This window comes from Williamsia sp. 1135, from assembly GCF_002095395.1.
Lineage (GTDB): Bacteria > Actinomycetota > Actinomycetes > Mycobacteriales > Mycobacteriaceae > Williamsia.
The window spans coordinates 1-57,671 of record NZ_MJEI01000093.1 but is presented as its reverse complement, the minus strand read 5'-3'; the positions used below and the strand labels follow the sequence as shown (position 1 = coordinate 57,671).

The window sequence follows — 57,671 nt, the reverse complement described above, 5'->3', positions numbered from 1 at the left end:
CGGAAGGTCCTGGCCGAAGAACACGGTCAGATCGGGTTCGGGAAGGCCGAACGGATCGTTGATGAGCTGGTCGACGTAGAACGGATCGGCTGACAGTGCCTCGGGGGTGAGTTCCAGTTCACCCTGGGGTTCCCACGATGCCAACGGACCGCCGCTGATCACCAGACCGTCGATGGCAGCCAGTGTCTCGTCGGCGATGACTGTCGCAGCCGTGGCGCCCAGGCTGTGCCCGATGACGACCAGCGGGAAATCGGTGCGCGCATGCTCGATGAGCCGTGCGCCCGCCTGCGCCAACTCTGCGATCGGCGCGGCCTGACCGCGCTCGCCGGACGAGAGGCCATGGCCTGGTTGATCGATCGCATAGGTCGAGATGCCCTCGGCGGCAAGCGCGAAGGCCAGCCGGTGATACAGGTTGCTGCTCTCTCCGATTCCGTGCAGCAAGACCACCGTTGCGCGTGGCTGTTCAGCAGGCCAATGGCGGTAGTAGAGGGCCGGTTCCGTGTCTGAACTGGTCGGAACCAGCGGCATGACGACTCCCAGCGCTCTCTGCGGCCGGCGGTGGTGCCGAACCGTCGGTGACATTACGACAGCATCGGGGCGTTGCCACGGGTTTGAGTCCGTGAGAGTTTTGGTCTTTCGTCCACAGAATCAGTGCGCTCGGGGTTGACTTCACGTTGACTTGAGGTTCCACCATCGAGAGATGAGCAGCACTGACATGAGCGCCCCTGCGCTGAGCACGACTTCATCCACCATCGATCTCGACGCCTACTTCAAACGGGTCGGGCACGCTGGATCGGCCGCACCGACCCTGGAGACCCTGCACGCACTGGTGGCCGCGCACACCCGCACTATCCCGTTCGAGACCATAGACCCACTGATGGGGGTTCCGGTCATGGATCTCGGTGCCGGCGCACTGTTCGAAAAGCTGGTCAGCCGTGGTCGCGGCGGCTACTGCTACGAGCAGAACGGCCTGATGCGGTACGTGTTGGCGGAATTGGGGTTCACGGTCGAGGCGTTCGCCGGCCGCGTGGTGTGGATGATGCCCGCGGACGCACCGATGCCGGCCCGCACACATCAGGTGTTGTCGGTGACCGTCCCGGGCACCGGGCTCGAGTATCTCGTCGACGTCGGTTTCGGCGGTCAAACGCTGTCGTCGCCGATTCGCATGATTCTCGACGAGGCACAGCCGACTCGGCACGAGCCGTACCGCATCGTTCGACACGGCGACGAATCAATGCTCCAGGCACTGGTGCGCGACGCGTGGCGACCCCTATACACCTTCGCCCCGACCCCCGTGCCGCAGATCGACCTCGAGGTCGGCAGTTGGTATGTGTCGACTCATCCCGCCTCGGGGTTTGTCGTCGGGATGACGGTCGCTCGGATCACCGACGATGCCCGCTGGAACCTTCGTGGACGAAATCTTTCCGTGCACGGCCGCGACGGGACCTCGACGAAAACGGTTCTGCAGTCATCCGCCGAGGTCGTCGAGCTCCTCGACCACCGATTCGGCATCAACTTGACCGGCATCGACGGACTCGAGCAGCGGGTGGCTCAGGTTCTCGACACCTAGGATGTGACCCATTCGTGGGTTCAATGAAGCAAATCAGCGATGCTTTGTGCTTAAGGTAGGCCCACTTACGTTAGAAAGGGTGTGCCATGACCTCCGACCCGAACCCGGCGCCGACCAACCATCCCGGCGTGGGCGATCACGAAACCGCCTTTGCCGTCGGCTCCAGGGTGGTGATCGACGAGGGAAGGTCCGGGAAGATCGTCGATGACTTCGGGCCTCCCGTGGAAGGCTCGGCCGTCGACCTCGGGGGAGGCCACGAGACCAGGCCCAGGCGCTGGGCAGTCGCCCTCGACGACGGGGACCTCGTATTCGTGGACGACGATGGTCTCGAACCGGAAGGCGACGGTCCCGCTACGCTCAAGGGGTGAACCTTCTCGGATACGCAGCGGGTGAAATCGTTCGTGGCGAGGGCCGCGGGGCCCCGATGGGATTTCCCACCGCGAACATCGCCGCCGAAGACGAAAGCCGGATTCCTGAGGACGGCGTCTACTTCGGCTGGTTTTCCCTGGCGGACGGCGATCCGCCCCGGGGTTCCCTGCACCCGGGCACCTGGCTGCCGGCCCTCGTCTCGGTCGGCGAGAACCCGACCTTCGACGGCCGCGAACGCACGGTCGAGGCTTATGTCATCGACTTCGACGAGGATCTGTACGGCGCGAATGCGATCACCGAGCTCACCCACCTCGTACGCAAGCAGGAACAGTTCAACTCGATTGACGAACTGATCGTTGCGATGAACGGCGACAAGGCCTCCGCGCGGACGTTGATGTCGCAGTACCCCACTCGGCCGCAGCAGTCCTGACCCGCCTGATCATCCCCGGCGCGCTGCCTCACAGTTCGGTGACCCCTCGGCCATTGCTGCCGAGTTGGCCGCCGGCGCGACGTTGTGCCGCACCGCATTTCCTGCGCTGACACCTGCCGCGATCGCTCGGATCGCACTCCAGAACTTCTGTACCGCTTGGCGGTTCTCTGTACCCATGCATCGATCATGGGGTACGGCCGGCGCGTTCGACAGTGGCACCAATGCCTATGATCGCTAAGATAGTGACATGAGCAAAACTGACAATGCCGGGCCGCGGCGGGTGGCCGTCCTCGCGTATGACGGGATGACGGCGTTCGAGATGGGGATTGCCGCAGAGATCTTCGGACTCTCGGAATTGTCTGATCTCTTCTGGCCCGGGGTCGGTCAGCCCTGGTACGAGCTCAGGCTGTGCACCGAAACTCGGGACAGGGTGCGCGTCGTGGGTGGCGCCACACTGCGCACACCGCACGGACTCAGCGAGCTTGCTGCCGCACATACCGTGATCATCCCGAGTGTCGCGGATGTGCGCGCTCCCGCCTCACCGCGACTCGTCGACGCCGTCCGAGAGGCTGCAGACCGCGGCGCCCGGGTCGTCTCATTCTGTTCCGGCGCGTTTGTCCTCGCTGCCGCCGGCCTCCTCGACGGCAAGAGGGCAACCACCCACTGGCGCTACACCACGATGCTCCAAGAGCGCTATCCCGCAATTGATGTCGATCCGCGACCACTCTACGTCGACGAGGGCTCGGTGTTGACGAGTGCCGGGTGTTCAGCCGGCCTCGACCTCTCACTACATCTCGTCCGCTGCGACTACGGTCCGCAGATCGCAAACGATGTCGCCCGGAGCCTGGTGGCCGCGCCTCATCGGTCCGGGGGCCAGGCGCAGTACGTCGAGAGTCCGATACCTGCCCTCGACGGCGACAACGCCATCACCGACGGTATGAATTGGGCCTTGGCACACATAGATTCACCGATCAGTCTTGATGAATTGGCAGACCGGGCGATGTTGTCCAGGCGCAGTTATCTGCGGCAGTTCACCAAAACCACCGGGACCACCCCGATCAAATGGTTGATCGCGCGGCGCATCGACACCAGCCTGGAACTGCTCGAGACATCAGACCTCCCGGTCGAGCGCATCGCAGGAATGGTCGGATTCGGGTCGGTCGTGACCTTCCGTCATCACTTCACCCGCATCATGAACACCTCACCCAGTGAGTATCGGAGCACCTTCACCGCCGCCTGACACCTCGCCGCGTTCGGACACCCTACGATGTCCACGTCCCGGCTGCGATCGTCTGCCGCGCAACATGTTCGACGACGGCACCTACCCCAGACTCGGCGTAGACCCGGCGTTGCTGGTCCGCGCCGTTGCCCTCCGCGAACACGCTTGCCACCCCGTCCCGGACAGCCGTTCCCTCGCCTAAGACATCGAGGGCGTCCGAGATGTGCTCGATGAGAGCATCTACAACCGACCTGGCGGCAACCATGTCTCCGCTGAATGGGTCGACCAACGAACCTGCGATACCGTCGCGGGCGGCGCGCCACTTGCCGAGGCGCACAAGCTCCCGATCAATGGTCGGGTGGGCAGGCCTGCCCTGGTCGATCGCGGCCAACTCGGTCATCACCAATGCGCGGACAACGGTTGCGTACAAGACGGTTTCGGACGCGGTGGCCGGTACGTCGGCGACTCTGACCTCGACCGTCGGATAGTCCCGTGACGGTCGTACGTCCCAGTAGATCATTCCCTTGTCGAGTGCTGCACCAACCGTGAGCAGGCGGGTGACCGCAGCGTCGTAGTCGGACTCCGAATCGAAGTGTGGCGGAGATCCGGCGCTGGGCCATCGCGACCAGAGAACCGTTCGCCAACTGCTGTAGCCGGAGTCGACTCCGTCGTGGATCGCCGAGTTCGTCGTGAGTGCCAGCAACACCGGAAGCCAGGGACGCAGTGCGTTGCCGACGGCGATGGCACGAGCACGGTCCGGAACCGCGACATGGACGTGGCATCCGCTGACACCCTGTTCGCGAGCGAGCAGCCCGAAGTTGTCCGCGATGCGCCCATAGCGTTCGTTGGCAGACACCGGACGGGCATCACCGGCCGCGGGCGGTACCCCACAGGCCAGCACCCGGCCGCCCACCTCTCGCGCGGCGAGGTCGGCTGTCCGCCGGCTGCTGACCACGAACCTGCTCAGCTCCTCCGCCGTGTTCAGGATGGGTGACGCGGTCTCGATCTGGCACGGGGTCAGTTCGAGATCGAGATCCAGACCCAGGGAGTTCGCCACATGGCGCACGGCGGTGCCCTCCATGAACGGCGCCCCGGACAGGGCGTCGACGAGTAGCAGTTCCTCCTCGACCCCAAACGTGGGCGCGGTCATCGGAAGAGCCGTTGTGTTGCCCTCGACACCCTGCTCAGAGCTGCTGTTTCCGGTCCCGACCGGTGCTGGTTTGTTTTCGAGCACTCCCACTGGGTACCCCATAACCGAACTCATCTACCGAACTCGAGAGGAGCCAAATGTCCGGAACCAAGAGAGCACAACCTCTACGGCGAAGTCTCCGCTCGAGGCTGGTCCTCCCGGTGGGATGGTCCGGGCTGCTCGCAGTGATGGCCGGTACCGCCGCTCTGGCGCTGACGCTGATCACGCTCGCCGGCGGGCACATGCAAGCCGCGTTGTTCTGCGGCTTGGCGGCCATCGGACTCAACACGTGGGCGTTCTTCGCCTACCGCGCAACCGATGCGCTCAGCGACGACCACCTCGACTACCTCAAGAGTCGCAGGGACCATGCCATATACCGCACGCACTATCCGCTCCAGGGCGAGCATGCCTCGCACTGATCGAACCCGAGGCCCTCAGATGACCAACGACGTCGAGAAGCGCTGGAACGACCCCGCAGCGTTCCGGGGCGCAGCCCTGTACGTCGTGGCGGTCGTCCTGGTCGCCGCTGTTTGGCTGGTAGTCGCGCTCACCGTCGGATCAGGGGGATTCACGTGGACGTTCGGCGTGACCGTGATCCTGCTCTGCGGCGGCATCGGCGCGCTGGTTCAGGCGTACCGAGTATGGAAACGGGCGGGTACCTGGCCGATCTGGCAAGGCGCAGGCTGGTTCCTGTTCGCGTTGATGCTCGCCTCGTTGGGACTCGCCACCTGACGCGGGTATTGATCCGCAGCGTCGAAGGAATTCCGCCTACTGATTCGCTTCCTTCTCGGCATTCTTGAAGTACTGATTGCGTGCTATTCGCGAATCCCCGAACGTGACCGCGCGTTCTCGTCGCGAGTTGGTCATCATCGTCGCGCCCCAGTTCAGCAGCGTGCCGACACGGTTTCGCGCACCGGCCAGGAACGCGATGTGGATGACGCCCCACGAGATCCAGCCGAGACTCCCCGACAAGTGCAGTGGCCCGGCCTGGATGAGGGCGTGACCGCGCGCGACGTACGCCGCATTGCCCAGGTCTCGGTACTTGAAAGGCGCCCGCGGCGCCGACTCGATCGCCCCCGACTCGACCTCCGCAGCGATCAACTTCCCGGCATGCCGTCCGCCCTGCATCGCCACCTCGGCGACGCCCGGCAAGTTGTCGCGTGACGACATGTCACCCACGACCCAGATGTTCGGGTGGCCCGGCACCGACAGATCGGGTTCCACCGCGATACGCCCGCTCCGGTCCTGCGGCACCTCGAGTGCGGTTGCGAGCGCCTTGGCGAACGGCACCGCCTCGACACCGGCAGTCCAGACGACCGTCCTGGTGTCGTAGCGGGTCTTCGTCTTCGGCTCGGCCTTCGCGGTGGTTTCGATGTCCCTGGGGGTCACGTCCGTGACGTGGACACCGAGATGTGTTTCCACGCCGACCTTTTCGAGAGTACGCAGGGCCCGCTTCGACAAGTTCTTGTCGAAGCTCTCCAGCACGCGGTCACCACCGTGGAACAGCAACACCCTCGCCTCGCGCGGATCGATCGACCTGAACTCGTGAGTGAGCGCGTGTACCGCGAGTTCGCGGATCTGCCCGGCCAGCTCGACCCCGGTCGGTCCCCCACCGGCGACCGCGAACGTGAGCCAGGGCTTGCGTTCTTCGGCGGTGGGCAGGGACTCGGCCATCTCGAAGGCGCTGACCAACTTCCGGCGAATCGTCAGCGCGTCATCGAGGGTTTTCATACCCGGTGCCCAGTCGATGTATTCGTCATGTCCGTGGTAGGCCTGCTGCATGCCCGCCGCAACGACGAGATAGTCGTACTTCAGATCGAACGTCGAACCGTTGACCCTGCTGGCGGTGAGAATCTTCGCCGCGGGGTCGATCGACGTCGCTTCCCCGAGCGCGACGTGAGCGTTTTGCTGTCGACGGAGCAGATGCCGGAGAGGGCTCGCGATCGATCCTTCCGAGAGCAAGCCGGTCGCGCACTGGTACAGCAGCGGCTGGAAGACGTGACTGGTTCCCCGGGACAGCAACGTCACCTCGACGTCGGCGTTCTTGAGACGGCGGGCCGCGTGCAGGCCACCGAACCCGCCTCCCACGATCACCACATGCGGTCGTCCTGGTGCTGTCATCGCCCGTCGGCCCCTTTCGTCGGTCTACGTATCCTTTCCCGACTGCGGCAGAACCGCAAACACTTCGGGTAAGACCAGCAGCTCAGAGGGGCCGACTCAGACCGAGGTCAGATAGCCGCCTCCGCGTGGAAAGAAATCTTTGCCCGAGTGCTCGACACCGTCATCGGTTCGCAACCGCTCGATGACCAGACCCCGGTTCCTGCCCCGGTACGCGTCGGAACCGGCGACGATGACCATGCCGTCACCTTCATGGATGAAGACCCGACCGGGGGTACCGCCGTAAACACCCTCCGACACTGTGGCCTTGGTGATGCGGAGGCGTCGATCACGAAAATGTGTGTACGCGTTCGGATATGGATCCGACTGGGCACGAATCAGGCGCTCGATGTCCGCGGCGGGCCACGACCAGTCGATCTGGCTGTCGAGGTCGGCGCGTTTGTGGAAAAACGTGCGGTCGGCGAGATTCTGCGGCTTCCACACCGCGGTCCCGGTCTCGATGAGATCGAGGGATTCCAGCAGCACCGCTGGGATGATGTCGATTGTCGCCCGGACCAGATCCGTTGCCGTATCCGTCGGGCCGATGGGCACGGCCCGCTGCACCAGAACATCGCCGGTGTCGAGCCCGTCGTCCATCCGGTGGGCGGTCAGACCGACTTCCGGCGCCCCGCTGATGAGCGCCCAGATGACCGGCGAGAACCCGGTGAACTTGGGCAGCATCGAGTCGTGGAGATTCAGGGTGCCGTGCGGGGGCAGGTCGAACAACTCCCGGGGCAGCCACGTGCGCCAGTTGTTGGCGACGATGATGTCGGGTTCGGCGTGTTTGACGCGTTCGATCAGCTCGTTGTCGGGGCGTTGAGCCAGGTGGACCGGAATGTCGTGGGCGCGTGCGAGATCCTCGACCGAATCGGACCAGATGCTCTCGTAGGAGTGCTCGCTCGGCGGATGTGTCACCGCCAGCACCACATCGTGGTGTGAGTTGATCAACGCGTCCAGGGTCTTGTGGCCCCAGGTTTGGTAGCCGAAGGTCGCTACTCGCATGAACTGACCTTTTCGTTCGTTCGGGCCGGTGCCCGACGGCAGCGCCACAGCGATTTATTGGGTTCAGCTTGACCGAATAACCGGCCTCATGCAAACCTAGCCTTACCGAACTATTCTTAGCGAAGCATTCCCTAACATCCGGGCCACGACTGTGTCCTCGGCAGGTGATTTACGCGCTCAGAGAAGATACGAGAGAGCGTCACGTGGAATCGGTAGATCCGTCGCAGATCAGCCCCGCCGGCCGATCGGTCAGCGCAGCCGACGGCTCGGCTTTCCCGCTGACCGCGGCTCAGCGGGGGATCTGGTTCGCCCAGCACCTGATGCCCGACACCCCGATCGTCATCGCCAACTACGCGGAGATCAACGGCCCACTGGACGTCGACCTCCTCGACGACGTGGTGCGCGACAGCATGCACGAGATCGACTGTGGCATGCTTCGATTAGTCGAAATAGACGGTACGCCTTTTCAAGTCGTGGACCGCACCCTCACCGACAGGTTCGAGAGGATCGACCTGCGCCGCGAGCCCAACCCCGCAGCTGCCGCGCAGGCCTGGATGGTCGCGAACTACTCGGCACCGATCGACTTGCTGCAGGACCGACTCATCAAAGGCGCAGTGATACGGCTCGGCGACGAGCATTACTACTGGTACTCCTGCATCCACCACATCGTCATCGACGGCTACGGCGCAATCCTGCTGATCAACCGCGCCAGCGACCTGTACACCGCGGCGTTGGACAACCACGATCCGAATCCGCCGTCGGTGCCGCCGCTGACCGAGCTCAACACGGCCGAGGATGCATACCGCGCGTCTCCGCGTTTCGCGAAAGACCGGGCCTACTGGATGGGAAAGGCTGCGGGACTGCCGGACCCGGTGAGCCTGACACCGACAACCGCAGCGCCGGACGTCTGTCCGCGACGCATCGGCGGCCTGCTCTCGCCGCAGCTCACCGCCGCGCTCGACGACGCCGCCCAACAGACGAAGTCGTTCCAGACCCCGATGCTCATCGCGGCGCTCGCAGCGTACGTGTCGCACGTGACCGGCGCCGACGACGTGGTGCTCAGCCTCCCGGTCTCCGGCCGCACCAGCGCAATCCTCCGCCGTTCCGGGGGCATGGTCTCCAATGTCGTCCCGATCCGCGTGACGATATCGCCGACGACAACCGTCGCCGAGCTCGTCGGGCAGGTTCAGCTCGAGCTCACCGGCGCCCTTCGCCATCAGCGGTACCGCAGCGAGGATCTACGTCGCGACGTGGGCGGCAGCGAGGATCCTCGGGGCTTCTACGGGCCGGCGATCAACATCATGAACTTCCCCTCCGACGTCAAACTCGGCCCCGTGTCCGGTCGGTTCCAGATCCTGTCGACCGGCCCGATTCAGGACCTTTCGGTCAATCTGTATCCCAGCGTCGATGGCACCACCCGAATCGACTTCGAAGCAAACCGCCATTCCTACACCGACGCCGACCTCAACAACCATCACCGCCGGTTTGTCGATCTCCTGGGCACCTTCGCAGCAGCCTCCTCTGATTCCCGGGTGTTCGATTTCGATGTGCTCACCGCGGCGGAGAGACGCTCGCTCGTACCGGCGCTCGGCGCACCTGCGCTCCCCCCGATCCCGCTGGCAGACATCTTGGCTCGCGGTGTGAGCGCAGGCGGGTCGGCGCTCGTCCTCGGCGACCTCACCATCGACTACGTCGACCTGGACCGATCCACGAACAGGCTCGCCCGGCGGCTCATCGGCCTGGGCGCCACTGCCGGGTCCGTGATCGCGTCGGCCTTCCCACGCGGCGTCGACGGTATCGTCGCCCTGTGGGCGATCGCGAAGACCGGTGCCACGTATCTCCCCCTTGATCCGCTGCTCCCGGCGGAGCGACTCGAGCACATGATCGCCGACTCGGCGGCGACGATCGGCCTGACCGACGCCACCGCCGGGCTGCCGCAGACGATCCCGTGGTTCGAGATCGACGAGGTCGCCTTCCGCGGCGCTGTTGCCGCCGAATCCGATGCGCCCATCACCGACGCCGACCGTGGGCTGCGCCTGCGTCTCGACCACGTCGCGTACATCATCTACACCTCCGGCTCGACCGGTGTGCCCAAGGGCGTTGCCATTTCGCACAGGGGCCTGGCGACCTTCACGGCGGCAGCGCGTCCCGAATTGGCCGTGACCTCGACGTCCCGGGTTCTGCGTGTGAGTTCCCCGAGTTTCGACGCATCGATCTTCGAGATGGTCCTGACCTTCAGCGCCGGGGCGACACTGGTGATCGCGCCGGCAGATGTGGTCGGGGGTGACGAACTGGGCGAGGTGATACGCCGCGGGAACGTCACCCACATCGTCAGCGCGCCTGCCGTTCTGGGCACCCTCGACGCCACCGGACTCGAGTCGCTCGAGGCCATCGTGGTCGGCGGCGATGTGTGCCCACCCGACCTCGTTGCGAGGTTCGGCACCCGAGTGCGGTTCTTCAACAGCTACGGTCCGACAGAGGCCACCATCGTCGTCAGCATGTCCGAGGCCCTGGACACCCCTGCGGCGATCACCATCGGCGCGCCCCTGCAAGGGGTCCGGGCACTGGTGCTCGACCGTTGGTTGCGCCCGATGCCCGAAGGCGTCGCCGGTGAGCTCTACCTCGCGGGTCCGGGTTTGGCCCGCGGATACGTCGACCGCCCGGCGTTGACCGCAGGACGGTTCGTCGCCGATCCGGTCGGCGGAGGCCGGCGCATGTACCGGACCGGCGACATAGTTCGCTGGACCGCCGACCACCGGCTCGAGTACCTGGGACGAACCGATTCACAGGTGAAGGTCCGAGGCCAACGGGTTGAACTCGGCGAGATCGAGGCACTGCTGAACCGCCGTGCCGACGTGGGCACAGCGGTGGTCGTCGCCCGGAAAGACCGGCGCGACCAGACGATCCTGGTCGCCTACATCTGTGCCGCGCCGGGCGCGGTGGTGCAACCGGCTGCCCTTCGGGCCGCTGCGGCGCAATCACTTCCCGGCTACATGGTGCCGGCGGTGATAACCGTGCTCGAACAGATGCCGACCACCCGCGCAGGCAAGGTCGACCGGACTGCCCTCCCGGAACCAGAACTGGCATCGGCCCCTTTCCGGGACCCCGCAACCCCCGCAGAAGTCCGCGTCGCGACGATCTTTGCCGAATTGCTCGACCTCGACCGGGTCGGCGCCGACGACAGCTTCTTCGATCTGGGCGGCGATTCCCTCGCGGCAACCCGGCTCATCTCACGCGTGAACGCAGACCTGCACACCCGCCTCACCGTCCGCGAGATCTTCGACAATCCGACGGTCAGCGGCATCGCCCGGCGCCCGGCGTCATCGGGCCCCCCGCGCGCGATTCTGGTTCCCGGTACGCGTCCCGCGCGGATTCCGCTCTCGCCGGCGCAGACCCGGATGTGGTTCCTCCACCGTTTCGATCCCCTCGGGACCGCCTACCATCTCCCGTTGGTGGTGGGCCTCGACGGAGATCTGGACGCCCCGGCTTTGGAAGCGGCCATGCTCGACGTCGCCGGACGGCACGAGTCTCTGCGAACTGTGTTCCCAGAAGACGATGCAGGTCCCGTGCAGCGGGTGCTGCCGATCGAGCAGGCCTGCATCGACCTCACCCCGCATCCGCTCACCCCCGCCGGACTGGTGCCGGCAATAGGCGCTTTCGCGGGTGTCCCCTTCGACATCACTCAGGCGATGAGCCTGCGCACCCGGCTGTTCCGACTCGACGCACACAGCCACGTGCTCGTGGTGATCATGCACCACATCGTCGCCGACGGGGGGTCGCTGGCCCCACTCGCCCGCGACATCGCCATCGCCTACGAGGCGCGCAAGCGAGGAGCCACCCCGGGATGGCCGCCGTTGCCGGTCCAATATGCGGATTACGCGGTGTGGCAGAACACGTGGCTGGGGGCGCCGGACGATCCCGACGCAACCGGAACCAAGCAGATCGACCACTGGATGCAGGTCTTGCGCGACGCACCCGCGATCCTGTCACTACCGACCGACCGCCCACGACCGCCGGTCGTCAGCTACCGCGGTGCTGCAGTCGATTTCGTGGTGAATCGTGACCTCACGAGTCGCCTGCACGACATCGCCGGGCTGCATGACGCCACCATGTTCATGACTCTGCATGCCGCGTACGCCACCCTGCTGTCACGCCTGTGCAGCACCACCGACATCGTCATCGGAACACCGATCTCCGGCCGATCGGACCCGTTGCTCGACGACCTGATCGGCATGTTCGTCAACACCCTGCCGCTCCGGACGATCGTCGATCCCGCGACCAGCTTCAACGATCTCGTCGATCAGGTGCGCGCCGCCGACCTCGCCGCCTACGCGAACGCAGACGTACCGTTCGAACGCTTGGTGGACGAGCTCGACGTGCCGCGGTCGCAGTCCTTCTCGCCGGTGTTCCAGGTGACCCTCAGCGTGCAGACCAACACGGTGACCACCGGTGACGGGGCGGCCGCGCTTCAACTCCCCGAACTTGCCGTCCGGGCCCTGGACTTCGAACACGGGACCACTCACTTCGATCTGGCACTGAACATCGATGAACAGGTCGACGGCACCCTCCGGTGCGAACTGCGTTATGCCACCGACATCTTCGATGCGGACACCGCGGCGGCGATGGTGTCGCGCTTCCTGATGCTGCTCATCGAGCTCACCGATCGACCAGAGACGCCGGTCGGTGACGTGGACATCCTCGATTCCGACGAGTACGAGAGCCTGGTCCCCGCGCTCGGCCGCACATCGGTGGCGCCCCAGACATTCGGTTCCTTGATCGCAGCCGCAGTCGAGGCGAACCCGGATGGCGTCGCGTTGCAGTGGCAGGGCGTCGGACACACCTACCGAGAGGTCGATGACTGGTCCACCGACCTCGCAGAGCGACTGATATCGCAGGGCGCCGCTCCGGAATCCCCTGTCGCCATCGCTGTTCGCCGATCGCTGGACTCGGTGCGAGCTACCTGGGCAGTGATCAAGACCGGTGCCGCGTTCCTCCCGGTAGATCCCGCGTATCCGTCGGAGCGAATCGCACACATGCTCAAAGACTCCGGTGCTCGCCTCGGACTGACCACTGCGGCGAACCGTGCCCACCTGCCCGACACGCTGCACTGGATCATCGTCGACGATCTCATGCCCGCGGTCGCGTGTGCGGATTCGGAGGGTGATGTCAAGGGGGATGCAGACGCCGCCGCCGACGTCTCCGTCGACATCGAGCACGCTGCGTACATGATCTACACCTCCGGATCGACCGGGACCCCGAAAGGGGTTGTGGTGACCCATCGCGGGCTGGCCAACCTCGCGGCGGAACGCCGCCTGAACTACGCGATGCATCCGTCCGCACGATTCCTGCACAACACCTCGCCGAGCTTCGACATGGCCATCGGCGAGCAGATCGCCGCACTGTCGACCGCGGCAACGCTGGTCATCTCGCCACCCGATCTGTCGCCGGAGGAATTGACGGATCTGCTTGCCTCCGAACACATCACGCACGCGTTGATCACACCGACGATGCTCACCGCGCTCGATCCCACCGGGCTCGACGAGCTGATCGTCCTCGGTGTGGGAGGAGAAGCGGTCACCACCGAGCTCATCGATCGATGGGCGCCCGGCCGGCAGATGCGCAACGGTTACGGTCCCACCGAGACAACCGACATCGCCACCGTGGCCCGCCTCGAGGCCGGGCAACCGGTGACGATCGGCACGGGGGTCCACGGCTTCGAACTACTGGTCCTCGACACCCGGCTGCGGCCTGTTCCGGTCGGTGTCACCGGAGAGCTGTATCTCGCGGGACCGGCACTGGCCCGCGGCTACCACCGCAGACACGCGCTGACCGCAGAGCGGTTCGTGGCCAATCCATTCTCGGTCCCGGGTGCCCGCATGTACCGGACCGGCGACGTCGCCTCCTGGGTCGAGGGTGAACTGCGCTATCACGGTCGCTCCGACAACCAGGTCAAGATCCGCGGTTACCGCATCGAACTCGGCGAGATCGAATCCGCGGCCCACAGCCTGCCCGGTGTCCGGCAGGCGGTGGTCCTCAAACGAGTCACCGACCACGGCGACCGTCTGGTGGTGTACGTGGTGCCGCGCCAGGACGTCGCAGTCGACACCGCCGCGATCCGCACTGTCCTGACCATTGCGCTACCCGCGCACATGGTGCCCGAGGCGTATGTGGTGGTGGATCGACTTCCGTTGACCGTCAACGGGAAACTTGATCAGGAACGCCTTCCCGTGCCTGACTTCACCACCGCCACGACGCCCTACCGGGCTCCCGCCGACGCGGTCCAGACCACCATCGCCGAGCTGATGGCAGAGCTGCTCGGACAAGACAGGATCGGGGTCGACGATTCGTTCTTCTCACTCGGTGGTGACAGCATCGGATCGATACAACTCGTATCGCGCGCCCGCGCCCACGGCGTGCACTTCACCCCGCGTGATGTCTTCGAACACAAGACCGTAGCCGCGCTGGCCAAGGTCGCCGGCACCGATCCGGCAGACGACGTACAGCTCGCGGAACTCCCTGGCGGCGGCACCGGCTCGCTGCCCCTGCTCCCGGTGATGCGGGACATGGTCGAACGCCCCGGAGGGTTCGGGCGCTTCTCCCAGACTCTGGTGCTCGAGCTCCCGGAGGGCATCGACCGGGCGGGCATCGTTTCGACCCTGTCGGCCGTCATCGATCACCACGACGCCCTGCGGGCCGTCCTCACCGATACCGGACTCGAGATCCGGCCGACCGCCTCGGTGGCGGTCGATCGTCTCCTGCGACATGTCGAGGTGCCCGCCGGCACAGATCCGAGCGCCGAGACGGAAGCCGAATACCGGCAGGCCCTGGGCCACTTGGACCCTCGCACCGGCGACATGATGCAGTTCGTGTGGATCGATGCCGGCCATTCCGGTCGACTCGTCGTCGTGCTCCATCACCTGATCGTCGACGGCGTCTCCTGGCGAATCCTGGTGCCCGACATGATCTCGGCCTGGGCTGCCCTGTCCGCAGGCCTGCCTCCGGTACTCGCCCCGGTGGGGACATCGTTGCGTCGGTGGTCGCATGCCCTGCTCGAGCACGCGATCGCGCCGGAAGCAACGGACGAATTGCCATGGTGGCAGTCGGTGCTCGCAGCACCGGACCATCCGCTGGGACCACGGCATCTCGACCCTCGGATCGATACCGTCGCAAGCGTCGAGCGGATCACGGTCGAACTCGATCGGGATCTGACCCGGGCCGTGATCGACGAGGTACCGAGAGCATTCCGCGGCAACGTCGAAGACGTGCTCTTGGCCGCGTTGATGCACGCCCTGTACGTCTGGCGGGCCGAGCACGGCGATCGGCAGGTGTCCGTGCTCGCACAGCTCGAAGGGCACGGCCGTGAAGAGACCGTGGTTCCGGGCGCCGATCTGTCCCGCACCGTCGGCTGGTTCACCAGCGTCTATCCCGTCCGATTCGACCTGAGCGGACTCGAACTGCCTGCGACCCTTACCGGGCCGACCGCGGTCGCCGTCCTCAAGCGGGTGAAAGAACACCTCCGGGCGGTCCCGCGGCGCGGGATCGGATTCGGGATCTTGCGTCACCTGAACCCGGCATCGAGTGCCGCCCTCACCACGACCCATCCGCCCGAGATCAGCTTCAACTACCTCGGACGCACTGGGGCACAGGCGATTCCCGAGGACCTCGCCCAGCTCGGCTGGATGCCCGCGGCCGACGGCATCCTCGAACCCGATGCGGACCGGGACATGCCGGCGGCCGCCGCGCTCGACATCAACGCGCTCGTCACGGAGTCGAACGGCTCCGCTGTCCTCTCCGCAGTCTTCGGGTATGCGAGCGGTGTGCTCTCCCACTCGGATGTGAGCACCTTGACCGAGTATTGGATTCGCTCGCTGCAAGTGCTCACCGATCAGGTGAGAGCGAACGGTGGAGAGCTCACTCCCTCGGATCTTCATCCGTTCCACGTCGCCCAGGCCGATCTCGACCGCTGGCTGCAGCGTTACCCCGACATGTCCGACGTGTGGCCGTTGTCTCCGCTGCAGCAGGGTCTTGCCTTCCACGCTCAGTTGGCGCCCGTCCGCGATGTCTACGTCTCGCAGACCGTGCTCGACCTCGAAGGTGTGGTCGACGGCGCCCGCCTTCGATCTGCGGCAGTGGCCCTGGTCGGGCGATACCAGAATCTCCGAACCGCGTTCGTGACCGACAGCGGCGGCGCGGCAGTACAGATCGTGGTCGACCACCTCGAACCCGACTGGCAAGAACTGGACGTCAGCGATCTGGACATCGACGAATCCAGCCGTGCCGTCGGTGGCGTGCGCCGCAGCGAACTCGGCAAACGGTTCCGACTCGAGCGGCCTCCCCTGCTGCGGTTCGCATTGATCAGAACCGGGCACGACCGCTGGCAGCTCGTGGTGACCCTCCATCACATCAATGTCGATGGCTGGTCCATGCCGCTACTGCTCCGAGACCTGTTGATGCTGTACGCGACACACGCCGACTCCGTCGTTCTCCCACCCGCACCGTCGTACCGCGATTTCCTCCTGTGGGTAGACCAGCAGGACCACGACGCCTCGCGGGCAGCATGGGCCGAGGCGTTTGCAGGGTGCGACCAGCCCACGCTGTTGGTCGAGAACCATAGTGCGACCGGCGAGATCGACTCCGTGACCGATGTCCTCGACGAGGCAGCAACGGCTGCGCTGAGTACGGTCGCAGCCGGGTTCGGCGTCACCCTCAACACCATCGTCCAAACCGCCTGGGCCATCGTCATCGCGCAGCAGGTCGATTCGCAGGATGTCGCCTTCGGCGCCACCGTCTCGGGACGGCCTGCCGATCTGGACGGGGTCGAGTCCATGGTCGGACTGTGTATCAACACCGTTCCGGTCCGAGTCGTGATCGACGCCGACGAACCGATGTCCGCTCTGCTGCAACGACAACAAGCCGAGCAGGCCCGGCTCCTCGAGCACCACTACCTCGGTTTGGTCGATGTCCAGGCTGCGGCCGGACCCGGTTCCGTCTTCGACACCCTGACCGTCTTCGAGTCATATCCGCTCGACGCAGACGCGATCGCGGCCGCCGGATCGATCGACGGCATGCAGATCACCGGCGTCGACGGCTCCGAGGCCACCCATTATCCGTTGTCACTGACCGCGAATCCCGGATCGGAGCTGACGCTTCGCCTGACCTTTCACGAGAACGCGTTCACGCGTGGAGCCGTCGAGGCGCTGTCCGGGAGACTGCATCGAGTCCTGCGGGCTGTCGCCGAGGAACCGGATTCACCAACCGGACAGCTGCAACTGTTGTCCGACGCCGAACGTGCCGAACTCGTCCCGATGCGGGGTCCTGCAGCAGTGCCCCAGGCCACCCTGGCCCAGCTCATCGCATCGGCCGTGGACGCGAATCCGGCAGGGACCGCGGTCCTCTGGCGGGACCGCGAGTACAGCTACCGCGACGTCGATGAGTGGACCGATGTTCTCGCCCGCCTACTCGCCGACCGCGGGGCCCGCCCCGAGACCTTCGTCGCCGTCGCCGTGCCCCGGTCGCTGGATTCGGTACGCGCGGTGTGGGCGGTCGCGAAGACCGGTGCAGCGTTTGTCCCCATTGATCCGCACTATCCTGCTGATCGCATCGCGCACATGCTCTCCGACTGTGGAGCGGCCTTGGGCATCACCACTCGCGACCAACGACCCGGCTTGCCGGACTCGGTGACTTGGGTTGTCCTCGAAGATCTTCCGCAGGAGATGTTCACCGCGCCCGTACAGCCTTCCAACCACCACGCGTCGGATCTCCGGCACCCCGCCTACATGATCTACACGTCCGGCTCCACCGGTACGCCCAAGGGCGTCGTCGTCACGCACCAGGGGTTGGCCAACCTGGCCGCAGAGCGACTCCTGCGGTACCACATGACCAGCACGTCACGCTTCTTGCACAACACGTCGCCGAGTTTCGACATGGCTGTGGGAGAACAGATCTCTGCCCTGTCGGCTGCGGCGACCCTGGTCATCTCCCCGCCCGACCTCACGCCCGCCGAACTCTCCGATCTCATCGGCAGACACGGGGTCACCCACGCGCTGATCACGCCGACCATGCTCGGCATGCTCGATCCGGTCGACCTGCCCGGTTTACAGGTTCTGGGCGTGGGCGGCGAATCGGTCTCCGCCGAACTGGTCGATCGTTGGGCCCCGGGACGGCAGATGCGCAACGGCTACGGCCCCACCGAGGCGACCGACATCGCCACGGTCTCAGAGCTGCACGCCGGGCGCCCGGTGGCCATCGGACGACCGGTCCACGGATTCGAACTGCTGGTTCTCGACTCACGCCTTCGCCCGGTGCCCGCTGGTGTGACCGGCGAGCTGTATCTGGCGGGCCCGGCGCTCGCTCGCGGCTACCACGGCAGACCGGCGCTCACCGCAGATCGATTCACAGCCAATCCCTTTGGCGCCGGCGGAGCCCGGATGTACCGAACCGGCGACCTCGTCACGATGATGCCCGCCGGCGAACTGCGCTACCACGGCCGATCCGACAACCAGGTCAAGATCCGCGGGCACCGGATCGAACTGGGTGAGATCGACGCAGTCCTCACGCGACACCCCCACGTCGATCGCGCCGTGACCATCGCCCGACCCGGACCGGGCGGACAGGTCGTACTCGTCTCCTACGTCGTAGCGCCGGCGCACGACGGATCACGAACCGATGAGATCTCGGAGTTCGCGGCCGAGTTCCTGCCACGGCACATGCTGCCCGGCGTCATCATGGCAACCGACTCCATTCCGTTCACGCCGACCGGAAAACTCGACGAGAGGGCGCTACCGCAACCCGATTTCGAGTCCGGGGTACCTCATCGCGCGCCCGCCACCGCCACGGAGGTCCTCGTGGCAGCCGCGTTCGCCGACGCACTGGGCGTCCCGGCCATCAGTGTCCACGACGACTTCTTCTCCATCGGCGGTAATTCGCTCACCGCGATCGGGGTGCTCGGAAGGATCCGCGATGAGCTGCAGCGCCCGATTCCTCTGCAGTGGTTCCTCGCCGACCCGACGGTGCTCGCGCTGGCCCGACGCATCGACACCTTCGATCCGATGGCTGCCGATTCTGCGCTCGACGTCGTACTCCCGATCCGCGAGACCGGCACGACGACACCGCTGTTCTGTATCCACCCGATTCTCGGCCTGTCGTGGAGCTATGCCGGTCTCGCCCGGCACCTCGACGACAACCGACCTGTCTATGGTCTCCAGGTGCCCGGGTTGCACTCCGAGGAACCTCTCGCCGACTCGATCGAGGCGACCGCGCAGCGCTACCTTCGTGAGGTCCGGCGGATTGCCCCCGACGGGCCGTACCACCTCCTCGGCTGGTCGTTGGGCGGCGTCATCGCGCACGCCATGGCAGTGCAGCTCGCGCAAGCGGGTGCCGAGGTGGGATCGCTGATCATTCTCGACAGCAGCGCAATTCCCGTTGCGCCCACCGACGACACCGGTCTGCGCGCCGCCGACATCCTCGGCGCTCTGGGTCTCGACGACGTCGGCGCAGACCACCTCAGTCACCTGACCACGGAGTCCATCGCCGATGTCCTCGCCGAGATCGAGGACATGCCGCCCGGGCTGCGCCAACCCCAGGTTCAGCGTCTGATCGCGGCCGCCGAGCACCATGCAGCGTTGCTCCACAAGCATGTTCCGGGGAGGTTCGACGGAGACCTGCTGTTCTTCTCGGCAGACGCGGATGCTCCCGGCTCGACGGCAGCGTTCGACTCCTGGGCTCCCCATGTGGCAGGCGTTGCCCAGATGCATCCGCTACCGGTCACCCATTGGCAGATGTGCAGCCCTGCGGCGCTGCGTACGGCCGGGCCGATCATCGCGGGACATCTCGAACGCGGTGCGCACTCGGCCAAGATCGTCGAGGCCGGCGGATGACGGCACGAGACACGACCACCGGCTGGTCGATCATCCGGCAGAGCCTGATCGACCGGCGCGGAACACTCACCGCCGCTTCGGTACTGCTGTGCCTGCACCAGATGTGCGAGGTTGCGGTTCCCATCCTCATCGGCGTCATCGTCGATCAGGCCGTCGACGGCGGCGACCTCGGAGCCCTGGCCTGGTGGATCGGTGTGCTCGCCGGTGTCTTCGTGGCACTGACGATCTGCTACCGGCTCGGCGCCCGCCTCGGAATGAACGCAGCACTGCATCAGGCTCATCGACTGCGCATGGACGCGGTGCGCCGGATACTCGGTCCCCGGCGGTTGCGGACCGACCTACGCAGCGGCGAACTGCTGGCCGTGACCGGAACCGACGCCGATGAGACCGCCGCGCTGTTGCGTTACCTGCCACAGGCTCTGGGCGCCCTGGCCGCTCTCGCCGTCTGCGCGGTGGCCCTGCTGATCATCGACGTGCCACTGGGTCTCGCGGTGCTGTTCGGGGTGCCGCTGGTTCTGGGTCTGCTGCAGCTGAGCGCTCCCCTGCTGACCCGTCAGACCCTCAGCCAGCAGACCCGCATCGCCAGAGCGACCGGCGCTGCAACAGATTTGATCGCCGGACTGCGACCTCTTCGCGGTATCGGCGCCGAAGACGCGGCAGCGCAGCGATACTCCACCGCGAGCCGGCACGCGTTGACGGCCATGCGCCGCACGGCCGCAGGGCAGGGCGCGTTCATGGGGGCTGCGATCGGGGTCAGTGCGATCCTGGCGGTGGCGGTCGCGACCGGAGCGGGGTGGTACGCGCTCGAAGGCCGCATCAGCATCGGTGAACTGGTCACCGTTCTGGGGTTGGCCCAGTTCTTCTTGGAACCGCTCGCCATGCTCTCCCTCTTACCGGGCAAGGCCGCAACTGCCCGGGCCTCGGCGCAGCGTCTGGCCCTGATCACCGACGCCGAGTTCGCCAAACCTGCCGCGGTCTCACGGCTCGGACCAGGACCGCACGGTGTGGAATTCCGGAATGTCGAGTACGCATCGCTGCACGGACTCAGCATGATCGCCAAACCCGGTGACTGCCTGGGCGTGGTGGTGACAGACCCTGTCGACGGCACGAGCATCATCGACCTGCTCGCCGGAAGCGCCACGCCGCACCGCGGCGAAGTGTGGGTCTCTGACATCCCGGCGGCCGCGGCCGATCTGACCGAGCTCCCCCGCGCACTGCTGGTGCAGCCACATCTGACGGACCTGTTCAGCGGTTCCCTGCTGCACAACGTCACCACGGGCGCGCCTGCCGCGGCGGAGTCGGACGCCGCAGCCGCACTCAGGGCCGTTGCGGCAGCCGACCTGATCGACTCCCACCCGGACGGGATCGACCGGATGATCTCCGACCGCGGGCAGTCCTTGTCCGGTGGTCAACGCCAGCGGGTCGCGCTGGCCCGGGCACTCGCCTCCGGCAGTTCGGTTCTCGTACTGCATGATCCGACGACCTCCGTCGACTCGGTCACCGAACGGACTGTGGCCACCGAACTCTATCGACGACGCCACGAGGGCCGAAGCGACCACACCACGATCGTCATCACGAGCAGTCCCGCCCTACTGGCGTCGGCAGACCGCGTGATCTTCGTCGATGGTGGCAGGGTGCGCGGCGAAGGTACCCATGCCGAGCTCGCCGCGGCCGACCTGCGCTACCGCGAGGCGGTGCTCCGTTGACCCTCGCACACGGCCCGACCGGGCACGCGGCACTGCCGGTCGCAACAGGTGCCGCGACTCGTCGCCGGCTCACCGTCGCACTGGCGCAACGCAGACCCGCCCTCGTCCGGATTGCCGTGGCCTCACTGCTCGCCGGGGTGGCTGCGGTCGCGCCGGCCCTCGTACTCGGGATCCTGGTCGACGAGGTGGCAGGCGAGGGCCGGCTCTCGGTTCTGCTTCCGATCGCCGCGATCGCTGCCACCGCCGCCCTGCTGGGCGGACTGGCCACCGGGTTCTCGATGTACTTCATCGCCGCTCTCGGGTCCGATCTGTTGGCGGACCTACGGGAGTCGGTCATCCGGACCGCCTTACGGCTGCCCGCCGAGACCATGGAGGACGCCGGCAGGGGCGACCTGCTGTCCCGGGTCAGCAATGATGTTGCTGCGGTGAGCAAAGCGGTCTCGACGGTCCTGCCGACGGTCGTGATCTCCACGGTGCTCGCTGCCGTCAGCATCATCACCATGGCGGGTCTGGACTGGCGGCTCGGTCTCGCAGGGGCCATCGCGATCCCCCTGTATGGTCTCGCCCTGCACTGGTACCTGCCACGTTCGACACCCCGCTACAGAGCCGAACGACGCACGGTCGCCGAGCGATCCCAGGTACTCGTCGAGAGGATCGTCGGTGCACGAACCGTGCACGCCTACGGAATCGAAGAACGGGAGATCGCGCGGGTCGAAGCCGCATCGGCAGCCGCGCGCGACATCTCCATCTCGGCCTTCACCCTGTTCACACGATTGGTGGGGCGGGTCAATCGGGCCGAGTTCATCGGTCTCACAGCAATTCTGGTGGTCGGTTTCATCCTCGTCGAGGGCAGTGCTGTGACCGTGGGTGCGACCACCGCCGCCGCGCTGCTCTTCCACCGCCTGTTCAACCCGATAGGGATGATCCTCTACAGCTTTGCCGATCTCCAGTTGGCCGCGGCCGGCCTGACCAGACTCGTCGGCGTGGCCGACGCCGACACGACGAATGAGACCGATCCCGGGTCGGCTCACACCGTGCCGGCTGACAGTGCTCTCGAGTTGCGCGATGTGCACTTCGGTTACGACGCAGGACGTCCGGTGCTGCGTGGTGTGAGCCTGCGTATCGAACCGGGGACCTCGGTGGCACTCGTCGGACCGAGCGGCGCAGGCAAGTCCACGCTTGCGGCCATCGCGGCCGGCACGTATCCGCCGGCATCGGGTTCCGCGACGATCGGCGGAGTCGACCTTCATGCCCTGCCCTATCGCACCGTGCGCCAACACGTCGTGGTGCTCAGCCAAGACGTGCATGTGTTCGCCGGCACGATCGTCGAGGACCTGCAGTTGGCGAGACCGGCGGCCGACGCCGACGACATCCGAGCGGCCCTCGCCGGCGTCGGCGCGCTCGAGTGGGCCCAAAATCTCCCACATGGCCTCGACACCATCGTCGGTGAGGGTGGCCACGAACTCACCGACGCCCAGGCACAGCAACTCGCGCTCGCCAGACTCGTGTTGATCGACCCACCTGTTGCGGTGCTGGACGAGGCCACCGCGGAGGCGGGGAGTCTGGGAGCCCGCGATCTCGATCGTTCGGCCGTCGCCGCCACCGCGGGACGCACGACGCTGATCGTCGCCCACCGACTGAGCCAGGCGGTCACCTGCGACCGGGTGGTCGTCATGGACCGAGGAGTACTGGTCCAGCAGGGAACACCATCGGAACTACTCGCCACGCCGGGCCCCTTCGCCCAGTTGTGGACCGCTTGGAACATCCAAGGACAAGGAAAGGATGCGGATCATGAATGACCACAACACGGAGGTCGTCGACATCCTCGGCGTCGGGTTCGGCCCGTCGAATCTTGCCCTCGCGATAGCGTTGGAAGAGCTCAACGCCGAATTGCCGGCGGAGCAACAACTCACGTCGCGATTCGTCGAGACCAAAGAGCAGTTCGGTTGGCATCCGGGGATGCTGCTCCCTCGCACCACCATGCAGGTGTCGTTTCTCAAAGACCTGGCGACGCAACGCAATGTACGAAGCCGCTACACGTTCCTGAACTATCTGTCCGAGGTGAACCGGCTCACGGAATTCGTCAACTTCCAGACGTTCTTCCCGACGCGCCATGAGTTCCACGACTACCTCGAGTGGGCGGCCCGCGGCGTGAACGCCGCTGTCTCGTACGGCAGCCGGGTGGTCTCGATCGACAGCACGGGCGACACCTTCGCGGTCAAGGTGGAGGGACGACATGCGGGTGTGGTGCGCGCCCGCAACATCGTGGTCGCTGCAGGGCTGGCAGCGAAGATGCCGCACGGCGTGGCAGCATCGAAGCGGGTCTTCCACAACCACCAACTGCTGTCGCATCTGGCTGAACTGCCGGACCCGGCTCCGAAGAGTTTTCTCGTGATCGGCGCCGGTCAGAGCGCCGCTGAGGTCGTGGAGTACCTGCACACCCACCATCAGGACTCACAGATCCACGCGGTCTTCGCCAAGTACGGATACAGTCCTGCCGACGACAGCCCGTACGCCAACCGTATTTTCGACCCCGGGGCCGTCGATGACTTCCATTCGGCCACACCGGAATTTCGGCAGCAACTCATGAGGTACCACCGGGGTACCAATTACTCGGCGGTCGACCTTCCGCTCATCGAGGAGTTGTACGCGCGAGAGTACGACGAGAGGGTCCGCGGGCAGCGCCGTCTGTTCGTACACGGCGCGTCGCAGGTCGTCGCAGTCGTCGAGAGCGCGGACGAGGTGACCGTGACCGTGCGCCACGAACCCTCCGGCCTCACCGAGGACATCGCCTGCGATGCCGTGGTGTGCGCGACCGGCTTCAACCCGATGAACCTGCGCGTCATACTCGGTGATCTCACCGACAGCATTGCGTTCGACGCCCAGGGCGCCCAGGTCGCGCGCGACTACCGACTGGTCGCGAAGACGCCCCTGCCCGGCGGCGTGTTCCTGCAGGGCGGGACCGAACACACGCACGGGATATCCTCATCACTGCTGTCCAACAGCGCTGTTCGAGCGGGCGAGATCGCGAAGTCGATCGCCCGCGATCGTTGGGATGTGCGCGCCCGTGCGTCGACGACTCCGCGAGCGGCGGTCTGACAGCGCTGAACAGCAACGTCATACCTCGGTCGGCTCTGTGTGCCGAATGAGTTCGCCAATCACCACGGGCCACACCGGCCGCGGTGGTATTTCGTGCCCGACCCCCTCCAGCGCAACGAATCTCGCGCCGGGTATCGCTCTGGCCAGCGCCCTGCCGTGTTCGAGGGGGAACAGCGGATCGGCGGTGCCGTGCATGACCAACGTCGGCGCCGTGATCGCCGACATCTGCGGATCCGCAGGAGCCTGGTCATCCGGAAGCACTGAATGGTTCTTCACACTGGACTCGATGTTCTTGGTACGCAGCACGATCCTGCGCACGAGTGCGCGCACGGCAGCGTCGTCGACCGTAAGCGTCCCGGCGTATGCACGCAGATCTGCCACCAGGTAGTTGGTCACCGCATCCGCATCCCGCCAGTCCGGTTCCGCCGGTGCATTCGACAAGTGCCTGATGAGGGCGGCGCTCGGTCCGGGTAGTTCGTCGTCGACCGGACCGATTGCAGTGGTCGAGAGCAAGGTCAGCGACCTGACCCGGGCAGGTTGGGTCAGTGACGCGAGTTGAGCGATACCGCCGCCCATCGACATACCCACCAGATGCCCCTCGGCAACGCCGAGGACATCGAGCAGTCCGATGACGTCGCCGACCAGATCGCGGGACGTATAGGTCGGCGCGCCAGGCGGGTAGGTGGCAGAGCGGCCGGTGTCGCGAAGGTCATACCGGATGACCCGGCGTCCGGCTGTCGCCAGTTCGCCGCAGAACTCGACGTCCCAGTAGTCCATGGCACATCCGGCCCCACCGATGAGCAACAGCACGGGATCGTGAGAGTCGCCGAAGGACTCCGCACACAGATCCACCCCGTTGACGGTCAGCAATTGCTTCTCACCCATGCTCACCCACCTCCGGTCCTCGAGATGCCACGACGATAGCGAGCCAGGGGCCACCGGCGCAGCCTTCTTCGCCACTCAGGTCGCAGCGCACGGCGTAATCTCGGGGCGGTGCCCGACCAAACGTCGTCGCCGGGTGAATGGAGTAGCAAGGGGTGAGCGTGCGTGGCCGAGACCGTTGATTGCCTGGTGGTCGGTGCCGGTGTGATCGGTCTGGCGGTGGCCAGAGAACTCGCTCGCGGTGGCCGGGAAGTCGTCATCGTCGATGCAGAAGGCGCGATCGGAACGCAGACGAGCTCGCGGAACTCAGAAGTGATCCATGCCGGAATCTATTACCCCACCGGGAGTGTGAAGGCCCGCCTGTGCGTGCGCGGGCGCGAGATGCTCTATGACTACTGCGCCGACCGCGGCGTCGAGCACCGCAGACTCGGCAAGCTCATCGTCGCCACCGGTCCGGAGCAGGTGTCGAGGCTCACCGCCATCAATGCACAGGCCGCCGCAAACGGTGTGCTCGACCTGCGCCGGGTCGGTGCAGTCGAACTCGCCGACCTCGAGCCGGAACTCGTTGCGGTGGAGGCTCTTCTGTCGCCTTCGACAGGAATTGTCGACAGCCACGGGCTGATGTCGGCTCTGCACCGCGACGCCGGTGACGCAGGGACCACCACTGTCCTTCGTACGCCGGTGACATCCGGCCGCATCGTCGACGGGCGGCCCGAGATCGACCTGGACGGAACGCCGGTCCGGTGCGACACCCTAATCAATTGCGCAGGCCTCGGCGCCTGGGGCGTAGCGCACGCGATCGACGGCTTTCCCGTCGAACGGATACCGAAACGCGCACTGGCCAAGGGGAATTACTACTCGCTCGCGCACGGTCGCGCGCCGTTTTCCCACCTCGTCTACCCGATACCCGCCGACGGTGGGCTAGGAGTGCACCTCACCCTCGACCTCGCGGGCCAGGCCCGGTTCGGGCCGGATGTCGAGTGGAGCGACGCAGTCGACTACACCGTCGACGCAGGCAGAGCAGATGCGTTCTATGCCGAGATCCGGAAGTATTGGCCACAGCTACCCGATGATGCGCTGAGCCCGGCTTACTCCGGCATCCGGCCCAAACTGGCCGGCCGGGGTGAACCCAATGCCGACTTCCTGATCCAGGGCCCATCCGAGCACGGCATCGACGGCCTTATCAATCTGTTCGGGTTCGAGTCTCCCGGGCTCACTTCGTGTCTCGCAATCGCCGAAGTCGTCGCCCTGCTTGCCTCCCGGAGCTGACCCCTGACTCGGATCAGGCCTCTTCGTCCGGATCGTCCGGGTTCTCGGGTTCGACAGGCGGAGGCTCTGCGGGGTCGCGCAGATTCGCGATGGCGGCATCGATCTTGACCAGCGCTTCCGCTTTCGGCGCGTAGTACAACTCGCCGGGCAGTAGTTCCAGCCACCGCACGGCCCAGCCGATCCGTCGGAAGTCGTCGTCGTCCCGATCGGGCGCGGCCGCGGCCGCGATCAGCTCGTCGTCCAGCACGAACACCGCATCGTCCAGGCGCTCCCGTGCGGCCCGCAGTTCGTCGTCATTGCGCAGGGACGGATTCTCGTAGACCAGACCCATCGCATAACGGATTCGGCGATGGAGCAGGGCTTCCGGTTCTGGCGACTTCTTCCACTCCGCCGGCGCACGACCCGGTTTACCCGGCACCAGATCGGACGAGTTGGCGAATCTACGCACCCTCTTGTTCGAGTCGTAGGCGAACCAGAGAAAGCCGAGCAGTGTCAGCACCGCGAACGCCACAGCGGCAACGACGATCAGCCAAGCCACACCGATCACCTCCTGTTCCAATCCGACGGGCGAAAGTTGTCAACACCCGCGAGGTTAGTTCACCCCAGACCGGGGTCCCGCGCCCAGCCCCGCTCGATGAAGAGGTCAGCGACTGTTCGGGGTTTGATGTCTACCTGAGCCTCACGGAAGCCCTGGCATTGTTCGCTCAGCCGGCGAAACAGTGCTGTTTGCGACATCAGGGACAACACCGGCCCTTCCGGCGGCGCGATCACACCCCACCGGGACACATAGAGCTCCGCTGAACCTCGTCCAGGCAGGTCACACTCGACGGTGATGCGCCGATAGTTGGGCTCGGTCACATCGATGGCCGCGAGTTGATCGCCGTTGAACATGTTGACGATGAAGGTGTTCCGGGTGCTGACGGTGGCGTACGGCGCAGCTGGGATGAACCCGGCGACGCTGCGGTGCGCGCTGTGCCCGACCGAGATACCGGGCGCGCTTCCCGAAAGGAACGGCACGGTGGCGTCGACGCCCACCGACGCCAATTTTCGGAGGACTACCGCGGCGCAGGCATTGGACCCGATCGCGAGCACCGCCGTGCGTCCGGCAAGGTCGGCAAGCCTGTGCCGACGAAGATCGGCGCTCAGATCGTCCACGTCGATTGCGGTCGAGAACCGGCCCTCGTGCAGCAACCCGAGACCGGGTACTGGCCGGCCGGGATACTCCTGCGGCCGAGCCGACAGATTGTCGTCGGTCACCGAGACGTCGTAGCTCATCACTGACCAGTGAAGCCCAGTCAGGCGATTGGTGCGTCGCAAACCGAGCGTGGCACGGTATACCAATGTCGATCTGGGAAGTGGTGGCGATCCTGTTCGCCGGTGTCGGTGCCGGGGCTATCAACGCCGTGGTCGGAAGCGGCACTCTGATCACCTTCCCGACCTTGGTCGCCTTTGGTTTCCCTCCCGTCACCGCCACCATGACCAACGCTATCGGTCTGGTGGCGGGCGGCGTGTCCGGCACGTGGGGCTACCGGCGCGAGCTGGCCGGGCAGTGGCCGCGGCTGAAGTGGCAGATCCCGGCGTCATTGGTCGGTGCGATCGTCGGTAGCTGGCTTCTGCTGCACCTCCCGGAAAAGGCTTTCGAGACGATCGTTCCGGTGCTGCTCGTCCTGGCGCTGTTGCTCGTCGTATTACAGACGCGGATTCAGCGATGGACGGCGAAGCGGATGGTCGCGTCACCTGACGACCCCAACGACACCTTCCTCGGACCGAAGCGGACCGGGCTGTTGACCGGCTCGACGTTCCTCGTCGGTATCTACGGCGGCTACTTCACCGCCGCCCAGGGGATCCTCCTGATGGGAGCCATGGGGGTGATCGTCAACGACAAGATCCAGCGCCTGAACGCCGCGAAGAACCTACTGTCGCTGATCGTCAACGTGGTTGCCGCTCTGGCCTACACGATCGTCGCATTCGACCGGATCAATTGGGCTGCGGCAGGTCTCATCGCCATCGGTTCCCTGGTGGGCGGCGTGGTCGGCGCCAAGTACGGCCGGAAACTCTCCCCCACCGCACTACGCGCGGTGATCGTGATCGTCGGCATCATCGGCCTCTGGCGCTTACTGGCTTGAGAACAGCCGAATCCGGCCCCACCATCTTTGAATGGTGAGGCCGGATTTTGTCGGAGGACGTGGCCGCGGTTGTTCTGGACTGCCGACGAGCGAGCGCAGCGATGCGAGGAGAAGGGAAGAACAACCGCCTGATGGCCACATCCGACAAAGCGAGCGGAGCGAGCAGAAGACTCAGTGCGAGCAGATAACTCAGTGTGAAACAGCCTTCTCCACGCCTACACCCGTCAGGCTGCGGACCTCCATCTCGGCCTGCTTGGCAGCGTTCTCCTTGCGGCGGCCGCCGACGTAGGTGCCGATGACCGCGAGGATGAAGCCTGCCGGGATCGAGACGATGCCCGGGTTCGACATCGGGAAGAAGTCGAAGTTGGCGTCGGGGAACATCGACGTCGGCTTGCCCGACACCGCAGGCGAGATCACGATCAGACCGATGCAGGTGATCAGACCGCCGTAGATGCTGAACAGCGCGCCGGTGGTGTTGAACCGCTTCCAGAACAGCGAGAACAGCAGCGTCGGCAGGTTGGCAGAGGCGGCGACGGCGAAGGCCAGTGCCACCAGGAAGGCGATGTTCTGCCCCATGGCCGCGATACCCAGCACGATCGACACCACGCCGATGACCACGACGGTGATCCGGGAGACCCGCACCTGCTGCTCTTCGGTCGCGTTACCGCGCTTGATGACGCTGGCGTAGATGTCGTGGGCGAACGATGCCGACGCGGTGATCGCCAGGCCTGCGACGACGGCGAGGATGGTCGCGAAGGCGACCGCCGAGATCACCGCCAGGAAGATCGTTCCGCCGAGTTCGAAGGCCAGCAATGGTGCTGCCGAGTTCTCCTTACCGGGTGCGGCGAGGATCTTGTCCGGGCCGACCGATTTCGCGGCGCCGTAGCCGAGAACCAGGGTGAACAGGTAGAACGCGCCGATGAGGGCGATGGCCCAGGTGACCGAGCGGCGAGCTTCCTTGGCGGTGGGGACCGTGTAGAAGCGCATCAGGACGTGGGGCAGACCCGCGGTTCCCAGAACCAGGGCGATACCGAGTGAGATGAAGTCGAGCTTCGACATGTCGCTGATGCCATATTTCGCACCAGGCGCGGCGATGTCGCGACCCGCGACCGCCTCGCTCGCCGAACCACTGACCGTGGCCTGGGCGTCGGCGATCAGCTGCGAAAAGTTGCCCTTCACCGCGAACAGCACCAAGACGAACATGATGCCGGCACCGGCGATGAGCAGCACGGCCTTGACCATCTGGACGTATGTCGTGCCCTTCATGCCACCGATGAGGACGTAGGCGATCATCAGCACGCCGACGACGGCGACGACAACGCCTTGACCGAACTTGCCGTCGATGTTGAGCAGCAGCGCGACAAGGCCACCGGCACCGGCCATCTGGGCCAGCAGGTAGAACAGCGAGACCGTGAGGGTCGACAGTGCGGCCGCCATGCGAACCGGACGCTCCTGAAGCCGGAAGCTCAGCACGTCGGCCATCGTGAATCTGCCGGTGTTGCGCAGCAATTCGGCGACGAGCAGCAATGCCACCAGCCAGGCGACCAGGAAGCCGACCGAGTAGAGGAAGCCGTCGTAGCCGTACACGGCGATGGCGCCGGCGATACCGAGGAACGATGCCGCCGAGAGATAGTCACCGGCGATCGCGAAACCGTTCTGCGGTCCGGAGAACTGTCCGCCACCGGTGTAGAAGTCGGAGGCCTTCTTGGTGGTCTTGCTGGCGCGGATCACGATCGTCATCGTGATGACGACGAACGCGACGAAGATCGCGATGTTGAGGGCGGGGTTGCCGACCGATGCGGCGTCCGCGGCGAGAGTGGTCATTTGAGCGGGCCTTCCAGCTCGTCACGAATGGCGGCCGCGCGGGGATCGAGATCACGGTTGGCGAACCGCACATAGACGGCGGTGATGATGAACGTGGACACGAATTGGCCGAGTCCGAAGATGATGCCGATGTTGATGTTGCCCCACACCTTGGTGGCCATGAACTCGTGCGCGTACGTGGCGACGAGGACGTACAGCATGTACCAGGCAAGAAAGAAGGCCGTCAGGGGAAAGACGAAGACGCGCAGCCGACGGCGCAGATCCTGGAACTCCGGACTGGCCTGCATGTCGATGAACGCCTGCGCGTCCGGGGCAGGTCGTTCGGGCGACGCCTCCGGGCTCAGGTCTGATGTGGTCACGGGAGACTCCTGGTGTGAAGGGATGTAGAACTCGTTCGAACATTAGTGAGGTCTGGGTCACAGCAGAATGGTGTGGCGACGCTCACACGGTGAGCTGTCGATCTATGCGGTGAACGGTCGGAAATCTGCGACGAACGGCACTCACTCCGTGTGTGGTCGCTCCCCCGGATTCAGGTTCGCCTCGCGGTCCTTGCCCAGGCCGAGGCCTTCCGGCGCGTGTAGTCGGGTCAACAACCGGCCGACGTCGGACGGGATCTGCGCCGCCGTGAACTTGCTGACCACCACCATCGTCGCGAAGGCCAACGGCACACTCACCGCGGCCGGATAGCCCGCCAGAGCCGCCGGCCAACCGCCGAGGAGACTGTCGGAGAAGCCGCCTACCGACGTCGCCAGCGCCGCTCCGCCCGCGACGACCCCGCCGACGATCAGCCCGGCCGCGGCGCCGGTCGCGGTCAGTCCCCGCCACCAGATCCCGAGGACCAGCAGCGGACACAGGGTGGAGGCAGCAACGGCGAACACCAGACCGACGGTGCGGGACAGATCGATGGAGGTGACCGCGACCGCCAGCAACAGCGGCACGATGCCCGCGAGCAGCGACGCGATCCTGAAGTCGCGGACACGTCCGCGCAGGACGTCGGTGCTCAGGACCCCGGCGACACTGACCAGCAGACCCGACGACGTGGCGAGGAAGGCGGCGATCGCACCGGCGGCCACCAGCGCCGCGAGCAACTGTCCACCGATACCGGACACCACGGTCCCCGGCAGGAGCAGCACCGCGGCGTCGGACGCACCGGTGATCAGTAGCTGCGGAACCCACAGCCGGGCAAAGGCACCGAGCAAGGTGGGGAAGAGATAGAAGACTGCCAGCAGGCCGACCACAGCCAGCGATGTCGCCCTGGCAGCCCGGCCGTCGGGGTTCGTATAGAACCGCACCAGCACGTGCGGCAGCCCCATCGTGCCGAGGAAGATCCCGATGATCAGCGAATACACCTGATACATGGGATGGTCGCCGCCGAAACCCCATCCGGGCGCGGCCCATTCGTCGTGGGTGGCGGGCGCGCCCGCGACCACGGGCACCGAGGAGCCCGCGGCCAGCTCCAGTGACGTTCCGCCGCTGATCTCGTGGTCGCCGGGGGCCAGGCGCACCGGCCCCCCGACCTCGACACCATCGATCTGTCCGACCGCCGTCACCACCATGTCGCCCGAGACCCGCACGACGACGTCCGTGGTGACGTCGACCGTGGTCTGCTCGGTCACCGTCGGGGGTGCATCCGAACCCAATTTCTGATCGTCGCCGTAGAAGTGGACGGCGAGCACCAGAGCGGGTACCGCGATCGCGGTCAGTTTGAGCCAGTACTGGAAGGCCTGGACAAAGGTGATCGATCGCATGCCGCCACCGATGACGTTCGCGATCACGATCACCCCGACCACCACCGCCCCGACCCACGCAGGCACCCCCAGGAGGATGTTGAGCGTCAGGCCCGCGCCTTGGAGCTGCGGGACGAGATAGAGGATGCAGATCAGCACCACCACCCCGGTGGCGAGTTTGCGAAGTCGCTTGGAGCCCAACCTGAACTCCGCGAAGTCGGGAACGGTGTAGGCACCGGATCGGCGTAGCGGTGCGGCGACGAACAGCAACAGTCCGACGTAGCCGGCGGTGAAGCCGATCGGATACCAGAGCGCATCGGCGCCGTACTTCGCGATGAGTCCGGCGACCCCGAGAAATGATGCCGCCGACAGGTACTCGCCCGAGATCGCGGCGGCATTCCAGTTCGACCCCACGCTGCGAGATGCCACCAGGAAGTCAGAGGTGGTGCGCGCCAGCCGAACCCCGTAGGTTCCGATCGCGACCGTTGCGACCGCCGCGGCGATCAGCGCGATCAATGTCGGCACGGGCACCGACTGGCCGGATATCGTCTGCATCTTCAGGGCGGTGTCAGTCGTCGACCAGGTCGGCGAACTCGTGTTCGTTGCGGTCCGCCAGCCGGTTGTAGAGCCAGCACACGGCCAGCAACATTGGGTAGACGCCCGCGCCGAGCACCAGCCACGGCAGTCTGACACCGAACACGGTCACGTCCGAGAGCTCGGGGAAGATGGCCGCGAGCAACGGGATCGCTCCCAGCACCAGCAGGGTCAGGCCGCCCAGCCGTAAGGCCAGTCCGAGCTGAGCTCGCATCAGACCGCGGATCAGGGCATCGCCGACCTCCGTGTGCTCTTGCACCTCTACCCGCGAGCGGACTTTCCGAGCCCCACGACGCTTGGCTAGCACCACGCGTTCGCGGGGCCGCGGGGCGCCGGCCGGGGAGGTCATCGACCCTGCTTGGAGCTTCGAACCAGACGGTCTTTGAGTTCGCGCGTATGCCGCCGACTGACCGGGAGTTCGACGGGGGCACCGTCCTGGCCGGGACCGAGACAGACCACGGTCCCCGATCCGACGGTGCGGATCCCGGTGACCAGTCGCAGCAACACCAGGTAGGAGCGGTGCACCCGGAGGAATCCCGCTTTCTCCCATCGGTTTTCGAGAGCCGAGATAGGTATTCGGACCAGGTGGGAGCCGGTCTCGGTGTGCAGTCTGGAGTAGTCGCCGTCTGCTTCGACCCACAACACCGCCGAGCGTTGGACGAGAGTGGTGGCACCACCCATCTCGACAGCGATCACCTCATCGGAATCGGGTTCCGCGGTGGGACCTGGCGGGGTGGCCGACACGTCACGCTGCTCACGCAGTTCGACCACCCTTCGCACTGATTCAGAGAGTCTCTGTGCTCGAAGTGGTTTGAGGAGATAGTCAACGGCTCCGAGGTCGAATGCCCGCACCGCGCGATCGTCGTGCGCGGTCACGAACACCACCGCGGGCGGGTTCGCGAACGCAGCAAGCACCCCGGCCAGTTCAAGACCGTCGAGGCCGGGCATGTTGATGTCGAGGAACACCGCGTCGATCGTGTCGGGCCGATCTTTGATCACCCGCAGGGCAGTCGTGGCGTCCGCGGCAGACACCACCTCACCGACAGCCTCTTCTTTCCCGAGAAGATAGGCCAACTCGTCGAGGGCGGGCGCCTCATCGTCGACAGCCAGCACCGTCAGCGGTCCGTGCCGGTTCGGCGGCGATGAGTTCTGCGTCACAACGCATCTATAGTGCCACGCCTAACCGGTCGAAGTGCGACGGCGTACTCGGCGCCGCCGCGCACGAGGGCGTGCAATAATTCCATCCTGTTAATGTTCATAATGATTGAATCGGAGTGTTCGCATGCGCCCCATCCCAGACCACCTCGCAGCGCACTACGTGAAGAGTGGTTCGTGGACCGATGACACCATCGGAGATCTGTTGACCAGGGGTTTGGCAGAGCACGGCGACACCGCCTTCGAGGTGCACTCGGCGACCCGGCCGTGGTCCGGAACCTTCGCCGAGGTGGAACGGACAGCGCGCCGATTGGCGGGCGGACTCCGGGCCAAGGGCGTCGGACCCGGCGACGTCATCGTCGCCCACCTCCCGAACTGCATGGAAGCAGCCGCGACGTTCTGGGCGACGTCGTTCCTCGGGGCCGTGATCGTCCCGGTGGTGCACTTCTACGGTCCGAAAGAAATGGAGCACATCGTCGCCACGACCCGCCCGAAGGCGGTCATCACGGCCCACGGTTTCGGGCGCATGCAGTACGAACCCGGCGCGTATTCCGAGGTGCCGATCGTCGGTGTCGTCGGACGCGATTTCGACGATCTCCTCGCCCCCGCACCCCTGACCGAGACGGCGTCGGTGGACCCCGGCGGTCCTGCTCTGATCGCCTTCACCTCCGGGACCACGACCGCAGCCAAGGGCGTGGTGCACAGCCATCGCACCCTGGGATTCGAGACGCGACAACTCGGTTCACGGCACTGCCGACAGCCATCCCCAGATCACCGGAGCGCCTGTCGGCCATTTCATCGGCATGGTCAGCGCACTGCTGCTGCCGGTGATGGGTGGTCATCCGGTCCATCTCATCGACATCTGGGATCCGGAGCGCGTGCTATCACTCATGGGGGACCGCGGATTGAAGGTCGGCGGAGGGGCACCGTACTTTGTGACGAGCCTGCTCGAACATCCCGGCTTCACCCCGCGGCATCTCGAGCTCATGCCGTACATCGGACTAGGCGGCGCCACGGTTCCTGTGACCTTCACTCGTCGGCTCACCGACCTCGGCATCGTTGCCTACCGGTCGTACGGCAGTACAGAACATCCGTCGATCACCAGCTCCTATCCGACCGACCCTGTCGACAAGCGCATCTCGACCGACGGCCGCGCCCTCGCAGGTGTCGAGATCGCGCTCGCCGACGATGGCGAGATCCTCTCCCGCGGACCAGATCTGTTCATCGGCTATACCGACGATCTGTTGACCGACAACGCTTTCGACAGCGAAGGCTGGTACCGCACCGGTGACATCGGGACGATCGACGATGATGGGTATCTCACCATCACCGACCGCAAGAGCGACATCATCATCCGCGGAGGAGAGAACATCAGCGCGCAAGAGGTCGAGGAAGCGCTACTCGGTATGCCCGGCGTGGTGGAGGCGGTGGCCGTGGCCGCTCCTGATCCACGGCTCGGCGAACACACCGCCGCGGTCGTCAGACTACGCGGTGGTGTCGCGGTACCTACGCTCGACGACGTGCAGACATATTTCGCGACAACAGGTTTGGCGAAACAGAAGTGGCCCGAGGAGATCCACGGTGTGCAGGAGTTCCCCCGCACACCCAGCGGCAAGATCCAGAAGGTCCTGGTTCGCAGATTCGTGGCCGACAACGCCGCTGTCTCACCACAGTGACGAGCGCGGTCACACCGCCACTCCCGGACGAAACTTCGGCACCCTCATGCTGACCTTGGTGCCGGCCCCGGGTGCCGTCTCCACCACCAACCCGTAGTCGTTCCCGAACGCCGCGCGCAGCCTGTCGTCGACGTTGGCCAGCCCTACGTGAGCACTCTCGCTGGCGCTGTGACCGCTCACGCCGGAGATGATGGCGTCGAGATCGCCGGATCGCAGCAGGTCGGGGTCCATCCCGATACCGTCGTCTTCGACGCTGATCACGCAATCGGTACCCTCGTCCGCAGCCACGATGGTCACCGTTCCACCGTCGGGCTTGCTTGAAATACCATGTCGCACCGCGTTTTCCACCAGCGGCTGCAAGGCCAGGAACGGCAACACCACGTTGAGCACCTCGGGCGCCACCTGGAGGCGGACCTCGAGCGAGCCGCCGAACCTCGCGCGTTCGAGCGTCAGGTAGCGATCGATGTTTCGCAATTCGTCGGCGAGCACCGTGTACTCCCCTGCCGCGCGGAACGAATAGCGGGTGAAGTCGGCGAACTCGAGGATCAGTTCACGGGCTTGTTCGGGATCGGTACGCACGAACGACGCGACGGTCCCGAGTGCGTTGTAGATGAAATGCGGGCTGATCTGCGCGCGGAGGGCGCGGACCTCGGCGCGATCGAGCCGGGCCCGCGACGCGTCCAGTTCGGCGAGCTCGATCTGATTGCTCGCATAGCGCGCGACCTCGGCGATCGCCGACAGCATTCCTGGCCCCGGTTGGGTGCGGGTGACCACGCCCATCACCCCCACCGATCCGGACTCACCCGGCAGGAGCGGCTGCACCACCAGCGCCCGGACGCCGGGTTCGTCGAGTTCGTCGGCCTTGATCAGGATCCGCCGGCCCTCCTCGGACGCGCGGACCGCAGCGTCGGCGAAGTGCGTGCTCAAGCGCTCGTGTGGACCGGTCCATGCGAGGACGACGCCGTTCGCGTCGGCAAGACCGAGGGCATCGGCGGCGGTGAGCCCACGCAGGTGGGGCGCGGCCTCGGCCGCGGAGTCCGCGTCCAATCCACGCCGTAGCGGACGGGCGGCCAGGGAGGCGGTGTGCAGCGTCGCATGGACTGCACGTTCGGCAGGCGTCGTCAGGGTCGGCCGAGTGCGGACTCGCAGGGCCAGGACTGCCCCCACCACGAGTAGGACCGCGAGCAGAGCAACGGTGAGCGCGAGCCCGGACATCAGTGGTCGCTCACCTCGGCATCAGACGGTGGTGGATCAGTGGTCGGCGACCGCGTATGCCGCACCGGCGGCCGCGGTGGTCACCGCGAACACTGCGGGCCAGGCACCGATCTTCTTGGCCAGCGGATGCGAAGCACCGAATGCGACGAGATAACCGCCGAGGAGCGACCCGGCGACGACCGGCCCCTTGGCCTTGAACCATTCGGTCGTGCACCAGGCGCCGGCGGCGGCGAGTACGACCCCGCCGAGTTCGCGTCGGCCGCTGTATCTGGCGGCGGCGAATCCGCCGATGAGTCCGGCGGCGACAACAGGTGCGGTGAAGGATTGGGTCACACGCCGACTCTACCGCCGAAGGTTGGTCAGGCGGGGGCGCTCCATTGCGGATCACGGCCGGACAATCCCAGCAACTTGTCGAGGTCAGTCGCGTCGGCCGGCGTCTCCACCCGCGGGCCGAAGGTCTTGCCCGGACCCTGGTAGTCGACGGTCAGCATGTTCGGCGCGAACTCCGCGGACACCGCGGCCGCCTCAGGGGCCGGGTCCCAGTCCTGACCGGTCGCCACCGCCAGGTCCCAGCCGTGAACGATGTACTCCCACAGGATCATCGACATCGCCATCTGCCCGGGCATCGGACTCTCGCCGAGGTATAGCGGTCGCTGGTCGGCGCCGGATCGCACCGCGGCGTCGAGCCGGTCCGCAGCGGAGCGGATCGCGGCAGCGGCGTCTGCAGCAGCCGGTGGCACCTCGGCGCCGGCGGCCTGGGCCCGTCCATCGGGATCGGAGAATCCGGAGGCGAACGTGGTCAGCCATCCGGCGATGTGATTGCGCAGCTGCTCGACATCGAGTTCGGTGCACGGGGTCGGGGCGCTCTCCTGGCCGCCGGAGTTCTCGACCACGACCGCGAGATCGGCCAATACCGGTCGGAGCAGGTCAACAGTTGTGGTTGTCATGACCTGAGTCTCGCAAGACACCGATGCCGTGGCTTGAAGAAATGCGACGAACTCACCGTCGCTCAACAATTTGTCAGTTGGTCAGGTGCTCACCATCGCCCAGGACCTGGGTTCCGATGACTGCGAGCAGATCGAGTCGCTCTCTCGCCTCGGTACCGGGCTGCGGAAAGTAGACGAGCAGGTGCTGATCTTCCTTCTGGGTGACCAGTGTTTCGCAGAGCAGCGCGATCTCGCCGACCTCAGGATGAATGAACCTCTTGAGTGCACTGGTCCAGGTGGCCACATGGTGTTCTGACCACAGTTCGACGAACTCGTCACTCGCCGATTGGAGGGCACCGACGAGTTCTGCCACGACGACGTCGCCGCCGCGTTTGGCCGACAGCGCCCGCAGGTCACTCACGTGCTTGCGACTCATTCGAGCCCAGTCCTCGGAATTGAACCGGGTCCGGGTCTCGGGATCGGTGAACCAGCGCCAGGTGTGGAACCGGTCGAACCCGGTCACCGTCGATTGATCGCCGACCATCAATACGTGCATCCGATTCTGGGCAAGCGTTTCGCCGAGGTCGGAGACCACGCAGGCGGGGATGTCGTCGAGTTTGTCGAGCAGATGCAGCAATCCTGGCCCGACGTGGGAGTCGCCCCCGATCCGCGGTGGCGGCGCGTGCCCGCTCAGCAGGTACAGGTGATCCCGTTCGTCGTCGGTGAGGCGCAGCGCACGGGCCATGGACGCGACGATCTGCGTCGAGGGATGTGGACCCCGAGACTGTTCGAGTCGGGTGTAGTAATCGGTGGACATGCCGGCCAGCGACGCGACCTCGTCGCGCCGCAGCCCTGGCGTGCGCCGGCGGACACCTTCGGGCAGTCCCACATCGCGCGGGACCAGGGCCGCGCGACGGCGGCGCAGGAAGTCGGCCAGTTCGGCGCGGTCCATTCGGGTGCTCACCCCGTCCACTGTGCACCGTTCCCTGCCCACCATCCAGGGACCGGCGATCCCCCGATGACCGGTCTCTGCCGCAGAGTCGACATCCGCTGCAGGCTCGGTGCATGAGCATTCAACAAGCAACACTCGGAAAAACAGGTCCCTCGGTCTCTCGCGTCGGATTGGGAGCGATGGGCATGTCCGGCTCGTACGGAGCCGCCGACGACAAAGAATCGATCGCAACCATCCACGCCGCCATCGACGCGGGAGTCACCCTCATCGACACCGGCGACTTCTACGGCATGGGTCACAATGAGCTCCTGATCGGGCGAGCGCTCCGTGACCGCAACCGCGACGACGTCCAACTCAGCGTCAAGTTCGGTGGGATGATCGCCCCCGGTGGCAACTGGGTCGGCTTCGACACCCGGCCGGCTGCGGTGAAGAACTTCCTCAACTACACCCTGACCAGACTCGGCGTCGACCACATCGACATCTATCGACCCGGCCGTCTCGACCCCACCGTTCCGATCGAGGACACCGTCGGAGCCATCGCCGAACTGGTCGACGCCGGTTACGTTCGACACATCGGACTCTCGGAGGTCGGCAGCGACACCATCCGCCGCGCCGCCGCGGTGCACCCGATCGCCGACCTACAGATCGAGTACTCGCTGATATCGCGAGGGATCGAGGACGAGATCCTCTCTGTCGCCCGCGAACTCGGCATAGGTATCACCGCCTACGGCGTTCTCTCCAGGGGCCTGCTGAGCAACGCCATCACCTCGGACACTCAGCTCGAGCCGACCGACTTCCGTTCGCACAGCCCGCGGTTCCAGGGTGAGAACTTGACCAGGAACCTGACCCTGGTCGAGGCGCTGGCCCGGATCGCGGCCCAGCGCGACGTCACCGTCGCGCAGTTGGCGATCGCATGGGTGCTGGCCCAGGGCGACGACATCGTGCCGCTGATCGGCACCCGCCGGGTGGCCCGACTCGAGGAATCGCTTCGCAGCGTGGACATCCGGCTCTCCCCGGACGAGTTGGCGACCATAGAGGCTGCGGTTCCGGCCGGTGCTGCGGCCGGTTCCCGGTATCCGGAAGAACACATGGCGGCGCTGGACAGCGAGCGCTGAGCACGGCCGATCACGCACCTCGATCGCACCCAGCAGGGCACGATGGGCTTCGTAGGGAGGCTGCTGGAACACGCGACGTTCGGCGGTGGCGGCGGGTCGGTGAACGGGGCAGAGGTCCTCCAGGAGATGTTCGAGAAGACCGTGGTCACGTACGCCGACGGCACCCCGAAGACCAAGCACGTGACGACGAACATGCTCATCGACATCGACGAGGAATCCGGGGGCGCAACAGCCCGTTCGTATTTCACGGTTCTTCAGGCGCTGCCGGACTTGCCCCTGCAGACCATCGTCGCCGGACGCTACGCCGACCGGTTCGATTACGTGGATGGGCACTGGAGGTTCGCCGACCGACAGGTCACCATCGACCTTTTCGGTGATGTCAGTCGGCACCTGCGCCACACCCCGCGATGACCGGTCGCCGACTGCACGTCGTGCGATCACCGGACCTCCCTACATTTTCGGTTCCGAAGTGACTGTCTTGGTCCTACTCTCGTTTCCGACGGCCGACCGATGCGGCCCGGAACAGCAGGGATGGATCATGCGACGAGCAGTGGCGACAGTCTTCTGTGCGGCGGCGCTGGGTACGACGGTGTTGGCCGGCTGCTCCGACGACGGTGCCGGCTCGTCGGACGAAAGCAGGTCCACGACGACTTCGTCAGCGCAGGCTCCGATTTCGACGACCGAAGCCGTGTCGACCACCACCCCGTCGACCACATCGGCCACGGATCTGCGCGACGACTGCGCCGGCCTGACAGATGACGACCTCGGCTCGATATTCTCCATCGACTTCGAACTGCCGACGGAGTCCAGCGGCGGAGTCAGCACCATCGACGACTTCAACTACAAGACCGTCGGGTGCAGTTTCGAATCCACCGACGGGGAGGTGGAAGTCGACCTGAACCTGTCGTTCGCAGAACAATTCGATGACGGGATGGTCCACTGCGTCGAACCCTCCGACCATCTGTACCCGGTCATTCCGGTCGACGGTCTGGGGGAATCGGCCTGGTGGCAAGCCCAGGACTTCGAGAACTCGACCGATGCCGAGGGACAGCTGACCATCTGCGTCGACGAGGCCCTGATCGCCATCGAGATCGAGGGCCCCACGACCTTGCAGGGTCCGATGCAACAGCAGGCCACCGACATCGCGCGGTTGGTCGTCACCTGAACATATGAACTTGCGGCACAGGTGAAACCTTTCGGCCGCCACATCAGAGAATCAAGCAGAAGGCCGTGCCGCTGGGTGGGTCGCCAAAACCTGTGAGGTCTCGCATGAGCTATCCGTACGGCACGTATCCGACGCAGCCGATCCCGCCGACTCCGAAGAGCAACCGGACCATCGTCCTCGTCCTCGCGGTGGTCGCCGCCCTGTTGCTCAGCGTCCTGGGCGTCGCCTCGGTGATGATGTTCACCGGGGCGGGCAAGACCCAGGCAACCCCGGCCCCCGAACTGGTACTCGAATCGGCGAGCAGTGTCAGCGATGCGCCGTTTTCACCGACAGTGGCGCTGACGAACCGCCCGCTCGATCCAGCCGTGCGCAACGTCGTCGCCAGAGGCAGTGCCACGCCGCTCGGGCAGGTCGTCGATGGCACCGCACCCGGGCTGTACGCGAGTTCGAACGAACCGCCTTGTGACACCGCGGCTCTGGCGAATCATCTGCTGAGCAATCCCGCGACGGCCAGAGTGTGGGCGGGTGTCTTCGGGATCACCGTCGACCAGATCCCCTACTACCTGGACACCCTAACGCCCGTGGTGCTCGGCAACGACACCCGCGTCACCAACCACACCTACTCTTCGCGCGGCGCCAACCCTTTTCAGTCGGTGCTGCAGGCCGGCACCCCCGTGCTCATCGACGCCTACGGCGTTCCACGAGTGCAGTGTTCGTGCGGCAATCCGCTCGCGCCACCGGCAAGCACCCCGCTGGCGGGTTACCGAACCGTGAACGCCCCCTGGCCCGGATACGCCACCCGCGACGTGGTGTCCGTGAACTACCACAACCACCACACCACCGTCATCAACAACACCACCACTGTGGTGGCCGGCCCGGAAACTGTTGCCCCGCCGCAATTGACGCTCATCGACCTCAACACCCTCGTACCATTCCTGCGCACCGCAGGCGGCATCCTCGACACCACCGGGCTCCCGCCGATGGCAGGCACGCTTCCCACGCCGGCGCAGTTGAACGTCCCGTTCACCACCGACGACCCGGTCCTGCAGGACGCAAATGGCGTGCAAGCAGACGGTCAGCCGGCCGAGAACGTCCTGCGCCAGGCGCAGGAGTCCACCAGCACGACGGAATCGTCGGCGACCGACACCGCGGCGGGACCGTCAGAGTCCACCTCGCAGGCAACTGCCGGAACCACGGTCGAATCTCCCGCGGTGGTACCGCCCGCTCCAGGCGCCTCCAGCTCAGCTGCCGCACCGGCACCCGAAGCTCCGGTCAGCGCGCCCCCTGCAGCGCCCGCGCCGTCACCCACCCAGTTCGTGGGCAGTGGCGATGTGATCTCGAGCCTGTCGTTCAGCGGCGCCGGTGCCGCAGTGACCTGCACGGCAGATGACCTCAGCGCTTCGCCGGTGGTATTGAGCTGCACGGACGGACTGACCCGCACCGTGTTGTCGTCGAACCTGCAGACCTCGGCGGTCGCCTCTGCGACGGACTCGGCGGGTGTCTGGACGGTATCGCTGATCGGGGCGAGCGGACCGCAGTCGGTCGCGGTGACCTCTGCGATGTGGGTGACGACGCCGACCACCACGGTGGCACCGCCGCCGACGGCCCAAACGTCCACCGCGGGGCCCGAGCCCACGGTCACCGCAGAACCGGCGCCGACCGAAACCACCACCACGACAACCACATCGTCGCCCGCCGCAGGATGACGCGGGTCAGCGGTTGCGGCGCCAGATCTCGGTCGACAGTGCCGTCGCGAACGCACACCATCCGGCATAGGGCGCCAGCGCCGCCGCGGCAGGCGGCGACGCCGGCGCGGCTCGGCGGACCAGGTCCGCACCACTGACGGTCAGTGCGGCGGCGGTGATCACGGCGGCTCCGGTGCGGTGCGCTCGAAAGAACACCCACGTCCACGCGCCGTTGAGAACGAGATTGACGGCTAGTGCGCGCTCGAATGCCGCTGCGTCGATATGCCGCATCTCGTCGTTCAGGGTGTCGATCGTGACGGCCGAGCTGATCGCGATGTCGGCATAGAGCGCCGTCCACACGATGGGGAACGCGACTGCGGGCGGCTGGAAAGGCGGTTTCGACAACCTCCGGTACCAGCGCGAGTCCGCATCCTGAGAGGCGAGAGCGCCGACAGCTGCCGCCGTGGCCGTACCGATACCGGTTTTGATGATGGACCGCATCGGGTCTCCTGTCGTCGACTCCTCTGGGCCCTCAAACTACGCCGACCTCCGGTCGGCCGAATGACCTTTGCGGGCAGGACACGGAAGCCATTCGGCTAACAGGCCGGCGGACGCTGCGATAGGTAGGTAAAGGTTCGTCGTCATCCAATCGAGGAGTGAAGATGAAGTTCTCACGACAGCTCAGTGCGCTGGCAGCAGGCCTGCTGGCGGCCGGCGCATTCACCGTGGCCGGAGCACCCGCGGCGTCAGCGGCGCCCGTCGGTCCGACCCTCACCGCGGCGCCGGTGTCGGTATTCCAGATACCCGCCATCGGTGTCAAAGTCAGCGGGCTGGTGATACCTGGCCCGCACTTGGCCTCGGTGAATGCCGCGTCGGCGGCACCGGGTGAGACGACTTTTTCCACGCCTGCGAGCCCTGAGACATGCGCGACCACAGCCGGGGGTTCGCTGGTCCGAATCAATTACGTCAATGTTCGCACCGGCGACCGCGGCACCAGCGTCGTGAAACCGTGCCCATACTTTCTCAACTCGGCACCGACCCATCAGACCGTGCACACCGGTTCTGGCCCCGTTGTTTTCACCGTGTCGATCACCGGTTCGTGGGCATACCCCAACGCCGGGCAGCCATCACTTCCCGGCGGCGGCGGATTCGTCGCACCCTGACCCCGGTCTGCGTACCCCGACTACTCGGCCGGCTGCCGCACCAGCGCGTTGAGCACTGCAGTGATCACCGCGATGAGGTCATCGATCGGTGGCCGTGGGTCGCTGGTGCTCCATGCGTGCACCAATTCGGTGAGAGCTCCGAGGAAGGCCGTGGTGGCCAACTTGTATCCACCCGGCGGGGTGAAACCTCCGTCCGAACGCTCGGCGATCGTTGCCGCGATGAACTCCGCCCACAACGCTCGGCGGTTCGCGCGATGCTTCTCGACACGAGAGCTGACGCCGATCATCTCGACAAAGACGATCCTGGCCCGGCGCGGATCGTCACCCACAGAGCGGACCAGGGCTGCCATCGCGGCAGCGGTCAGCAAAGCCTTCTCGGCGTCGGCGCCCTCGCGTTCGAGCGCCGCGACAACCGCCGTCTGGGAATCGTCTTGGACGGCGTCGTAGACGCCGAGCAACAGATCTTCTCGACTACCGAATTCCGAGTAGAACTGGCTGCGCGCCAGGCCTGCCTCGGCGCAGATGTCGGCAACAGAACTGGCCGCGTACCCCTTGCCGCCGAAGACCGTCAGTCCCGCTTCGATGAACTTGGCCCGACGTTCAGCACGTCGCACAGCCATCGACTTGCCGCCATAGATGCGGGTGTCTGCGAACGTGTCCATCTGGCCAGAATAAGTCAACCTATGCTCGCGCCGAACCGAGATCGCCGAAGCCGTCGACCGATGACCGTTCGCCGGTCTAGCGTGACGCGCCCTTGCTGGTGACGGGCGCAACGGATCCGGCCAGCGGCACACCTACGGCGTGCCCCGACAATGCCATCGCCGCCGTGTGAACCTCGATGGTTCCGTCGGCACGCTGGCAGATCGAGGTCACGGTGCCATCGGGATTGACCAGCTCGATGAACTTGTCGCCGCTGGTGGGGCGGTCGCTGGGAACCCGCACGCGCACCTGCTCGTCGGTAGCGCGCTGCCGCATGTTGCCCGCTGACGCCTTCACGCTGGTAGCCATCCTCGCCGCCCCTTCTCCGGTTGCATCTGACTGGAGTTCGTCGCAGAACGCCATCCGGATGGGATCGATCGCGTGCAGACACGCGAGACCCGAGCCCTCAGACGAGTGGGCGACCCAGCCTGCAGCGCACCCGGACGTCCCACAAGAGCAGGCGAAAACCCAGCTGCGAAAGCCACAGCGGCTTTTTGCGCTCCGCTGCGACGAGGCCGGCGACGTAGCCGTCGAACCACTCCTGGTCTTCCTCCGTCCAGGAGACCCTCATCGCCTCCCGAAACGGTTGCGGTAGATAGCCGATGGTTCGCCCGTATTTCACCGGTCCGTATCGCCGTTTGATGGCCGGGTGGGCGTAGTCGAAGTTGGCGATGCCGAGAAGAAATTCGCGCACCTCGTCGCTGATCGAGATCAGCATCGACTGCTCATCCCAGTACTGACCGAATGCGTCGCGATCCTGCGGCCAGCACTCGGCGGGCATCTGCAACGTGGTGCCGCAGACCTTGCCTTGCTGATAGAACGTCTCACGATCCTGCCCGGTCAATGGCCCGTGGACGCGTTCGTAGATGTCTTCCCATCCGGCGTACAGGCAGGCAGCGACCCAGAGCTGCAGGTCGACGTTCATCGCGTCATACGTCACCGGGCTGTCGCTGTCGGAGCGTACCTGGACGTGCTGACGGCTGACCGCCTGCCGGAAGCGCCTGCGGTCGTCCGCGTTGCCGAACACGGCCACCGCGAGATAGGACGCGGTCGTGCGCGCGCGCTTCACCGGGTGCTTGTCGAGGCGGCCGTTTTCGACCTTGCTCCGGGCCACGCCGTACCCGACCGCCGGGTTGGCCAACTGCATGATCACGTTCGCCGTGCTCATCGAACGCCCCATGGACAGCAGCGACGTCGCAAAGAAGCTGCTGTCGATCTCGTCCATCTCAGCTCGCGACATCCGCCGAGTGCTCTCCCCCATTGCGACTCCCATCTGAATACATGTGTTTTCAGAATAGCAATCCGCAGCGCGTGCGGCACAATTGTGCTCAGATCGGGGCCTGCGAAGGAGGAGCGAGTGGTCGACTGGGATGGCAATCGATACTCCGACGTCAGCGCCCTTCAGCGCATGGTTGCCGAGGTCTCCGTTCGTGGCCTCGAACTGGCCGGCGATGAGCGCCTCCTCGACGTCGGTTGCGGTGACGGATTCATCACCATGCAGTTGGCGGAGCGATTGCCGGCAGGGTCCGTGGTGGGGGTCGACGCGTCCCGGCGCATGATCGACAAAGCCCTGACCCGGGTGCCTGCCGAACAACTTCGAGTGCAATTCCACGTCGACGACGCCCTGGCGCTCCCGTTCGACCATGACTTCGACATCGCGGTGTCCTTCAACGCGCTGCACTGGGTGCGCGATCAGACGGCCGCACTACGAGGGATAGCCCGCAGTCTCGACAACGGCGGCCGGGCGGTGATCCAGCTGGTCTGCGCCACCGACCAGCGCAGTATCGAAGACGTGGCGATGGACGTAGCGACGGGCCCACGCTGGCGAGAGCATTTCTCCGACTATGAACCGCCGTACTTCCACGTCCAACCCGACCGTTTCCGGGAGTTCGCAGCAACCGCCGGGTTCACCGTCTCCGCTCTGGAGGTCCAGCATCTGCAGTGGCAGTTCGACTCGACCGACACCTTCTCGCAATGGTTCGCCGTCGGCGCCACGGACTGGACCAACCGCCTCCCGGGAACTGACGTCGGATCGTTCGTCGACGACGTCATCGAGCGCTACCAGGAGCAGGTCGGCGAACCGGCCCTGTTCCGGTTCAGCCAGATGCGGGCGTCGCTGGCCCTCGCCGATCGCTGAGACACAGCCCTCACTACTCTGTACGTGGCACACGGAGTACCGGGTGACCCACCTTGCTGCGATGCACGACTGCCGGAACATCTACCGAATCAGCCGTGCCGAAGGAAACCGAGTAACCCGTGAGCGATGAACGACCCGTGCTGGTGCCCGGCGACACCTGTTGGCAGATCGCCGAAGCCGACCGCCTGTCCGTGATCGTCGATGCCGCTGACTACTTCTGGCACGCCAAGGCCGCAATGCTGCAGGCACGCCGCAGAATCGTCCTTATCGGCTGGGATTTCGACACCAGGATCAAACTCGAGCCGGCCGAAAAGACCCTCGACGGACCCAATCGGCTCGGCAACTTCCTCAAGTGGCTGCCGGAACAGAACCCGGAGCTCGAGATCCACCTGCTCAAATGGAGCCTCGGCGCGTACGCCGCGGTCACCCGCGGCATGGCGCCGATCTTCGTGGAGAACTGGCTGACCGACCGCAAACTACATTTCGAAATCGACACCGCCCACCCTGTCGGCGCTGCACACCATCAGAAGATCCTGGTCATCGACGATCAGATCGCCTTCTGCGGCGGCATCGACATGACCGTCGACCGCTGGGACACGTCCGACCACAACGACCGCAACGGTTACCGCACAAAACCCAACGGCAGGTCTTACGGACCGTGGCACGATGCCACCACTGCGGTCGACGGCGCGGCCGCACGAGCGGTGGGAGAAATGGCCCGCGATCGGTGGAAGGCGGCCACCGGGCAGGTGCTCGAGCCGATCACCGACGACCTGGGGGACCACTGGCCACGAGAGCTCGAACCGACGATGCGGTCCGTCGATGTGGCGATCGCCCGAACACTACCCACAATCCCTGGGCGCGAAGAAGTTCGAGAAGTCGAGGCGCTGTATCTCGCGGCCATCGCCGGCGCGAAGAAGTACCTCTACATCGAAAGCCAGTATCTTGCATCGAGAACACTCGCCGAAGCCATCGCCGCGAGGCTGCGAGAACCGCAGGGACCCGAGATCGTTCTGGTCCTCCCGCGGCACGCCGATGGCTGGCTCGAGCAAGCAACGATGGACGGTGCCCGCCACACCCTGCTGAAGATGCTGTGGAAAGCCGACACCGAAAACCGCTTCAGCGCATACCATCCCGTCACGAAGAGCGGCGAACCCATCTACGTCCACGCGAAGATTCTGGTCATGGACGACGAGTTGTTGCGCGTGGGTTCTTCGAATCTCAACAACCGGTCACTCGGCTTCGACAGTGAATGCGATCTCGCTGTCGAGGTACGACCCGAAACGGTGAACGGCGACGACCAACGAACCGCCATCAGAGGCGTACGCAACCGGTTGCTCGGCGAGCACCTGGACATCGATCCGGACGAGTTCCAGCGCACCCTCGACGAGACTTCCTCGCTGATCGCCGCGGTCGAATTGCATTCCGGTGAAGGAAAGACGCTCGTCGAGTTCGACCACGACGTCATCGACGGCGAGGACAGCCCGCTGGCCGAGAACGAGTTCATGGATCCCGAGACCGCCCGCACCACCATCCTGCAGCGGACCTACCGGGTGATCATCAACCGACGGTCGGCGCGGCGGCAGGTCGCACCCAGCTGAGAGGTCCGATCGTCACGCCTCCCACCTCCACAATTTCGGCGGCCTCCCACCGGTCCCGGGTGCGGTGCCCGCTTCCACCAGGCCGGCCAGGTGCGCGAGATCCCGGTTGAGATTTGCGCGGTGCGGTGGTTTACCGCTGAGTTGCTCGGTGATCGCAACTGCATCGGTCGCAGTGAACTCAGCTCCCGTGAGATTTCGGGTGAACTCGATATCGCGCCAAAGCCTTTCCGCGAGAATGGCCCGAGCGTCCTCGACCATCTCGTTGTGGTCGAACACCAACGTCGGCGCCGCGTCGATGGGCGCCCACAACGCCGGCTGATGCGGCAGCACAGTGTGATCAGGTAATGCCGCCCACATCGCGATCGACAGCGACGGGCCCCGCGGGTCACGGGACGGTTCGTCGAACGTACGCAGCTGCCCGAGTGCCGGCAGCGGCGCGGTGATCCCGAGTTTGACCAGCGCCCGGCCTGCAGCATCTCGAAGTCGTTCACCGCTGTGTACCACGACTCCGGGGAGCGCCTGCTTGCCGCGAAAGGGGGCGATCTCCCGACGATGTGTCCCGACCAGCACCCGCCGAGCGCCGCGATCGTAGGCGAGTGCGACCACGTCGACGCAGACGATGCTCAGGAAACTGCTGTCAGGCCCTGAGAGCGGGGCGTTGGACAATGATGCTCCTGTCGGTGCGAGTCGGACCTGCAGCGGTGAGGACCACGGGAGCCCCGGTTGCTCCCGCGATCAGCTCGGTGACGGCGTCGACACCTACCGGTAGTGGACGGTAGTCGGGCCGGGCCTCGCAGGCGAGCGCGGTCAGATCTTCCAGTGCTGCAGTGTCCTCTGTACGCAGTGGCGCGAGCGGCTCTGCGTCACCGTTCCAGGTCTCGGCCACCTGCAGGTCAGCGGTTTCCAGCACATCGAGGTGCGAGACCGCCACTCCGTCGATCTGACCGGTGATCGCAGCGGCGTAGCGCAGGGCGGGAAGGTCGAGATGACCGGTTCGCCAGGCTCCCTGGTAGCGCCCCTCGCGGTTGTGGACGTCGGGCAACTGGAGGTTCGCATCCTCGGTCGGCATCGGCCCTGCGCCGTGGCGGGTGGCGTAGCAGCGGGTCAGCCCCAGCACGTAGGGATTGTGACCGGTTCGCGAGACCCATTCGATGAGGTCGGTGGGTACGACCGTCGACCAGGTCGTGTACGGGTGGAATCCATTCCATTCATCCAGCAGGACGCCCTGGCTTCCTTCGAAAAGGACGGTCCCCGTTGCCATCACAGCCGCGATCTCGGTGTCGACGTCGTCAGTGATGCGGATCTGCTCGGCGATGCTGCAGAGTGCGTCGGCGATGGTCTCGACCGACTCGTGCGATGCACCCTCACCGGCGGAGGCCAACAGTGGGGCCGCATACCCCGCCAGCGCGTCGAGTGCCCGGATGGTGGCAGCGCGGTCTCGCAGGGTGGACAGCGTTGGGGCCGGCCTTGCGGGAGCATCGACGAGAACCCGGAAGTTGCCGATCATCGAACCGGCCCGAGCCTGTCCAGCGACTGCGAGCGCGTAAGCAGCGGTCTCACCGATACCTTCACCCGTCGACCCGTGACGTGCGTTGCCGCGCAGGATCTCTCGCGCTCGATTCATCGCAACATGAATGGGTGTCGTCACCAAGGCGCGGGCGTCGGCCGTGATCAAACCGAGTGGGTCGCCGATTCCGAGCGCTTCGAGTTCGCCTGCCTCGGCCGCGAGGTTGAGCGGGTTCACCATCATCGGGGCGCGCAGGATCGTCCGGACGTCCAGCAGCGACGCCGAGCCGAACTGCCGGAATGTGTGGTGGCGCGGGCCGTGCCACACGTTGTGTGCGGCCTGGGCTCCACCGGACCAGCGCACCACTGCGGCGGTGTCGGGGATCTGCGAGGCCAGGTAGTCCACCGTCGCACCCTTCGACTCGTCGCCGTAGCCGAGTCCGACGACGATGATCGGTGCGCCGGCGGCCCGGCCGGGAAGCAAGCCTTCCCGGCCGGTACCGCTCGTTGCTGCGTCCATCACAGATCTGCCGGGAGTCTGCCACCGCCGGCGACAACGGCTGTGCTGGTGCGCATCCGCGCCAGTGCGGTGCCGACAGCCGGGGCCGTGGTCGCCCCCGCTCTCTGCAAATCCGCCAATCCCTCGTCGAGGGAGATCGCGTCCTCGACGATGCCGATGGTCAAGGCGAGCAGATCGGCAACACCGTCCGGGTCGTCGAGCTTGAGAAACCGCTCGCCGACAAGTGCCCGCCAGTGAGCTTCCACCTCTGGATCGTTGTAGTAGCTCGTCAGGTTCGGCAAGACGTAGTAGACATTCCACCTCTCCTGCAGCCGGCGATACACCTGCTCGACGTCGACGTTCTCGGTGAGATCGTCGCCGATGAAGCGGCGCACCGACTCTGCGAACAGGACCTGCTTGTTCATCTCGTCCCCGATGATGAAGACGTATCCCTTCTTGCCGCGCTTGTCCCAGGCGTCGGTCTGGGCGCGGGTGTTCAGGAAGTATGCGGCGAGCGCGTAACCCTCACGCTTGTCACCCCCGCCGCCGCCCTCGAGGTAGATGTCACGCAGTTGTTCGTCTATCCTGTTGTCGGATTCGAACTGCCCCATTTGCAGTGGCACAGAATCAAATTGGTCGTCGCCGATCGCGCCGACCATGATCTGCGGGTCTTGGACGTATCCACCCCTGGTGAGCAGTCCGAGCAGGTCGGCAAGACGCCGCTGCACTGTCACCGGCACACGTCCCATCGAGCCGGTGACATCGAACAGCACGACGATCGGAGTCGAGTTCGGGTGTTCGTCAGAATCGCGGGCCTCCCTGGTGCGCGCCCCGAAAACATCGAGTGCGGGAGCAGCTTTGCGTTTGTTACGCGGAACATTTCGCATGGTCGCCGAGTAGCCGAAGTCGTCGACGCCGGCAGTCCGGCGTGATGCTGCAGCCGCCTGGTAGGCGCTGGTGTCCCAATATCCTCCACCCATGGTGTTACTCCTTCATCGTTCAGCGCGTCCCGGTGGACGTCGCTGTGGTCTGGTCGGCGAGCGTGAAACGCCGGAATCGGCGTTCTCCATACAGCCGTTGCAAGAGCAGGTCGTATTCGTGCAGTTGCCGCGACAGCGAGAGTCGCTCAGATGCTCCCGCGAACAAAACCTGTTGAGCTGCTGAATCACCCAGCATGATCGCGAAGAGGTCAGCAACCGCGGCCCCGTCGATGTCGCCGCCACCACGCGCCGGCTCCCACCCCGTGAGCATCACGCCGTGTTCGGCGGGATGGATCAGCACAGTGTCGAGCGTCAGAGCGCCGTGCGTGCGGTTGGCCGCCGCCAGAGTCATCAGAATGCGGCGCGCCATCCACGCCCAGTCACGTCCGTCGAGGCCCGCAGGGTAGGCAGCGTGCACCTCACGCAGGGATCGCATCCCCGCCGGTAACCGGTAGGCAGTCCACTGATGGCCGTCGGTGATCGCCGACTCGACGACCTCGGGCACGAACGCATCCATCCGTTGTGCCGCAAGCGCGTCGTACAAGAACCCGAGAGGCTGGGCGCCGACCCCGACCTGCCGCGCGATCTCGACACGCACCAGCGGGTCATCGGTGCGATAGGCGACAGTCCCAGGTGTCGCCCATAGGCGCCCCTTCAGAACGTAGGTGCTGTGGGGGCCGACAACATGCGGGCCTCGGACGTCCGCGTCCACTGTCATCCACGCGTCGTAGAGCCGATTCAGCTCCGCGGTCGCTTGTGCGGCGAGTGCACGGTCGAGGCCTGCGGCCGCCGCGCGGTCCGGATGTACAGCGGCAATCAGTGCGCGATGAAGCCGTCGGCCGGCGCGCTTGCCTGCCGGCGTCGAGGAATCAGGTCCGAAGACATCAAATGCGCTGCGGGCCTGTGTGATCAGATCCACCACTTCCGCCGGATGCCATGTGTTCATGGCTTTTACTCTAAATGAGTAATTACGATCTGGCAAGTGGTCTCCACATACAGAGACGCCCGCCGATCGCGTTGGCGATCAGCGGGCGTCAGGGGCGGAGATGGCTCAGGCCGCGACGGTGTCGAAGTAGCCGTCGTAGTCGGTGTCGTATTCGGTGACGTCGCTCCAGCCGTCGTAGTCGACGTCGGTCATGACGGTGTCGGTCCAGCCGTCGAAGTTGGTGTCGTACTCTTCGACGTCGGCCCAGCCGTCGCCGTTGGTGTCGGTCAGGACGGTGTCGATGTAGCCGTCTGCGTTGGTGTCGTAGTTTTCGACGCTCATGATGTTTTCCTTTGCTCGGTGGTGGTCGTTCTCGGTTGTTGTAGATAAGAGCACCCGTCAGCGCAGAAAGTTCCCGGACGACCACAACAATGTTTTCAGCGTCAGCGCTGACGGTCGCGGAACCGGTACATGGCCCGCTGGTCCCTGGCGATCGCCTTGTCACGACGCTTGCGTTCCTTGGCCGCTCGCACGTTTGAACGCGCAGCCTGCCAATCGCTTTCCCACTTCAGTTTGCGGTAGCGCTCCAGCCGATCGGCAGCAAGTCGCCCGGCGACGACTGCATCAGCGACCGCACAACCCGCTTCCGTCCGATGAGTGCAATCGCGGAAACTGCATTGCCCCGCGAGGTGGTCGATATCGCGGAAGACGTTCTCCAGCGCGGCACCGATATCCGCGACACCCAGCGCCCTCAGCCCAGGGGTGTCGATGAGAACCCCGCCTCCGGGCATTGGACGTAGCTCGCGATGCACGGTCGTGTGCCGCCCTTTTCCGTCGGCGGAACGTACTGGCCCGGTGGCGAGGATGTCCTCACCGAGCAAGGCGTTCGCAAGCGTGGACTTACCGGCGCCGGACGGTCCGATCAGCACGGCAGTGCCGTCGAGTGTCGATGTCAGGGCATCGAGCCCCTCCGTCGTGGTCGCACTCGTGACGACCACATCGACGCCCACCGCTGCAGCGGAGACGTCGGCAGAGAATGCCTGCACATCGTCGCTCAGGTCGGCTTTGGTCACTGCAACGACAGGCTTGGCCCCGCTGTCCCAGGCCACGGCGAGCAATCGCTCGATCCGCGCGTTCTTGAGCGGGATCGATGCCGAGATGGTGACCACGACGCTGTCGACGTTGGCCGCCAACACCTGTTGCCGAGCGTGCGATCCGCAGTGGAACGGACCAGAGCACTGCTGCGGGGTAGCACCGAGACCACCCGCGGGGAATGAGCCGTCTCGACCGCCGCCCAGTCACCGGTGCACACCGCCGACACCGGATCGGCGCCGGTAACGGACCGGGTACTCGCCCGAACGGTGCCGGTCGGGGTCGCGATGTCGCAGTGACCTCGGTAGACGCAGACAACGCGGCCTGGAACCACACCTGGGCCGGTGAAGGGCGCGAAGAGGTGCGCCACGCGGTCATTCCAACCGTGGTCGATCAGGTGTGGAGAAGCAGGTTCTTTCGAAGATGAAGACATGATGAGACCTTCTTGAGCTGACTGGATAGTTGACGCGGATGAGGACGCAGGGCCTCCGTGGCGGCAGTTATCGCGGTCATGCTTTCATTCCTTGCTCTGGTCGGTCTCTGGTGCGAAGCGCCACGCTAACAGTCGTGGCGGCAGCAGCGCGAGGGATTTATCGCGCTCTCCCACGACCAAATGGCGGGACGAGACGTCGATATAGACCTAGCGTCGGGTTGTCGATCGTTTAACCGTTCCTACGGTGGGTATTCAATCTCTCGACAGCCCGGCAAGGCTGCATTCAGAAAGCGACGTTCGATGTAGCTACGAGTGACGGACGCGCTCGATCCGCAAATCGAAGGGACATCACATGCCGGGAGACGCTATCGAACGACGCCGCAGAATAATCCGCCTGCGAGCCAAGGGATGGGTGGGCTTCCTCAGCGGTCTTGCGACCTTTGCAGGGATCGCGCTTGCGCTCTTCTTCTGGGCGGGCGGTTCTGCCCTCGGGGCGGTGATCGGAGTGGTGGTCGCCGTCGTCTTCGCGTCCATCACCGCCGCGGTGTTGATCTCGAACAGGCATGAAACCGACGATCCGGACTTGGACAAACGGATGACGCGATTGCGTCGGGCCCGCTACCGCAGCGCGTATCCCCGCCCAGAGTCCGCACGAGGTCAGGACGGCGGTTCGTAACACTGCGCGATCGCGACTGCACGGGCGTGCAGAGTGTTCCTGAGCAGCTGCGGGGCAAGGGCCTCGACGTGTGGACCGAGTTGCCACAGCGCCCATTCGGCGTGCCGTGCATCCTGGTACGCCACTGTCAGCCGAAGCCAACCATCAGGATCGGTGTCCTCGGTCAGTACGGCCAGGGCGACGTTTGACAACTCCTCACGCTGTTCGGGGTCTACTCGGACCTGCACCGTGTATTGCTCTCCGCCCGTTCGGAACTGAGCACTTCGCTCACGCCAGATCTGCGGTAGATCCACGTGCTCCGAGCGTTCCGCGGGCTCGGACATGACTTCGGCCGCCAGCACGCGCGACAATCGGTAGGTGCGGTCCGCTCCGGCTCGGGTGGCGAGTAGGTACGCACTGCCGCGGGCTGTGACCAGACCGATCGGGTCCACCGTCCGCCATTGTGGCTCCTGCCCCGCGGCCGTGTAGTGAATCCGCAGTTTGCGCCCGGCCAAGACCGCTCGTCGGACCTCGATCATCGCTGGGCCGGCCACCTCCTCGGTGAGCGATCGGCGCGAGAGCAGGTCGGATTCCGCATCGATGAGAAGTCGTTGTACCGCACCGCCCGCGGTGGCGCGGTGACTCTCCGGTAGCGCGTCGACGACCTTTCGCAGCGCGGACGCCAGCGCGGATCCGAGCCCGAACGCCTTCTCTCCGCTCCCCGATCCCGCCGCCAACAGTGCCAGGGTTTCCTCGTGATTGAGTCCGGTGAGTTCAGTCCGGAGCCCGGGCAACAATGTGAAGCCACCGTGGCGGCCACGCTCGGCGTATACGGGAACGCCGGCCACGGACAACGCTTCGATGTCGCAGAACCGTTCGGGTCGAGACCTCCAGCTCCCTGGCCAGCTCAGACGCTGACATCTGGCCGCCCTGGCGTAGGAGCAGCACCAGGGAGACCAACCGATCAGCGCGCATTCCAGGAACGGTATCGAAATACATGACAGAAGGTGTCGTGTATTGCTGAGAAGCTTCTGACAGGTAGTAAACGAAGCAATTGGATGGAGTCGAAATGGCAGTGCGGCGGACAGCGGTCAACCCTGTGGCGTGGTCGGTGGAGATGGGTTTCAACCAGGGCGAACTCGTGTCCGGACACAGCCGAACCCTCTACTGCTCTGGGCAGACCGCGATGAACAGCGACGGCTCGCCCGCGCACTCCGATGACATGGGCGGCCAGCTGAGGCTGAGTGTGGAAAACCTCGTCGCCGTACTCGGCGAAGCGGGTATGTCTCTGTCAAACCTGTTGCGGCTCAACGTCTCACCACCGATGTCGACCTACTGTTCCAACACTACGGCGAGCTGGCGTCGCGACTGGGCGCCGCCGGCGTGGCGCCGACCACCACGATGCTCGGCGTGACGCGGTTGGCCATCCCGGGTCAGCTGGTCGAACTCGAGGGAACTGCCGTCGCATAGGACGCGGCGCCGTGCTCGACCTCCAGGTACGGACCGCGACGGTCCGTCCTGGTGAGCAGGCGCGGGCGAACGGACTCCCCCGTCGTCGTCCAGGTTGCCGAGCGCTGCATGTCGAAAGTGGTCTTTGCGGCCACCTCGTTGCAGCCGAACTCGACGATGCCCCCATCCGGATAACCGACTGCCCAGTCAGCCTTAGCCCCATCAACGAATCCCCCTTTGTCATCGCCAGATTCAGTAATGACGGTTCCAACTCTTGCGTCCCCAGGTCTCGAGTGTGGTAGTCAGTAAACCGTCCGTCAACGATCTCGCATACCATTATCAGTGGTATCACTCAAAGTGATAGGTGAGGCAGTCTGTTGGGTGTGGTTCCCCCCAAATCGTGGAGGACTCCTCTATGCGGCTTCGGGCTCCGCGACTGCAGCGTTCTCGTAGTCGATGGGGCTGACCATCCCAATCGTGGAGTGCCGGCGGACGTGGTTGTAGAAGCCGTAACACCAGTCAAGCACACCGGCCTTGGCTCCGGCAAGAGTCTCGAAATCGTTGCGTGACAGTACCTCCCACTCCAGGGAAGAGAAGAACGCTTCGGCAGCGGCATTGTCGAAGCATGACCCGACGCGGCCCATCGACTGACGGAGTCCCATCCGACGGCACAGCTTGGTGAACTTGTTGGAGGTGTACGTCGACCCGCGGTCACTGTGGAAGATGACCCGTTCGGACTCCTCGTCACGCCTTATGGCCTGCTTACCGCCTCGGGTGGCCACCGCCATCTCGATTGCTGCACACGCGAGCGGTGCGTCTGGATGCACGCTGGTGGCCGCACCCAGCAATCGGCGGCTGTAGAGGTCGATCACGGTCGCCAGATACAACTTCCCGGCCGCAGTCGGGATCTCGGTGATATCGCCGACCCACTTCTCGTTCGGACGCGTCGCGGTGAAGTTCCGGCGCACCAGATCCGGGAACTTCGGTGCCGTCTTGTCCTGCCGGGTCAGCCCGTTTCGGCGACGGATCCGGCGTGCCACCAAACCCTGCCGGCGCATCGAATCCGCGACCGTCTTCTCGCTCACTGTCCACCCGTCCTCACGCAGGTCCACGTGCAGCCGCGGGGAACCATGCAAGCCCCGCAATGTCATGAACTTGACCTTGACTGCGCGGTCTACCGTGTCGCGCCGATAGTCACGCGCGGTATGCAATCCTGTTGCTGCACCCGGCTTTTGAGAACGCTTGAACCACTTGTAGAACCACGCCATACTCACGCCAAGCAGCGCGCACGTGACCGTATGTGGCACTCGATAGGTGGTCCTCTGCTCTGCGATGAAGCGGGCCAGCATCACTTCGTCGCCTCCTTCACCCACAGGACCACCGATCGTTTTAAAACATCGCGCTCCATCCGCAACTCGGCCACCTCGGCACGCAACCGCTTGAGCTCGGCAGCACTATCGCCGCTCGCCTCATCCTCGCCGCCGCGCTCGGCGCGCGCACGGTTGACCCAGTTGCCCAGGGTGCCCTCGTTGACCCCCAGATCGCGCGCGACCTGGGCGATCGGTTTACCCGTCTCCTCGACGATCCGGACCGCCCCATCACGG

The 57,671-nt window shown here is 65.5% G+C and carries 52 protein-coding genes and 2 pseudogenes (1 of these 54 running past the window's edge); 22 read left to right on the top strand and 32 right to left on the bottom strand.

The genetic code is table 11. The features are described 5' to 3' along the window. Nucleotides 1–528: the 5' portion of an alpha/beta fold hydrolase gene (locus BFL43_RS13875; protein WP_168176636.1), read on the bottom strand. The gene continues 222 nt to the left of window position 1, outside the view; 528 of the gene's 750 nt are visible here — the first part of the coding sequence; it begins with the start codon at nucleotides 526–528; the stop codon falls past the left edge of the window. Nucleotides 529–700: 172 nt separating this feature from the next. Between BFL43_RS13875 and BFL43_RS13870 the strand changes: the two genes are divergently transcribed. The 3 genes from BFL43_RS13870 to BFL43_RS13860 all read left to right on the top strand — a co-directional run bounded on the left by BFL43_RS13870 (nucleotide 701) and on the right by BFL43_RS13860 (nucleotide 2,369). After that, entirely contained in the window at nucleotides 701–1,570 is an 870-nt protein-coding gene (locus BFL43_RS13870; RefSeq protein ID WP_240498251.1) for an arylamine N-acetyltransferase, read from the top strand. An 86-nt stretch (nucleotides 1,571–1,656) separates the two neighbouring features. After that, nucleotides 1,657–1,938, top strand: coding sequence for a hypothetical protein (locus tag BFL43_RS13865; RefSeq protein WP_240498250.1), 282 nt, complete (start codon nucleotides 1,657–1,659; stop codon nucleotides 1,936–1,938). Next, nucleotides 1,935–2,369, top strand: a complete 435-nt coding sequence (locus BFL43_RS13860; RefSeq protein WP_084893114.1) for a riboflavin kinase — start codon at nucleotides 1,935–1,937, stop codon at nucleotides 2,367–2,369. The genes BFL43_RS13865 and BFL43_RS13860 overlap by 4 nt, the downstream gene beginning before the upstream one ends. A gap of 9 nt (nucleotides 2,370–2,378) precedes the next feature. On the opposite strand, the gene BFL43_RS28970 is transcribed toward BFL43_RS13860, so the two are convergent. Beyond that, entirely contained in the window at nucleotides 2,379–2,546 is a 168-nt protein-coding gene (locus BFL43_RS28970) for a hypothetical protein (RefSeq protein ID WP_168176635.1), read from the bottom strand. A gap of 70 nt (nucleotides 2,547–2,616) precedes the next feature. Here BFL43_RS28970 and BFL43_RS13855 point away from each other — a divergent pair, with 70 nt between their 5' ends. Next, the gene (locus BFL43_RS13855; protein WP_084893113.1) at nucleotides 2,617–3,609 is read left to right on the top strand and encodes a helix-turn-helix domain-containing protein; all 993 of its coding nucleotides are present in this window, start codon (nucleotides 2,617–2,619) and stop codon (nucleotides 3,607–3,609) included. 22 nt (nucleotides 3,610–3,631) lie between these two features. Here BFL43_RS13855 and BFL43_RS13850 read toward each other — a convergent pair whose 3' ends face one another. After that, entirely contained in the window at nucleotides 3,632–4,840 is a 1,209-nt protein-coding gene (locus tag BFL43_RS13850; protein WP_240498249.1) for a glutamate--cysteine ligase, read from the bottom strand. A 35-nt stretch (nucleotides 4,841–4,875) separates the two neighbouring features. On the opposite strand from BFL43_RS13850, the gene BFL43_RS13845 reads away from it, so the two are divergent. Next, complete coding sequence (locus tag BFL43_RS13845; RefSeq protein WP_143695310.1) at nucleotides 4,876–5,196, top strand: hypothetical protein; 321 nt, start codon at nucleotides 4,876–4,878, stop codon at nucleotides 5,194–5,196. Between the two features lie 19 nt (nucleotides 5,197–5,215). Beyond that, nucleotides 5,216–5,509 carry a hypothetical protein gene (locus BFL43_RS13840; protein WP_084893111.1) on the top strand — a complete coding sequence of 98 codons (294 nt, stop codon included), beginning with the start codon at nucleotides 5,216–5,218 and terminating at the stop codon, nucleotides 5,507–5,509. Between the two features lie 36 nt (nucleotides 5,510–5,545). On the opposite strand, the gene BFL43_RS13835 is transcribed toward BFL43_RS13840, so the two are convergent. Both BFL43_RS13835 and BFL43_RS13830 read right to left on the bottom strand, forming a co-directional pair. Then, on the bottom strand, nucleotides 5,546–6,898 hold the full coding sequence (locus BFL43_RS13835; RefSeq protein WP_084893110.1) for an NAD(P)/FAD-dependent oxidoreductase: 1,353 nt from the start codon (nucleotides 6,896–6,898) through the stop codon (nucleotides 5,546–5,548). Between the two features lie 96 nt (nucleotides 6,899–6,994). Further along, nucleotides 6,995–7,936, bottom strand: a complete 942-nt coding sequence (locus tag BFL43_RS13830; RefSeq protein ID WP_084893155.1) for a methionyl-tRNA formyltransferase — start codon at nucleotides 7,934–7,936, stop codon at nucleotides 6,995–6,997. Between the two features lie 203 nt (nucleotides 7,937–8,139). Between BFL43_RS13830 and BFL43_RS13825 the strand changes: the two genes are divergently transcribed. The 4 genes from BFL43_RS13825 to BFL43_RS13810 are packed head-to-tail and all read left to right on the top strand — an operon-like array spanning nucleotide 8,140 to nucleotide 24,617. After that, on the top strand, nucleotides 8,140–19,812 hold the full coding sequence (locus BFL43_RS13825) for a non-ribosomal peptide synthetase (RefSeq protein WP_143695309.1): 11,673 nt from the start codon (nucleotides 8,140–8,142) through the stop codon (nucleotides 19,810–19,812). Further along, nucleotides 19,809–21,518, top strand: coding sequence for an ABC transporter ATP-binding protein (locus BFL43_RS13820; RefSeq protein ID WP_084893108.1), 1,710 nt, complete (start codon nucleotides 19,809–19,811; stop codon nucleotides 21,516–21,518). Before BFL43_RS13825 ends, BFL43_RS13820 begins: the two co-directional genes overlap by 4 nt. Beyond that, nucleotides 21,515–23,317 carry an ABC transporter ATP-binding protein gene (locus tag BFL43_RS13815; RefSeq protein ID WP_240498248.1) on the top strand — a complete coding sequence of 601 codons (1,803 nt, stop codon included), beginning with the start codon at nucleotides 21,515–21,517 and terminating at the stop codon, nucleotides 23,315–23,317. The genes BFL43_RS13820 and BFL43_RS13815 overlap by 4 nt, the downstream gene beginning before the upstream one ends. Beyond that, nucleotides 23,310–24,617, top strand: coding sequence for a SidA/IucD/PvdA family monooxygenase (locus tag BFL43_RS13810; protein WP_084893153.1), 1,308 nt, complete (start codon nucleotides 23,310–23,312; stop codon nucleotides 24,615–24,617). The genes BFL43_RS13815 and BFL43_RS13810 overlap by 8 nt, the downstream gene beginning before the upstream one ends. 18 nt (nucleotides 24,618–24,635) lie before the next feature. On the opposite strand, the gene BFL43_RS13805 is transcribed toward BFL43_RS13810, so the two are convergent. Continuing rightward, nucleotides 24,636–25,502 carry an alpha/beta fold hydrolase gene (locus BFL43_RS13805; protein ID WP_084893107.1) on the bottom strand — a complete coding sequence of 289 codons (867 nt, stop codon included), beginning with the start codon at nucleotides 25,500–25,502 and terminating at the stop codon, nucleotides 24,636–24,638. A gap of 162 nt (nucleotides 25,503–25,664) precedes the next feature. Here BFL43_RS13805 and BFL43_RS13800 point away from each other — a divergent pair, with 162 nt between their 5' ends. Continuing rightward, entirely contained in the window at nucleotides 25,665–26,768 is a 1,104-nt protein-coding gene (locus BFL43_RS13800) for an NAD(P)/FAD-dependent oxidoreductase (protein WP_084893106.1), read from the top strand. A 13-nt stretch (nucleotides 26,769–26,781) separates the two neighbouring features. Here the strand turns inward: BFL43_RS13800 and BFL43_RS13795 are convergent, their stop codons facing one another. Both BFL43_RS13795 and BFL43_RS13790 read right to left on the bottom strand, forming a co-directional pair. Then, nucleotides 26,782–27,306, bottom strand: a complete 525-nt coding sequence (locus tag BFL43_RS13795) for a hypothetical protein (protein WP_084893152.1) — start codon at nucleotides 27,304–27,306, stop codon at nucleotides 26,782–26,784. A 59-nt stretch (nucleotides 27,307–27,365) separates the two neighbouring features. After that, nucleotides 27,366–28,043, bottom strand: coding sequence for a hypothetical protein (locus BFL43_RS13790; RefSeq protein WP_084893105.1), 678 nt, complete (start codon nucleotides 28,041–28,043; stop codon nucleotides 27,366–27,368). 65 nt (nucleotides 28,044–28,108) lie between these two features. Here BFL43_RS13790 and BFL43_RS13785 point away from each other — a divergent pair, with 65 nt between their 5' ends. Next, nucleotides 28,109–28,894: a sulfite exporter TauE/SafE family protein gene (locus tag BFL43_RS13785; RefSeq protein WP_084893104.1), complete on the top strand. Its 786-nt coding sequence runs from the start codon at nucleotides 28,109–28,111 to the stop codon at nucleotides 28,892–28,894. A 189-nt stretch (nucleotides 28,895–29,083) separates the two neighbouring features. On the opposite strand, the gene BFL43_RS13780 is transcribed toward BFL43_RS13785, so the two are convergent. From BFL43_RS13780 to BFL43_RS13760, 5 genes are all read right to left on the bottom strand, one after another. Next, nucleotides 29,084–30,718: a cation acetate symporter gene (locus tag BFL43_RS13780; RefSeq protein WP_084893103.1), complete on the bottom strand. Its 1,635-nt coding sequence runs from the start codon at nucleotides 30,716–30,718 to the stop codon at nucleotides 29,084–29,086. Further along, nucleotides 30,715–31,077, bottom strand: coding sequence for a DUF485 domain-containing protein (locus tag BFL43_RS13775; protein WP_084839559.1), 363 nt, complete (start codon nucleotides 31,075–31,077; stop codon nucleotides 30,715–30,717). Before BFL43_RS13775 ends, BFL43_RS13780 begins: the two co-directional genes overlap by 4 nt. 141 nt (nucleotides 31,078–31,218) lie before the next feature. After that, the gene (locus BFL43_RS13770) at nucleotides 31,219–33,000 is read right to left on the bottom strand and encodes a cation acetate symporter (RefSeq protein WP_084893102.1); all 1,782 of its coding nucleotides are present in this window, start codon (nucleotides 32,998–33,000) and stop codon (nucleotides 31,219–31,221) included. 13 nt (nucleotides 33,001–33,013) lie between these two features. After that, the gene (locus BFL43_RS13765; RefSeq protein WP_084893101.1) at nucleotides 33,014–33,388 is read right to left on the bottom strand and encodes a hypothetical protein; all 375 of its coding nucleotides are present in this window, start codon (nucleotides 33,386–33,388) and stop codon (nucleotides 33,014–33,016) included. Further along, the gene (locus BFL43_RS13760) at nucleotides 33,385–34,197 is read right to left on the bottom strand and encodes a LytTR family DNA-binding domain-containing protein (protein ID WP_084893100.1); all 813 of its coding nucleotides are present in this window, start codon (nucleotides 34,195–34,197) and stop codon (nucleotides 33,385–33,387) included. The genes BFL43_RS13765 and BFL43_RS13760 overlap by 4 nt, the downstream gene beginning before the upstream one ends. 124 nt (nucleotides 34,198–34,321) lie before the next feature. On the opposite strand from BFL43_RS13760, the pseudogene BFL43_RS13755 reads away from it, so the two are divergent. After that, nucleotides 34,322–35,870, top strand: a pseudogene (locus BFL43_RS13755) (AMP-binding protein). Between the two features lie 9 nt (nucleotides 35,871–35,879). Here BFL43_RS13755 and BFL43_RS13750 read toward each other — a convergent pair. From BFL43_RS13750 to BFL43_RS13735, 4 genes are all read right to left on the bottom strand, one after another. Next, on the bottom strand, nucleotides 35,880–37,085 hold the full coding sequence (locus BFL43_RS13750) for a histidine kinase (protein ID WP_084893099.1): 1,206 nt from the start codon (nucleotides 37,083–37,085) through the stop codon (nucleotides 35,880–35,882). Between the two features lie 36 nt (nucleotides 37,086–37,121). Then, nucleotides 37,122–37,418, bottom strand: a complete 297-nt coding sequence (locus BFL43_RS13745) for a hypothetical protein (RefSeq protein ID WP_084893098.1) — start codon at nucleotides 37,416–37,418, stop codon at nucleotides 37,122–37,124. A gap of 26 nt (nucleotides 37,419–37,444) precedes the next feature. After that, nucleotides 37,445–38,032: a TIGR03086 family metal-binding protein gene (locus BFL43_RS13740; protein ID WP_084893097.1), complete on the bottom strand. Its 588-nt coding sequence runs from the start codon at nucleotides 38,030–38,032 to the stop codon at nucleotides 37,445–37,447. Nucleotides 38,033–38,105: 73 nt separating this feature from the next. Next, nucleotides 38,106–38,963, bottom strand: a complete 858-nt coding sequence (locus BFL43_RS13735) for a helix-turn-helix transcriptional regulator (RefSeq protein ID WP_084893151.1) — start codon at nucleotides 38,961–38,963, stop codon at nucleotides 38,106–38,108. A gap of 113 nt (nucleotides 38,964–39,076) precedes the next feature. On the opposite strand from BFL43_RS13735, the gene BFL43_RS13730 reads away from it, so the two are divergent. The 4 genes from BFL43_RS13730 (at nucleotide 39,077) to BFL43_RS13715 (ending at nucleotide 42,949) form a co-directional block, all read left to right on the top strand. After that, a complete protein-coding gene (locus BFL43_RS13730) occupies nucleotides 39,077–40,078 on the top strand; it encodes an aldo/keto reductase (RefSeq protein ID WP_084893096.1) in 1,002 nt (333 codons plus the stop codon). A 42-nt stretch (nucleotides 40,079–40,120) separates the two neighbouring features. Then, on the top strand, nucleotides 40,121–40,489 hold the full coding sequence (locus BFL43_RS13725; protein ID WP_084893095.1) for a nuclear transport factor 2 family protein: 369 nt from the start codon (nucleotides 40,121–40,123) through the stop codon (nucleotides 40,487–40,489). Between the two features lie 127 nt (nucleotides 40,490–40,616). Further along, nucleotides 40,617–41,243, top strand: a complete 627-nt coding sequence (locus BFL43_RS13720) for a hypothetical protein (RefSeq protein ID WP_143695308.1) — start codon at nucleotides 40,617–40,619, stop codon at nucleotides 41,241–41,243. Nucleotides 41,244–41,347: 104 nt separating this feature from the next. Then, complete coding sequence (locus tag BFL43_RS13715) at nucleotides 41,348–42,949, top strand: DUF6777 domain-containing protein (RefSeq protein WP_084893093.1); 1,602 nt, start codon at nucleotides 41,348–41,350, stop codon at nucleotides 42,947–42,949. Between the two features lie 6 nt (nucleotides 42,950–42,955). On the opposite strand, the gene BFL43_RS13710 is transcribed toward BFL43_RS13715, so the two are convergent. Next, entirely contained in the window at nucleotides 42,956–43,429 is a 474-nt protein-coding gene (locus BFL43_RS13710) for a TspO/MBR family protein (RefSeq protein WP_084893092.1), read from the bottom strand. A gap of 161 nt (nucleotides 43,430–43,590) precedes the next feature. Here BFL43_RS13710 and BFL43_RS13705 point away from each other — a divergent pair, with 161 nt between their 5' ends. Further along, nucleotides 43,591–44,091: a hypothetical protein gene (locus tag BFL43_RS13705; RefSeq protein ID WP_084893150.1), complete on the top strand. Its 501-nt coding sequence runs from the start codon at nucleotides 43,591–43,593 to the stop codon at nucleotides 44,089–44,091. A 20-nt stretch (nucleotides 44,092–44,111) separates the two neighbouring features. Here BFL43_RS13705 and BFL43_RS13700 read toward each other — a convergent pair whose 3' ends face one another. The 3 genes from BFL43_RS13700 to BFL43_RS13690 all read right to left on the bottom strand — a co-directional run bounded on the left by BFL43_RS13700 (nucleotide 44,112) and on the right by BFL43_RS13690 (nucleotide 46,051). Next, nucleotides 44,112–44,753 (bottom strand): TetR/AcrR family transcriptional regulator, encoded by a 642-nt coding sequence (locus BFL43_RS13700; RefSeq protein WP_084893091.1) that lies wholly within the window; start codon nucleotides 44,751–44,753, stop codon nucleotides 44,112–44,114. 76 nt (nucleotides 44,754–44,829) lie between these two features. Beyond that, nucleotides 44,830–45,099: a hypothetical protein gene (locus BFL43_RS13695; protein WP_143695307.1), complete on the bottom strand. Its 270-nt coding sequence runs from the start codon at nucleotides 45,097–45,099 to the stop codon at nucleotides 44,830–44,832. Between the two features lie 97 nt (nucleotides 45,100–45,196). After that, entirely contained in the window at nucleotides 45,197–46,051 is an 855-nt protein-coding gene (locus BFL43_RS13690; RefSeq protein ID WP_240498247.1) for an oxygenase MpaB family protein, read from the bottom strand. 96 nt (nucleotides 46,052–46,147) lie between these two features. On the opposite strand from BFL43_RS13690, the gene BFL43_RS13685 reads away from it, so the two are divergent. Continuing rightward, nucleotides 46,148–46,927 carry a class I SAM-dependent methyltransferase gene (locus tag BFL43_RS13685; RefSeq protein ID WP_084893088.1) on the top strand — a complete coding sequence of 260 codons (780 nt, stop codon included), beginning with the start codon at nucleotides 46,148–46,150 and terminating at the stop codon, nucleotides 46,925–46,927. Between the two features lie 119 nt (nucleotides 46,928–47,046). Continuing rightward, nucleotides 47,047–48,528, top strand: coding sequence for a phospholipase D-like domain-containing protein (locus tag BFL43_RS13680; RefSeq protein ID WP_084893087.1), 1,482 nt, complete (start codon nucleotides 47,047–47,049; stop codon nucleotides 48,526–48,528). Nucleotides 48,529–48,540: 12 nt separating this feature from the next. Here the strand turns inward: BFL43_RS13680 and BFL43_RS13675 are convergent, their stop codons facing one another. The 6 genes from BFL43_RS13675 to rsgA all read right to left on the bottom strand — a co-directional run bounded on the left by BFL43_RS13675 (nucleotide 48,541) and on the right by rsgA (nucleotide 53,634). Next, on the bottom strand, nucleotides 48,541–49,194 hold the full coding sequence (locus tag BFL43_RS13675) for an NUDIX hydrolase (protein ID WP_084893086.1): 654 nt from the start codon (nucleotides 49,192–49,194) through the stop codon (nucleotides 48,541–48,543). Next, nucleotides 49,166–50,554, bottom strand: a complete 1,389-nt coding sequence (locus BFL43_RS13670; protein ID WP_084893085.1) for an adenylosuccinate synthetase — start codon at nucleotides 50,552–50,554, stop codon at nucleotides 49,166–49,168. The genes BFL43_RS13675 and BFL43_RS13670 overlap by 29 nt, the downstream gene beginning before the upstream one ends. Next, on the bottom strand, nucleotides 50,554–51,513 hold the full coding sequence (locus tag BFL43_RS13665) for a hypothetical protein (protein ID WP_084893084.1): 960 nt from the start codon (nucleotides 51,511–51,513) through the stop codon (nucleotides 50,554–50,556). The genes BFL43_RS13670 and BFL43_RS13665 overlap by 1 nt, the downstream gene beginning before the upstream one ends. Before the next feature lie 19 nt (nucleotides 51,514–51,532). Then, nucleotides 51,533–52,459, bottom strand: a complete 927-nt coding sequence (locus tag BFL43_RS13660; RefSeq protein WP_084893083.1) for a hypothetical protein — start codon at nucleotides 52,457–52,459, stop codon at nucleotides 51,533–51,535. A gap of 105 nt (nucleotides 52,460–52,564) precedes the next feature. Beyond that, nucleotides 52,565–52,780 (bottom strand): hypothetical protein, encoded by a 216-nt coding sequence (locus tag BFL43_RS13655; RefSeq protein WP_084839588.1) that lies wholly within the window; start codon nucleotides 52,778–52,780, stop codon nucleotides 52,565–52,567. Nucleotides 52,781–52,881: 101 nt separating this feature from the next. Further along, a complete protein-coding gene (gene rsgA / locus BFL43_RS13650; protein WP_240498246.1) occupies nucleotides 52,882–53,634 on the bottom strand; it encodes a ribosome small subunit-dependent GTPase A in 753 nt (250 codons plus the stop codon). Between the two features lie 681 nt (nucleotides 53,635–54,315). Between rsgA and BFL43_RS13645 the strand changes: the two genes are divergently transcribed. Next, nucleotides 54,316–54,639 (top strand): hypothetical protein, encoded by a 324-nt coding sequence (locus tag BFL43_RS13645; protein WP_143695306.1) that lies wholly within the window; start codon nucleotides 54,316–54,318, stop codon nucleotides 54,637–54,639. On the opposite strand, the gene BFL43_RS13640 is transcribed toward BFL43_RS13645, so the two are convergent. Beyond that, entirely contained in the window at nucleotides 54,621–55,466 is an 846-nt protein-coding gene (locus tag BFL43_RS13640; protein ID WP_346425966.1) for a WYL domain-containing protein, read from the bottom strand. The two genes, BFL43_RS13645 and BFL43_RS13640, sit on opposite strands and share 19 nt — an antisense overlap. Further along, entirely contained in the window at nucleotides 55,393–55,593 is a 201-nt protein-coding gene (locus BFL43_RS29890) for an HTH domain-containing protein (protein WP_346425965.1), read from the bottom strand. The genes BFL43_RS13640 and BFL43_RS29890 overlap by 74 nt, the downstream gene beginning before the upstream one ends. 100 nt (nucleotides 55,594–55,693) lie before the next feature. Between BFL43_RS29890 and BFL43_RS13635 the strand changes: the two are divergent. After that, a pseudogene (locus BFL43_RS13635) lies at nucleotides 55,694–56,088 on the top strand (RidA family protein). Here BFL43_RS13635 and BFL43_RS28965 read toward each other — a convergent pair. The 3 genes from BFL43_RS28965 to BFL43_RS13625 form a co-directional block, all read right to left on the bottom strand. Continuing rightward, the gene (locus BFL43_RS28965) at nucleotides 56,052–56,222 is read right to left on the bottom strand and encodes a hypothetical protein (protein ID WP_168176633.1); all 171 of its coding nucleotides are present in this window, start codon (nucleotides 56,220–56,222) and stop codon (nucleotides 56,052–56,054) included. The pseudogene BFL43_RS13635 and the gene BFL43_RS28965 overlap by 37 nt on opposite strands. A gap of 258 nt (nucleotides 56,223–56,480) precedes the next feature. Continuing rightward, complete coding sequence (locus tag BFL43_RS13630; protein WP_084889697.1) at nucleotides 56,481–57,419, bottom strand: IS3 family transposase; 939 nt, start codon at nucleotides 57,417–57,419, stop codon at nucleotides 56,481–56,483. After that, the coding region (locus BFL43_RS13625; protein WP_084889703.1) for a transposase at nucleotides 57,416–57,671 on the bottom strand (256 nt) is incomplete at its 5' end. The genes BFL43_RS13630 and BFL43_RS13625, both read right to left, overlap by 4 nt.

Bases quoted from the DNA above. Each gene is read 5' to 3' on its own strand.
- BFL43_RS13850 (WP_240498249.1), bottom strand. From the start codon at position 4,840: ATGGGGTACCCAGTGGGAGTGCTCGAAAACAAACCAGCACCGGTCGGG.
- BFL43_RS13855 (WP_084893113.1), top strand. From the start codon at position 2,617: ATGAGCAAAACTGACAATGCCGGGCCGCGGCGGGTGGCCGTCCTCGCG.
- BFL43_RS13700 (WP_084893091.1), bottom strand. From the start codon at position 44,753: ATGGACACGTTCGCAGACACCCGCATCTATGGCGGCAAGTCGATGGCT.
- BFL43_RS13830 (WP_084893155.1), bottom strand. From the start codon at position 7,936: ATGCGAGTAGCGACCTTCGGCTACCAAACCTGGGGCCACAAGACCCTG.
- BFL43_RS13725 (WP_084893095.1), top strand. From the start codon at position 40,121: ATGGGCTTCGTAGGGAGGCTGCTGGAACACGCGACGTTCGGCGGTGGC.
- BFL43_RS29890 (WP_346425965.1), bottom strand. From the start codon at position 55,593: ATGCGCGCTGATCGGTTGGTCTCCCTGGTGCTGCTCCTACGCCAGGGC.
- BFL43_RS13770 (WP_084893102.1), bottom strand. From the start codon at position 33,000: ATGCAGACGATATCCGGCCAGTCGGTGCCCGTGCCGACATTGATCGCG.
- BFL43_RS13705 (WP_084893150.1), top strand. From the start codon at position 43,591: ATGAAGTTCTCACGACAGCTCAGTGCGCTGGCAGCAGGCCTGCTGGCG.
- BFL43_RS13645 (WP_143695306.1), top strand. From the start codon at position 54,316: ATGCCGGGAGACGCTATCGAACGACGCCGCAGAATAATCCGCCTGCGA.
- BFL43_RS13785 (WP_084893104.1), top strand. From the start codon at position 28,109: ATGTCGATCTGGGAAGTGGTGGCGATCCTGTTCGCCGGTGTCGGTGCC.
- BFL43_RS13810 (WP_084893153.1), top strand. From the start codon at position 23,310: ATGAATGACCACAACACGGAGGTCGTCGACATCCTCGGCGTCGGGTTC.
- BFL43_RS13690 (WP_240498247.1), bottom strand. From the start codon at position 46,051: ATGGGGGAGAGCACTCGGCGGATGTCGCGAGCTGAGATGGACGAGATC.
- BFL43_RS13660 (WP_084893083.1), bottom strand. From the start codon at position 52,459: ATGAACACATGGCATCCGGCGGAAGTGGTGGATCTGATCACACAGGCC.
- BFL43_RS13670 (WP_084893085.1), bottom strand. From the start codon at position 50,554: ATGGACGCAGCAACGAGCGGTACCGGCCGGGAAGGCTTGCTTCCCGGC.
- BFL43_RS13750 (WP_084893099.1), bottom strand. From the start codon at position 37,085: ATGTCCGGGCTCGCGCTCACCGTTGCTCTGCTCGCGGTCCTACTCGTG.
- BFL43_RS13865 (WP_240498250.1), top strand. From the start codon at position 1,657: ATGACCTCCGACCCGAACCCGGCGCCGACCAACCATCCCGGCGTGGGC.
- BFL43_RS13780 (WP_084893103.1), bottom strand. From the start codon at position 30,718: ATGACCACTCTCGCCGCGGACGCCGCATCGGTCGGCAACCCCGCCCTC.
- BFL43_RS13765 (WP_084893101.1), bottom strand. From the start codon at position 33,388: ATGACCTCCCCGGCCGGCGCCCCGCGGCCCCGCGAACGCGTGGTGCTA.
- BFL43_RS13715 (WP_084893093.1), top strand. From the start codon at position 41,348: ATGAGCTATCCGTACGGCACGTATCCGACGCAGCCGATCCCGCCGACT.
- BFL43_RS13835 (WP_084893110.1), bottom strand. From the start codon at position 6,898: ATGACAGCACCAGGACGACCGCATGTGGTGATCGTGGGAGGCGGGTTC.
- BFL43_RS13820 (WP_084893108.1), top strand. From the start codon at position 19,809: ATGACGGCACGAGACACGACCACCGGCTGGTCGATCATCCGGCAGAGC.
- BFL43_RS13805 (WP_084893107.1), bottom strand. From the start codon at position 25,502: ATGGGTGAGAAGCAATTGCTGACCGTCAACGGGGTGGATCTGTGTGCG.
- BFL43_RS13840 (WP_084893111.1), top strand. From the start codon at position 5,216: ATGACCAACGACGTCGAGAAGCGCTGGAACGACCCCGCAGCGTTCCGG.
- BFL43_RS13790 (WP_084893105.1), bottom strand. From the start codon at position 28,043: ATGAGCTACGACGTCTCGGTGACCGACGACAATCTGTCGGCTCGGCCG.
- BFL43_RS13740 (WP_084893097.1), bottom strand. From the start codon at position 38,032: ATGACAACCACAACTGTTGACCTGCTCCGACCGGTATTGGCCGATCTC.
- BFL43_RS13720 (WP_143695308.1), top strand. From the start codon at position 40,617: ATGCGACGAGCAGTGGCGACAGTCTTCTGTGCGGCGGCGCTGGGTACG.
- BFL43_RS13735 (WP_084893151.1), bottom strand. From the start codon at position 38,963: ATGGACCGCGCCGAACTGGCCGACTTCCTGCGCCGCCGTCGCGCGGCC.
- BFL43_RS13870 (WP_240498251.1), top strand. From the start codon at position 701: ATGAGCAGCACTGACATGAGCGCCCCTGCGCTGAGCACGACTTCATCC.
- BFL43_RS13695 (WP_143695307.1), bottom strand. From the start codon at position 45,099: ATGGCTACCAGCGTGAAGGCGTCAGCGGGCAACATGCGGCAGCGCGCT.
- BFL43_RS13730 (WP_084893096.1), top strand. From the start codon at position 39,077: ATGAGCATTCAACAAGCAACACTCGGAAAAACAGGTCCCTCGGTCTCT.
- BFL43_RS28970 (WP_168176635.1), bottom strand. From the start codon at position 2,546: ATGGGTACAGAGAACCGCCAAGCGGTACAGAAGTTCTGGAGTGCGATC.
- BFL43_RS13655 (WP_084839588.1), bottom strand. From the start codon at position 52,780: ATGAGCGTCGAAAACTACGACACCAACGCAGACGGCTACATCGACACC.
- BFL43_RS13710 (WP_084893092.1), bottom strand. From the start codon at position 43,429: ATGCGGTCCATCATCAAAACCGGTATCGGTACGGCCACGGCGGCAGCT.
- BFL43_RS13845 (WP_143695310.1), top strand. From the start codon at position 4,876: ATGTCCGGAACCAAGAGAGCACAACCTCTACGGCGAAGTCTCCGCTCG.
- BFL43_RS13665 (WP_084893084.1), bottom strand. From the start codon at position 51,513: ATGGGTGGAGGATATTGGGACACCAGCGCCTACCAGGCGGCTGCAGCA.